56 protein-coding genes (1 of these 56 only partly in view) are annotated in these 57,671 nt (G+C 34.4%); 24 read left to right on the top strand and 32 right to left on the bottom strand.

Features of this window, described 5'->3' with window-relative positions; translation table 11 throughout:
* Positions 1 to 3,373: the 5' portion of a glutamate synthase large subunit gene (gene gltB / locus BUB89_RS14460; RefSeq protein WP_073246240.1), read on the bottom strand. Its footprint begins 1,142 nt before the window's first position; only the first 3,373 of its 4,515 coding nucleotides appear in the window; its start codon is at positions 3,371 to 3,373; its stop codon lies off the left edge, out of view.
* Positions 3,374 to 3,796: 423 nt separating this feature from the next.
* On the opposite strand from gltB, the gene sucC reads away from it, so the two are divergent.
* From sucC to BUB89_RS14475, 3 genes are all read left to right on the top strand, one after another.
* The gene (gene sucC / locus BUB89_RS14465; RefSeq protein WP_073246242.1) at positions 3,797 to 4,990 is read left to right on the top strand and encodes an ADP-forming succinate--CoA ligase subunit beta; all 1,194 of its coding nucleotides are present in this window, start codon (positions 3,797 to 3,799) and stop codon (positions 4,988 to 4,990) included.
* Positions 4,991 to 5,310: 320 nt separating this feature from the next.
* Positions 5,311 to 5,649 carry a hypothetical protein gene (locus tag BUB89_RS14470; protein WP_073246244.1) on the top strand — a complete coding sequence of 113 codons (339 nt, stop codon included), beginning with the start codon at positions 5,311 to 5,313 and terminating at the stop codon, positions 5,647 to 5,649.
* Positions 5,650 to 5,972: 323 nt separating this feature from the next.
* A complete protein-coding gene (locus BUB89_RS14475) occupies positions 5,973 to 6,314 on the top strand; it encodes a hypothetical protein (protein WP_073246246.1) in 342 nt (113 codons plus the stop codon).
* A gap of 63 nt (positions 6,315 to 6,377) precedes the next feature.
* Here the strand turns inward: BUB89_RS14475 and BUB89_RS14480 are convergent, their stop codons facing one another.
* From BUB89_RS14480 to BUB89_RS14500, 5 genes are all read right to left on the bottom strand, one after another.
* Positions 6,378 to 6,776 carry a GlcG/HbpS family heme-binding protein gene (locus BUB89_RS14480; protein WP_073246248.1) on the bottom strand — a complete coding sequence of 133 codons (399 nt, stop codon included), beginning with the start codon at positions 6,774 to 6,776 and terminating at the stop codon, positions 6,378 to 6,380.
* 89 nt (positions 6,777 to 6,865) lie between these two features.
* Positions 6,866 to 7,717, bottom strand: coding sequence for a helix-turn-helix domain-containing protein (locus BUB89_RS14485; protein WP_073246250.1), 852 nt, complete (start codon positions 7,715 to 7,717; stop codon positions 6,866 to 6,868).
* Between the two features lie 63 nt (positions 7,718 to 7,780).
* On the bottom strand, positions 7,781 to 8,248 hold the full coding sequence (locus BUB89_RS14490; protein WP_073246252.1) for a DUF1456 family protein: 468 nt from the start codon (positions 8,246 to 8,248) through the stop codon (positions 7,781 to 7,783).
* Between the two features lie 54 nt (positions 8,249 to 8,302).
* On the bottom strand, positions 8,303 to 9,328 hold the full coding sequence (locus BUB89_RS14495) for an aminotransferase class I/II-fold pyridoxal phosphate-dependent enzyme (RefSeq protein ID WP_073246254.1): 1,026 nt from the start codon (positions 9,326 to 9,328) through the stop codon (positions 8,303 to 8,305).
* Between the two features lie 6 nt (positions 9,329 to 9,334).
* On the bottom strand, positions 9,335 to 10,345 hold the full coding sequence (locus BUB89_RS14500) for a dipeptide epimerase (protein ID WP_073246256.1): 1,011 nt from the start codon (positions 10,343 to 10,345) through the stop codon (positions 9,335 to 9,337).
* 319 nt (positions 10,346 to 10,664) lie between these two features.
* Between BUB89_RS14500 and BUB89_RS14505 the strand changes: the two genes are divergently transcribed.
* A complete protein-coding gene (locus BUB89_RS14505) occupies positions 10,665 to 11,069 on the top strand; it encodes a hypothetical protein (RefSeq protein WP_073246258.1) in 405 nt (134 codons plus the stop codon).
* Here the strand turns inward: BUB89_RS14505 and uvrB are convergent.
* The 11 genes from uvrB to BUB89_RS14560 all read right to left on the bottom strand — a co-directional run bounded on the left by uvrB (position 11,066) and on the right by BUB89_RS14560 (position 24,941).
* Complete coding sequence (gene uvrB, locus BUB89_RS14510) at positions 11,066 to 13,057, bottom strand: excinuclease ABC subunit UvrB (protein ID WP_073246260.1); 1,992 nt, start codon at positions 13,055 to 13,057, stop codon at positions 11,066 to 11,068. The two genes, BUB89_RS14505 and uvrB, sit on opposite strands and share 4 nt — an antisense overlap.
* Positions 13,058 to 13,360: 303 nt before the next feature.
* Positions 13,361 to 13,939, bottom strand: a complete 579-nt coding sequence (locus BUB89_RS14515; protein WP_073246262.1) for a YdeI/OmpD-associated family protein — start codon at positions 13,937 to 13,939, stop codon at positions 13,361 to 13,363.
* Positions 13,940 to 13,998: 59 nt separating this feature from the next.
* Positions 13,999 to 15,288 carry a nucleoside hydrolase-like domain-containing protein gene (locus BUB89_RS14520; protein WP_073246264.1) on the bottom strand — a complete coding sequence of 430 codons (1,290 nt, stop codon included), beginning with the start codon at positions 15,286 to 15,288 and terminating at the stop codon, positions 13,999 to 14,001.
* Between the two features lie 241 nt (positions 15,289 to 15,529).
* On the bottom strand, positions 15,530 to 18,025 hold the full coding sequence (locus BUB89_RS14525) for a glycoside hydrolase family 95 protein (RefSeq protein WP_083552821.1): 2,496 nt from the start codon (positions 18,023 to 18,025) through the stop codon (positions 15,530 to 15,532).
* Positions 18,026 to 18,160: 135 nt separating this feature from the next.
* Complete coding sequence (locus tag BUB89_RS14530) at positions 18,161 to 18,457, bottom strand: type II toxin-antitoxin system RelE/ParE family toxin (RefSeq protein WP_073246266.1); 297 nt, start codon at positions 18,455 to 18,457, stop codon at positions 18,161 to 18,163.
* Positions 18,409 to 18,699, bottom strand: coding sequence for a hypothetical protein (locus BUB89_RS14535; protein WP_073246268.1), 291 nt, complete (start codon positions 18,697 to 18,699; stop codon positions 18,409 to 18,411). Before BUB89_RS14535 ends, BUB89_RS14530 begins: the two co-directional genes overlap by 49 nt.
* A 137-nt stretch (positions 18,700 to 18,836) precedes the next feature.
* A complete protein-coding gene (rlmF, locus tag BUB89_RS14540) occupies positions 18,837 to 19,811 on the bottom strand; it encodes a 23S rRNA (adenine(1618)-N(6))-methyltransferase RlmF (protein ID WP_073246270.1) in 975 nt (324 codons plus the stop codon).
* A gap of 168 nt (positions 19,812 to 19,979) precedes the next feature.
* Positions 19,980 to 20,642, bottom strand: a complete 663-nt coding sequence (locus tag BUB89_RS14545; protein ID WP_073246272.1) for a thiamine diphosphokinase — start codon at positions 20,640 to 20,642, stop codon at positions 19,980 to 19,982.
* 198 nt (positions 20,643 to 20,840) lie between these two features.
* Positions 20,841 to 21,659 (bottom strand): DUF4249 domain-containing protein, encoded by an 819-nt coding sequence (locus tag BUB89_RS14550; RefSeq protein WP_073246274.1) that lies wholly within the window; start codon positions 21,657 to 21,659, stop codon positions 20,841 to 20,843.
* An 18-nt stretch (positions 21,660 to 21,677) separates the two neighbouring features.
* Entirely contained in the window at positions 21,678 to 24,059 is a 2,382-nt protein-coding gene (locus BUB89_RS14555) for a TonB-dependent receptor (RefSeq protein ID WP_073246276.1), read from the bottom strand.
* Between the two features lie 231 nt (positions 24,060 to 24,290).
* Positions 24,291 to 24,941 (bottom strand): DUF1349 domain-containing protein, encoded by a 651-nt coding sequence (locus BUB89_RS14560; RefSeq protein WP_073246457.1) that lies wholly within the window; start codon positions 24,939 to 24,941, stop codon positions 24,291 to 24,293.
* Between the two features lie 103 nt (positions 24,942 to 25,044).
* Here BUB89_RS14560 and BUB89_RS14565 point away from each other — a divergent pair, with 103 nt between their 5' ends.
* The 8 genes from BUB89_RS14565 to BUB89_RS14600 all read left to right on the top strand — a co-directional run bounded on the left by BUB89_RS14565 (position 25,045) and on the right by BUB89_RS14600 (position 31,422).
* Positions 25,045 to 25,818 carry a helix-turn-helix transcriptional regulator gene (locus BUB89_RS14565; RefSeq protein ID WP_073246278.1) on the top strand — a complete coding sequence of 258 codons (774 nt, stop codon included), beginning with the start codon at positions 25,045 to 25,047 and terminating at the stop codon, positions 25,816 to 25,818.
* 450 nt (positions 25,819 to 26,268) lie between these two features.
* Positions 26,269 to 26,850 carry a Crp/Fnr family transcriptional regulator gene (locus BUB89_RS14570; RefSeq protein ID WP_073246285.1) on the top strand — a complete coding sequence of 194 codons (582 nt, stop codon included), beginning with the start codon at positions 26,269 to 26,271 and terminating at the stop codon, positions 26,848 to 26,850.
* An 82-nt stretch (positions 26,851 to 26,932) separates the two neighbouring features.
* The gene (locus tag BUB89_RS14575) at positions 26,933 to 27,823 is read left to right on the top strand and encodes an MBL fold metallo-hydrolase (protein WP_073246287.1); all 891 of its coding nucleotides are present in this window, start codon (positions 26,933 to 26,935) and stop codon (positions 27,821 to 27,823) included.
* A 67-nt stretch (positions 27,824 to 27,890) separates the two neighbouring features.
* On the top strand, positions 27,891 to 28,280 hold the full coding sequence (locus BUB89_RS14580; protein WP_073246289.1) for a nuclear transport factor 2 family protein: 390 nt from the start codon (positions 27,891 to 27,893) through the stop codon (positions 28,278 to 28,280).
* Between the two features lie 46 nt (positions 28,281 to 28,326).
* A complete protein-coding gene (locus BUB89_RS14585; protein WP_073246291.1) occupies positions 28,327 to 28,908 on the top strand; it encodes a Crp/Fnr family transcriptional regulator in 582 nt (193 codons plus the stop codon).
* 139 nt (positions 28,909 to 29,047) lie between these two features.
* Entirely contained in the window at positions 29,048 to 30,055 is a 1,008-nt protein-coding gene (locus tag BUB89_RS14590; protein WP_174799725.1) for a zinc-dependent alcohol dehydrogenase family protein, read from the top strand.
* A 141-nt stretch (positions 30,056 to 30,196) separates the two neighbouring features.
* Complete coding sequence (locus tag BUB89_RS14595) at positions 30,197 to 30,559, top strand: DoxX family protein (RefSeq protein ID WP_073246293.1); 363 nt, start codon at positions 30,197 to 30,199, stop codon at positions 30,557 to 30,559.
* A gap of 5 nt (positions 30,560 to 30,564) precedes the next feature.
* Positions 30,565 to 31,422, top strand: coding sequence for a pirin family protein (locus BUB89_RS14600; RefSeq protein WP_073246295.1), 858 nt, complete (start codon positions 30,565 to 30,567; stop codon positions 31,420 to 31,422).
* A gap of 129 nt (positions 31,423 to 31,551) precedes the next feature.
* Here BUB89_RS14600 and BUB89_RS14605 read toward each other — a convergent pair whose 3' ends face one another.
* The 3 genes from BUB89_RS14605 to trmD form a co-directional block, all read right to left on the bottom strand.
* On the bottom strand, positions 31,552 to 33,789 hold the full coding sequence (locus BUB89_RS14605; protein ID WP_073246297.1) for an NADP-dependent isocitrate dehydrogenase: 2,238 nt from the start codon (positions 33,787 to 33,789) through the stop codon (positions 31,552 to 31,554).
* 282 nt (positions 33,790 to 34,071) lie between these two features.
* A complete protein-coding gene (rplS, locus tag BUB89_RS14610; RefSeq protein ID WP_073246299.1) occupies positions 34,072 to 34,422 on the bottom strand; it encodes a 50S ribosomal protein L19 in 351 nt (116 codons plus the stop codon).
* Positions 34,423 to 34,614: 192 nt separating this feature from the next.
* The gene (gene trmD, locus BUB89_RS14615) at positions 34,615 to 35,292 is read right to left on the bottom strand and encodes a tRNA (guanosine(37)-N1)-methyltransferase TrmD (RefSeq protein ID WP_073246301.1); all 678 of its coding nucleotides are present in this window, start codon (positions 35,290 to 35,292) and stop codon (positions 34,615 to 34,617) included.
* Between the two features lie 211 nt (positions 35,293 to 35,503).
* Here trmD and BUB89_RS14620 point away from each other — a divergent pair, with 211 nt between their 5' ends.
* From BUB89_RS14620 to BUB89_RS14630, 3 genes are all read left to right on the top strand, one after another.
* Entirely contained in the window at positions 35,504 to 36,502 is a 999-nt protein-coding gene (locus tag BUB89_RS14620; protein WP_073246462.1) for an alpha/beta fold hydrolase, read from the top strand.
* A 75-nt stretch (positions 36,503 to 36,577) separates the two neighbouring features.
* Positions 36,578 to 37,732 (top strand): MFS transporter, encoded by a 1,155-nt coding sequence (locus BUB89_RS14625; protein ID WP_234982655.1) that lies wholly within the window; start codon positions 36,578 to 36,580, stop codon positions 37,730 to 37,732.
* 44 nt (positions 37,733 to 37,776) lie between these two features.
* Positions 37,777 to 38,709, top strand: a complete 933-nt coding sequence (locus BUB89_RS14630; protein ID WP_073246305.1) for a peptidylprolyl isomerase — start codon at positions 37,777 to 37,779, stop codon at positions 38,707 to 38,709.
* Between the two features lie 141 nt (positions 38,710 to 38,850).
* Here BUB89_RS14630 and BUB89_RS14635 read toward each other — a convergent pair whose 3' ends face one another.
* The 6 genes from BUB89_RS14635 to BUB89_RS14660 all read right to left on the bottom strand — a co-directional run bounded on the left by BUB89_RS14635 (position 38,851) and on the right by BUB89_RS14660 (position 44,420).
* The gene (locus BUB89_RS14635; protein WP_073246307.1) at positions 38,851 to 39,240 is read right to left on the bottom strand and encodes a GreA/GreB family elongation factor; all 390 of its coding nucleotides are present in this window, start codon (positions 39,238 to 39,240) and stop codon (positions 38,851 to 38,853) included.
* A 333-nt stretch (positions 39,241 to 39,573) separates the two neighbouring features.
* Entirely contained in the window at positions 39,574 to 40,131 is a 558-nt protein-coding gene (locus tag BUB89_RS14640; RefSeq protein ID WP_073246309.1) for a thioredoxin family protein, read from the bottom strand.
* A gap of 144 nt (positions 40,132 to 40,275) precedes the next feature.
* Positions 40,276 to 41,079, bottom strand: a complete 804-nt coding sequence (locus tag BUB89_RS14645) for a sulfurtransferase (RefSeq protein WP_073246311.1) — start codon at positions 41,077 to 41,079, stop codon at positions 40,276 to 40,278.
* A 122-nt stretch (positions 41,080 to 41,201) separates the two neighbouring features.
* Positions 41,202 to 42,107, bottom strand: coding sequence for a mechanosensitive ion channel family protein (locus BUB89_RS14650; RefSeq protein WP_073246312.1), 906 nt, complete (start codon positions 42,105 to 42,107; stop codon positions 41,202 to 41,204).
* Positions 42,108 to 42,203: 96 nt separating this feature from the next.
* Complete coding sequence (locus BUB89_RS14655) at positions 42,204 to 42,587, bottom strand: PUR family DNA/RNA-binding protein (protein WP_073246315.1); 384 nt, start codon at positions 42,585 to 42,587, stop codon at positions 42,204 to 42,206.
* A gap of 72 nt (positions 42,588 to 42,659) precedes the next feature.
* Positions 42,660 to 44,420 (bottom strand): ABC transporter ATP-binding protein, encoded by a 1,761-nt coding sequence (locus BUB89_RS14660; protein ID WP_073246317.1) that lies wholly within the window; start codon positions 44,418 to 44,420, stop codon positions 42,660 to 42,662.
* Between the two features lie 347 nt (positions 44,421 to 44,767).
* Between BUB89_RS14660 and nusB the strand changes: the two genes are divergently transcribed.
* Together nusB and yajC are read left to right on the top strand one after the other, a co-directional pair.
* The gene (gene nusB / locus BUB89_RS14665) at positions 44,768 to 45,679 is read left to right on the top strand and encodes a transcription antitermination factor NusB (protein WP_073246465.1); all 912 of its coding nucleotides are present in this window, start codon (positions 44,768 to 44,770) and stop codon (positions 45,677 to 45,679) included.
* 31 nt (positions 45,680 to 45,710) lie between these two features.
* Positions 45,711 to 45,983, top strand: a complete 273-nt coding sequence (gene yajC, locus BUB89_RS14670; protein WP_073246319.1) for a preprotein translocase subunit YajC — start codon at positions 45,711 to 45,713, stop codon at positions 45,981 to 45,983.
* A 72-nt stretch (positions 45,984 to 46,055) separates the two neighbouring features.
* On the opposite strand, the gene BUB89_RS18180 is transcribed toward yajC, so the two are convergent.
* The 4 genes from BUB89_RS18180 to BUB89_RS14690 all read right to left on the bottom strand — a co-directional run bounded on the left by BUB89_RS18180 (position 46,056) and on the right by BUB89_RS14690 (position 49,234).
* Positions 46,056 to 46,613, bottom strand: a complete 558-nt coding sequence (locus tag BUB89_RS18180) for a hypothetical protein (RefSeq protein ID WP_073246321.1) — start codon at positions 46,611 to 46,613, stop codon at positions 46,056 to 46,058.
* A gap of 204 nt (positions 46,614 to 46,817) precedes the next feature.
* Complete coding sequence (gene pepT / locus BUB89_RS14680) at positions 46,818 to 48,092, bottom strand: peptidase T (RefSeq protein WP_073246323.1); 1,275 nt, start codon at positions 48,090 to 48,092, stop codon at positions 46,818 to 46,820.
* A 68-nt stretch (positions 48,093 to 48,160) separates the two neighbouring features.
* On the bottom strand, positions 48,161 to 48,568 hold the full coding sequence (locus BUB89_RS14685; RefSeq protein ID WP_073246325.1) for a DUF1003 domain-containing protein: 408 nt from the start codon (positions 48,566 to 48,568) through the stop codon (positions 48,161 to 48,163).
* Positions 48,569 to 48,697: 129 nt separating this feature from the next.
* Complete coding sequence (locus tag BUB89_RS14690) at positions 48,698 to 49,234, bottom strand: hypothetical protein (protein ID WP_073246327.1); 537 nt, start codon at positions 49,232 to 49,234, stop codon at positions 48,698 to 48,700.
* A gap of 310 nt (positions 49,235 to 49,544) precedes the next feature.
* Here BUB89_RS14690 and BUB89_RS14695 point away from each other — a divergent pair, with 310 nt between their 5' ends.
* From BUB89_RS14695 to guaB, 5 genes are all read left to right on the top strand, one after another.
* On the top strand, positions 49,545 to 50,594 hold the full coding sequence (locus BUB89_RS14695) for a quinone-dependent dihydroorotate dehydrogenase (RefSeq protein ID WP_073246329.1): 1,050 nt from the start codon (positions 49,545 to 49,547) through the stop codon (positions 50,592 to 50,594).
* 249 nt (positions 50,595 to 50,843) lie between these two features.
* The gene (locus BUB89_RS14700) at positions 50,844 to 51,707 is read left to right on the top strand and encodes a hydroxymethylglutaryl-CoA lyase (RefSeq protein WP_073246331.1); all 864 of its coding nucleotides are present in this window, start codon (positions 50,844 to 50,846) and stop codon (positions 51,705 to 51,707) included.
* A 115-nt stretch (positions 51,708 to 51,822) separates the two neighbouring features.
* Entirely contained in the window at positions 51,823 to 52,329 is a 507-nt protein-coding gene (locus BUB89_RS14705) for a hypothetical protein (RefSeq protein WP_234982656.1), read from the top strand.
* Positions 52,326 to 53,732: a DUF5723 family protein gene (locus BUB89_RS14710; RefSeq protein WP_073246335.1), complete on the top strand. Its 1,407-nt coding sequence runs from the start codon at positions 52,326 to 52,328 to the stop codon at positions 53,730 to 53,732. Before BUB89_RS14705 ends, BUB89_RS14710 begins: the two co-directional genes overlap by 4 nt.
* Before the next feature lie 92 nt (positions 53,733 to 53,824).
* Entirely contained in the window at positions 53,825 to 55,297 is a 1,473-nt protein-coding gene (guaB, locus tag BUB89_RS14715) for an IMP dehydrogenase (RefSeq protein ID WP_073246337.1), read from the top strand.
* An 82-nt stretch (positions 55,298 to 55,379) separates the two neighbouring features.
* Here guaB and BUB89_RS14720 read toward each other — a convergent pair whose 3' ends face one another.
* A complete protein-coding gene (locus BUB89_RS14720) occupies positions 55,380 to 55,760 on the bottom strand; it encodes a PH domain-containing protein (RefSeq protein WP_073246339.1) in 381 nt (126 codons plus the stop codon).
* 75 nt (positions 55,761 to 55,835) lie between these two features.
* Positions 55,836 to 56,441 (bottom strand): NUDIX hydrolase, encoded by a 606-nt coding sequence (locus tag BUB89_RS14725; RefSeq protein ID WP_073246340.1) that lies wholly within the window; start codon positions 56,439 to 56,441, stop codon positions 55,836 to 55,838.
* 7 nt (positions 56,442 to 56,448) lie between these two features.
* Between BUB89_RS14725 and pyrE the strand changes: the two genes are divergently transcribed.
* Both pyrE and BUB89_RS14735 read left to right on the top strand, forming a co-directional pair.
* Entirely contained in the window at positions 56,449 to 57,102 is a 654-nt protein-coding gene (gene pyrE / locus BUB89_RS14730) for an orotate phosphoribosyltransferase (protein WP_073246342.1), read from the top strand.
* Between the two features lie 10 nt (positions 57,103 to 57,112).
* Positions 57,113 to 57,505 carry an SRPBCC family protein gene (locus BUB89_RS14735; protein ID WP_073246344.1) on the top strand — a complete coding sequence of 131 codons (393 nt, stop codon included), beginning with the start codon at positions 57,113 to 57,115 and terminating at the stop codon, positions 57,503 to 57,505.
* Positions 57,506 to 57,671 lie beyond the last annotated feature (166 nt).

Below are 57,671 nucleotides of genomic sequence, written 5' to 3' on the forward strand. Positions count from 1 at the left end.
TGATACATCCAGAAGCTACAAGTGGAGCAGTAGCAAAACCAAATTCTTCAGCACCTAATAAAGCAGCGATAGCTACGTCACGACCTGTTTTTAACTGTCCGTCACATTCTACAACAATACGGCTTCTTAAGTTGTTTAATACTAAAGTTTGTTGTGCTTCAGCTAATCCAAGTTCCCAAGGAAGACCTGCGTGTTTCAATGATGTTAATGGAGAAGCTCCTGTACCACCATCATAACCTGCAATTAATACTACGTCAGCTTTTGCTTTAGCAACACCGGCAGCAATTGTTCCAACACCAACTTCAGAAACTAATTTCACGTTGATACGTGCTTCTCTGTTAGCGTTTTTCAAATCGAAGATTAATTGTGCTAAATCCTCAATAGAGTAAATATCGTGGTGAGGCGGCGGCGAAATCAATCCTACGAAAGGAGTTGAGTTACGAGCCGATGCAATCCAAGGCAATACTTTCTCACCTGGTAATTGTCCACCTTCTCCAGGTTTTGCACCCTGAGCCATTTTAATCTGAATCTCTTTTGCACTGGATAAATAGTGAGAAGTTACTCCAAAACGTCCGGAAGCTACTTGCTTGATAGCCGAGTTACGACTGTCACCGTTTACATCCGGCTGGAAACGAGTTCTGTCTTCTCCACCTTCACCTGAATTAGATTTTCCTCCAATACGGTTCATAGCGATAGCTAAGTTTTCGTGTGCTTCTCTTGAAATAGATCCGTAAGACATCGCTCCTGTTTTGAAACGTTTTACGATATCCGTCCATGGTTCTACTTCGTCTAATGGAATTGGATCCAGATTATCAAATTCGAATAAACCACGAATAGTCATTAAATTTTTAGCCTGATCGTTTACCGTTTTTGCATAAACATCATAACTGTCCTGATCGCTTAAACGTACTGCCTGTTGCAATTTAGCAATAGTAGTAGGGTTAAACATGTGTCTTTCCCCGTTACGTCTCCATCTGTATTCTCCTCCAATGTTTAATCCTAAACGGTTAGGAACTAATACATCCGGGTAAGCATACTGATATCTTTCGTTTATTTCTTTTTCTATTTCATACAATCCGATACCTTCAATTCTTGATGCAGTGTAAGGGAAGTATTTTTCAACAAATTTAGAGTTGAAACCAACAATTTCGAAAATTTGAGAACCTCTGTACGAGTGTAATGTAGAGATCCCAATTTTGTTCATGATTTTTAGAATACCTGAACCAATTGCTTTATTGAAGTTGTCAACAGCTTTTTGCTCGCTAATGCCGGTGATGAATCCTTCCTGTACTTGTACGCGAATGATTTCATTAACCATATAAGGATTGATAGCACTTGCTCCGTAACCAAATAATGTTGCAAAATGGTGTGGTTCACGTGGTTCAGCTGATTCGATGATGATATCAAAATAAGAACGTTTGCGTAAACGGTTCATTTGGTGATTTACATACGAACAAGCTAATAATGCAGGAATTGGAGCAAATTCTTTGTTTACACCTCTATCAGATAAGATAATGATGTTAGTTCCTCTTTCAACTGCTTTTGTAATTTGGATAATAATATCTTCTAAAGCATTTTCTAAACCATTTAAACCTTTATCTTTTGGATATAAGATTTCAATAGTTTCTGCTTTGAAATGATCAATATCAATATTTCTGATTTTTTCTAAGTCATCGTTAGAAATAACCGGATTCTGAATTCTTAATTTTCGGCATTGTTTGCTTGAAATATCAAAAATATTTCTGTCCTGACCTAGAGCTAAACTAATGTCAGTTACAATTTCCTCACGAATACCATCCAAAGGCGGATTAGTTACCTGAGCAAATAATTGTTTGAAATAGTTAGGAATTAATTGAGGTCTGTCTGATAATACAGCAAGAGGTGTGTCAATACCCATAGAACCTAAAGCTTCTTTTCCAGCCTGAGCCATTGGAGTAATCATATCCTGAATATCCTCTAATGTATAATTGAATAAACGCTCTCTGGTTTTTAAATCGATAGTTTCTATCGGACAAGCTTTAGTTGTAGTAGGAACATCTTTCAGGTTCAAACGGTATTGGTTCAACCATTCCTGATAAGGTCTTTCAGAAACAATTTTGCTTTTGATTTCCTCATCATTAATAATACGCCCTTCGTTCATGTTTACCAGGAACATTTTCCCCGGCTCTAATCTACCATGACTTTCCACATCTTCCGGCTCAACATTTACAACACCAATTTCTGATGCCATAATCAATTTGCCACTTTTAGTAACAGTATAACGGGAAGGTCTTAAACCATTACGGTCTAATAAAGCTCCTACATAATCTCCGTCAGAGAATGGTACAGATGCTGGTCCGTCCCATGGCTCCATGATACAGGCATTGTATTCGTAGAAAGCTTTTCTTTCGTCAGACATGGTTTTATGTTTTTCCCATGCTTCCGGAATCATCATCATCATTACTTCAGGTAATGAACGTCCTGTATGTGTTAATAATTCAACAACCATATCCATAGAAGCGGAATCTGACTTACCTGGAAGAATGATTGGGAATAATTTTTCTATTTGTGGTCCAAAGACATCACTTTTCATGATTTCTTCACGCACACGCATTCTGCTTACGTTACCTCTTAAAGTATTGATCTCACCATTTTGACACATGTATCTGAATGGTTGGGATAATTCCCATGTAGGCATTGTATTGGTAGAGAAACGCTGATGAACTAACGCTAAACGGGTAACTAAATCCGTTTGTTGTAAGTCAGTATAATAAGGCCCAATATCCTCAGGCATAATGATACCTTTATATATTAAGGTAGTAGTTGATAAACTAGGAACGTAGAAATAAGAACTTTGCGATATTTTAGAATTAGCAATAGTGTGTTCTGTAATTTTACGGGCAGCATACAATTTAGCTTTAAAAGTAGCTTCATCAAGAGATTCACTCTGACCCACAAAGATTTGCTCAATAGTAGGTTCAGATGCCAAAGCAATTTCTCCTAACTGAGTAGAATCAACAGGAACTTCTCTCCATCCTAAGATAGTAAGACCTTGTGCTTTAATTTCTTTTTCAAATATGTCTTTACAAAAAACGTATTGATTTTGGATTTTAGGTAAAAACACCATTCCCACAGCATATTCACGAGGAGCTGGTAATTTGAAATCACAAACTCTATTGAAATATTCGTGAGGAATATCAATCAAAAGTCCCGCTCCATCTCCCGTTTTTCCGTCAGCACTCACACCACCACGGTGCTCTAGTTTTACTAGAATTTCTAATGCGTCGTGTATAATTTGATTCGTTTTCTCACCTTTAAGGTTGCAAATAAAACCAGCTCCACAGTTTTCATGCTCGAATTCTGGCAAATAAAGGCCTTGTTCTTTAAGTTTCATGCTTGATAATTTTTTCTACAAAAATAGATATTTCATTAAATATAATCCATTCATTGAGGCTATTATGAGCTACTTTTACAGGAATAATAGAAAAATGTATAATAAATAATAATAATTGCATTATTTACGTCATGTATTAACAAATCGTTAATATACTCTTGTTTTTTAGGGCATATTTTGACAATTATTTCTGATTTTTTTAAAACCAATATTGTAAAATTTAAGGTAAAAACGTCAGTTTGCTCTTTTTTTCGCTATAAAATCTTTTTTTTGCTGAAAAAATGAACGCAAAAGCATTTTTTTTTAACTTTATTTATAAGATATTTTAAATCACTAAAAAGATTTCAGAATTAAGTTCATTTTTGCTACTTTTGTCGCACTCATATTTTGAAATAAATTCAGAATCCAGACAAATTCTATATTATGAACATACACGAATATCAAGGAAAAGAGATTTTAGCAAGCTACGGAGTGCGCGTTCAACGCGGAATCGTTGCGAATAATGCGGTTGAAGCTGTTGCTGCTGCAAAACAATTAACTACCGAAACTGGAACAAGTTGGTACGTTGTAAAAGCCCAAATTCACGCCGGTGGACGTGGAAAAGGAGGTGGGGTGAAACTTGCTAAAGGAATCGATAAAGTAGAAGGAGTTGCAAGCGAAATCATCGGAATGCAATTAATCACTCCTCAAACTTCTGCAGAAGGTAAAAAAGTACACAAAGTTTTAATTGCTGAAGATGTTTACTATCCTGGAGAATCTGAAACTTCTGAATTTTATGTTTCTGTTTTATTGAACAGAGCTACTGGTCGCAACATGATTATGTATTCTACTGAAGGTGGAATGGATATTGAAGAAGTGGCTGAACATACTCCACATTTAATTTTTACTGAAGAAATTGATCCTACTGTTGGATTACAAGGTTTTCAGGCAAGAAGAATTGCTTTTAACTTAGGTCTATCAGGAAATGCTTTTAAAGAAATGGTGAAATTCATCGATGCTCTTTATAAAGCTTACATTGGTTCTGATGCTTCTATGTTTGAAATCAATCCGGTTTTAAAAACATCTGATAATAAAATTTTAGCTGTTGATGCTAAAGTAAATATCGACGATAACGCTTTGTACAGACAAAAAGCTTATTCTGAAATGCGTGATATTCTTGAAGAAAATCCAATTGAAGTAGAAGCTAAAGAAGTAGGATTGAACTATGTAGATCTTGACGGTACTGTAGGTTGTATGGTAAACGGTGCAGGTCTTGCAATGGCAACTATGGATTTAATTAAATATGCAGGTTTTGAGCCGGCTAACTTCCTTGACGTAGGTGGAACTGCTGATGCTAAACGTGTAGAAACAGCTTTCCGTATTATCCTTAAAGATCCAAACGTAAAAGCGATTTTAATTAACATCTTTGGAGGAATCGTTCGTTGTGATCGTGTTGCTCAGGGGGTTGTTGATGCTTACAAGAACATGGGAGACGCTATTAAAGTGCCAATCATTGTTCGTTTGCAAGGTACAAATGCTGAAATTGCAAAAGAATTAATTGATAATTCTGGTATGCCAATTTTATCTGCAGTGCAATTCCAGGAAGCTGCTGATCAGGTACAAGCTGCACTTTCTTAATAAGAAACTTAGTTATATATTGAAATCCTGTCTCGTTTTTTCGAGACAGGATTTTTTTTGTTTTTATAATTTACAAGTTGTGTTAATTTAATATTATCGGGCTGATTAGTGTTTTTTATTTACTGTTTTTCCTGTTTTTATACGATTAATTAAAAATTAGTTCTTCATTTTTACAGAGCTCCTATTTTTTGAGCGGATACTTTTCATACCTGATAAAAAATAAAAAAGAATCCCTTTTATGATTAGGTTAAGTAATTGTTTTTGTGGTTTTTATGTTGGAAAACAGTAGTAATTTTGAACTGTAATTAAAAACTAAAATCATGAAAAAATTATTTTTATCTGTTATTGTTACTTTGTTTATGAGTACAGCATTTGCTGCTAATAAGTCTCCTAATACAGCAAAAAATTTTGATGAGACTTACAGAGAATTGACTAAAATGTTGAATACGTATCCCAACTTTGGAGGATTAGATCAGGACGTTGTTGTAAAGGTGAAAATCGCAATTAATGAAAAACATGAAATTGTAGTATTGAATACTAATACAACAAATGAAGAATTGAACTACTACATCAAGAATACTTTAAATTATCAAAAGCTGTTAGCTGATGAATTAGAAGTAGGGAAAGGACTTGTTTTTCTGGTGAAGTTTACCAAGTAATTTTTTAAACTAAAAAAAGTAAAAAATCCCGGGTGTGAATCCGGGATTTTGTCGTTCTAGACGTTTTTTAGATAAATTATCCGCAAAGAATTAGTTAATTTCACTGTTTTGACTAATTTTTTTTCTACGAAAAAGCTATTTTAATGTGAATAGTGAAAATATTGTTGTTTTTTTTTATTGGGCTTCTATTTTTTGTGCTACAATATTTTGTGTCTCGTAAAACTTACTGTATCAGTGATTTAAGTGTTTTTTGGATAATGGTTTTTGCTACTTTTACAATGAAATCTTGAAACAATTTAATTCTAATTAAAAACTAAGAAATCATGAAAAAACTAATTCTATCAGCTGTCGTTACTTTATTTTTAACAGCAGCATTTGCAGCAGAGAAATCACCTAGTAATCCAACTGCTTCTTTAAATGAAACGTACAAGGAAATCACTAAAATGCTTAATAGCTATCCAACATTTACAGGATTAGATCAGGACGTTTTAGTAAAGGTGAGAATCGCAATTAATGAAAATCACGAAATTGTGGTGATGAGTACCAATACGACTAATGAAAGTCTAAACTATTTCATTAAAAACACGTTGAATTATCAAAAATTATCCACAGCAGAATTGGAAGCTGGTAAAGGACTTGTTTTTCTGGTAAAATTCACTAAATAAATGAAAGTAGTAAATTATAGAAAGTAAATCCCATTTGCAGAGGCAAATGGGATTTTTTTTTAATTAAAATGCATCTAAACCTGCTGCGGCAACGGTATGATCGTTTTCTACAGAACTTCCGCTTACACCAATTGCTCCAATAATTACCCCATTTTTATCATGAATTGGAATTCCTCCGGGAAAAGTAATCAATCCGCCATTGGAATGCTCAATGTTGTATAAAGATTCACCGGGTTGTGATAAACCTCCAATTACACCGGTGTTCATGTCAAAAAAACGTGCTGTTTTTGCTTTTTTTAATGATATGTCAATAGATCCCAGCCATGCACCATCCATTCGTGCAAATGCTACCAGATTAGCTCCTGAATCGACAACACAAATGTTCATTTTAGTATTTAATTCAATTGCTTTGCTTTTTGCGGAAGCTATTACAGCCTCGGCTTGTTTAAGTGTGATATTCATTTTTCTGTTTTTTTTGGTTATAACTATAAAATTAAACTAATTGATTTTGATATAGTTATTCTAAAGGGTCAAAAAAATATGAATAAAGGTCATTTTTGGATTTCTTTTGGATTAATACCAAATTCGTTTTTAAAAGCGATACTGAAATTAGAGTAACTGGTATAACCAATTTCGGCATAAATATCAGAGGGCTTACATTTTTTATCTTCTAATTGTTCTTTGGCGTAAAGCAATCTTTTCCTTTGAATCCATTTTCCCGGATTTTCCTGAAATTCAGTTATAAAATGACGCTTAAAAGTAGAAAGGCTTTTATTGCATAAAAAAGCAATTTCTTCCATTTTTAGATTCGAAATAGCATTGTTCTCAATTACATTTTTAAACGAAGTCTTGTTTTCACTGATGATTAGAGAATGCAGAAAAGAAATAAAAGAGTGTTTGTATTTTAAAATAAGGTACAGTAGAATTTCTTCAAATTTAATTCTGAATAATTCTTGTGATAACTCCGTTTCTATCGACATTAAAGTCGAAAGTGATTGTATGAACGATTTGATATAAGTGTCATTTTCGATTATAAAAAACGGGTTTTCAGTGTGACCTTTTTTCGAAAAATCAAAATTAGATTTATGCTTAAGTAAAAAAGATTCCAGGCTGTTTTGAGAAAAGAAGAAAAGTTTACAAAAATAAGTTTGCTCTTCTAAAAGTAATTCGGTGAACAAACAATTGCCTGGTTTTATTAATACAGATTGGTTTTCATTTATAGTAATGGAAGTGTCAGCAAAGTTAATTTTCTTTTGACCGGTTTGTAAAAAGCTGAATAAATTAAGGTTTACATTGGCTTTACGGTTAATAATATCGGTAGTCATGATATAGTCAAAAGCAAATAAATCAGGAATTGGTTTTTTACTGTTAATAAATTTTTCGGGTAGTTGAAGTATGTTCATTGGGTTGGTTTTGAGATAAATATAAAGAATTTATCTCCAAACAAAAAAATCTTAAGTTTCAACTTAAGATTTTTTGTTTTTACCGTTATTGAACTTTACTTTTTCTACGACCTGCACTTTTGGAGTTGCTTTTGAATTGGTTTTCTTAAAAGGTTTTTTAGCCCCGGAACCTGATTTGGAAGGTTTTTGATCTCCTCTGCTTTTTTCATCATCTTTAGCAGTCGCTTTAAATTCTGATCGTTCTTTTGTGCTGTCTTTTTTAGGAATCTCCGATTTGTGTTTTGCTAAAACATCTTTCGGATTTTTAGGATTTTCTTTAGTTCCTCGCAAATGAATTACTAATGCATTGAGGAAATTGCGCAATACCTGATCGCCACATTCCATATAATTAGGATGTTTTTCGTCACGAAAAAAAGCACCTAATTCTGATTTGGAAATTCTGAAATCAACTAATTCCAGTATTTCTACAATTTGGTCGTCACGTAACATTAAGGCTACGCGTAATTTTTTAAAAATATCGTTGTTTGTCATTTTTGTATTTTTTACAAAGGTACGTTTTTATGACATTAGCTTATCACTTTCATTTTAGTATTGATTGAGGATTTTTATTATTTTGTCTAAATCCTTCTTTTTATGATTTGCTGTAATTATAATCCGGTTGAGATAATCCGTTTCTGAGGTGTATTTGAAATGAGTGATAATAATTTTTTCAGAAGCTAAAATGCTGTTGATGTTTTCAATTCGGGGATAAATCACAGGATAATTTTTGTCAAAAAGAATATTGGGATTTGAAATCAATTTGGAATCCAGATAATTCAGGTTTTCTTTTAATTTTTTGTTTTGAGCAAAATACAGCTTTTTTGCATCAGCAATAGTTTTTACAAAAGCCGGATTCATTCCCGCACTGGATACAAATGTATCGTTTGTTTTTATTTTCGAAATAAAAGCTGCATCGGCTGCAATCACACCGCCTGACAATCCCATGGCTTTCCCTAAAGATGAAACCAGAATTTTTCGTTTGATATTGGGCTGTTGTATTGTCGAATAAATTCCGCCGCCATTTGAACCCAAAATTCCCAGTGAATGGGATTCATCAATGACTACGGTTATTTCTTTATGCTTCGAAATTGGTTCCAAAACAGAAAAATCGACTGCTGTAACAGCATTAGTACTAACAGCATCGGTAAGAATGGTAATCTTTTCAGAATTTGCGTCTAATAAACGGGGATTTAATTGGTTGTTTATAAAAAACGGAAGACTGTTTTTATGAGTTATAGCAACATGCGTATCCGGAAAATGATAGAATACATCTGTTTGAGATGCTAAAGTAGTAAGCACTAATTGACCCGCCAGCATTCCGGATGAAACCGTAAGAGCCGCTTCGGTCTGGATGAATTGTGCTAAAAAAGTTTCTCCTTTTTCATAAGCAGTCAATTTAATATTGGCATTTCTGGAACTTCCGTAAGCAGTTCCCCATCGGACAATATTTTTAAAAAGGATTTTTTGAAATTTTTTATTTGGCGGTAAGCCTAAATAAGCGGTACCGCCAAAATATAAATATTTTTCTCCGTCAGTTTTTAAAATCCGATCCGGAAATTGTGTTACTTTCATTAATTGTTATTTGAGAACAACTCCTGTTCCATTTAAATTAGAATATCCAATAATTCCATTTTCAATTTGTACTCCGTTAGCAATATCTTCCGATAAAAGCAGCGCTCCGTCCATATCTACATAATCCAGCTCAGGTAAAAGATGTGCAATTGCCGAAATACCCACAGAAGATTCCGTCATGCAGCCCACCATTGTTTTTAATCCTAATTTTTTGGCTTGTTGAATCATTCTTCGGGCAGGAGTTAAACCGCCACATTTTACTAATTTAATATTGACACCATGAAAATGATTGTAACATTTAGAAACATCTTGTTCTACAATACAACTTTCATCAGCGATAACCGGTAAAACTGAATGTTTGAAAATTATTTCGTGTCCTTTCCAGTCATCTGCTTTTAAGGGCTGTTCCAGAAATTCGACTCCCAGTTTTTTTAATTCTACAGCATTATTTAGTGTTTCTTCAATTCCCCATCCGCAATTAGCATCGATTCTAAAAACCGCATCAGTATGTTCTCTTAATGCTTTTACAATGGCAATATCCTCGCTGGTGCCCAATTTTATCTTATAAATGGGCCATGGCAATTCTTTCATTTTATCGACCATTTTATCAATAGAATCAATTCCGATGGTGTAGTTTGTCAAAGGATTTTTTTCGATATTATAATCCCAGAGTTCATGAAGTTTTTGTCCTTTCTTTCGGGCATATAAATCGGTGTAAGCCATATCTAATGCGCATAAAGCAAACATATCCTGTTTTAAATAAGGATATACTTTTGCCCAGAATTCCTCAGGAGTTTCATCTTCAGCAGACTCAATAAGAGTCCGGATCGCTTCTAAATCCTGTTTCATCATGGATACACTAATATTATAATAAGGATTAGAAGTTGCTTCACCATATCCTGAGCATCCACCGCTTTTTAATTGAACAATTAACGAGGGCTGAATATCAATCGATTCTCTGGAAATCGTAAAAGTATGCTTTAATTGTAGCTCGTATTCTTTGATGATCAATTCCATAATAGTGCGTTTGATGATAAAATTAAGCTATAAAAATGAATATTTTTTAACCAAATAACAGAATTTTGATTTTCGGATTTTTTTAATCTCATTTTGCTTATATCACAAAAAAGAATATTGATAAAAGTGTTTTCTGTAAAAGAAGGTTTTGGACATTGGTTTTTTTGAAACTAAAAGTTAAAATATTTTAATATCTGACTATTTTTTAACTTTTTTAGCGAGTAAAAAAATGTGATTTTTCAATTAAATTGTTTAATAATGGAACTTTCTTTGGGTTATTATCATAAAAAATGATATTTTAGCTAAAATTATTTATGATATGGATACGTGTGAAGAAAAGAAGAAATTACTTTTAGAGATGATTGCCTTTGCAATAGTTGATGGTGAATTGAGTAAAAAAGGCTATGATTTTTTATTTTTAATTGCCAATGAACTAAATTTTGAAAAAGGAGGATTCATCGATTTACTCGGTCAGGAATTGCCGCCATTACCAGATAATTTAAAACTGCACCGAATTAAACAATTTTATCAGTTAGTGGTGTTTTTTCAGAATGATGGAATTTTATACAAACAGGATCCGGATTTAATTATTCATATTGCCATTAGTATGGGATTAGACACAGATGCTGTACGGTTGTTATTGAAAAAAATGAAAAATGCACCTAATACTACTATTTCTGACGATACTTTGTGGAATATTTTTCACGATGAATCAGCGTATTAAGCTAGTTGATCCTGTAGTTTCTTAATTTCATCACGTAATTTAGCGGCTTGCATAAAGTCCAGTTCTTTTGCTGCTTTTTCCATAGCTTTACGCTTCTCGCGAATGCGTTTTTCTACTTCGTCTTTTGATAAATATTCATTTACGGGTTCGGCTGCTGAGTTTATCACGTGACCCAGTTCGTATTCTACTAAAGGATTTTTAGTAAAAGCACTATCAATTTTCTTATTCAATGCCTGCGGAATAATATTATTAGCAATATTGAAATTAATTTGTTTTGTTCTGCGGTATTCCGTTTCATCAATGGTTTTTTGCATACTTGCCGTAATTTTATCAGCATACATAATGGCTTTTCCATTTAAATTTCGGGCAGCACGACCGATAGTTTGTGTAAGAGATCGGTGTGAACGCAGAAATCCTTCTTTATCTGCATCTAAAATAGCAACAAGAGAAATTTCAGGTAAATCGAGTCCTTCCCGTAATAAATTGACACCAATTAATACATCAAACAGTCCTTTTCTTAAATCCTGCATGATTTCGATGCGTTCCAGTGTATCCACATCCGAATGAATGTAACGGCAACGAATACTTACTTTAGTTAAATATTTTGCTAGTTCTTCCGCCATTCTTTTGGTTAAAGTAGTGACTAAAACACGTTCGTCCAGTTCGCAACGCTGCTGGATTTCTTCAATCAAATCATCAATCTGATTCAGGCTGGGACGAATTTCGATAACGGGATCTAATAAACCGGTTGGGCGAATCACTTGTTCGACATAAACACCATCACTTTTTTGTAATTCATAATCAGCAGGTGTTGCTGATACATAAATTACCTGATTTTGCATGGCTTCAAATTCCTCAAATTTCAACGGACGGTTGTCCATCGCAGCCGGAAGTCGGAAACCATATTCTACTAAATTTTCTTTTCGGCTTCTGTCGCCGCCATACATAGCATGAACCTGAGATAAGGTAACGTGACTTTCGTCAACAACCATTAAATAATCCTTCGGAAAATAATCCAATAGACAGAATGGTCTTGTACCTGCTTGTCGCCCGTCGAGGTAACGGGAGTAATTTTCGATACCGGAACAATAACCCAGTTCCCGAATCATTTCCAGGTCAAAATTGGTTCTTTCTTCCAGTCTTTTGGCTTCCAGATGCTTGCCTATTTCTTTAAAATAATCCACTTGTTTGACTAAATCCTGCTGAATTTCCCAGATAGCACCTTGCAACACATCAGGCGAAGTCACAAACATATTAGCCGGATAAATAGTGAGCTTATCAAATCGTTCAATGACTTTGGAAGATTGTACATCAAATGATTCAATTTCCTCAATTTCATCGCCAAAGAAATGGATTCGATACGCATCATCAGCATAACTGGGGAAAACTTCGACAGTATCCCCTTTTATTCTGAAATTCCCGGGAGTAAAGTCGGCTTCTGTTCTGGAATATAAACTTTGTACTAAAGAATGCAATAATTTGGTGCGTGAAATTTCCTGATCTCTGCGAATTTCAATAACGTTCTTTTGAAATTCTACAGGATTTCCAATACCATACAAACAAGAAACGGAAGCGACTACCAGAATATCTCTTCGTCCTGAAAGCAGGGAAGAAGTGGTACTCAGACGCATCTTTTCCAGCTCTTCATTGATGGACAAATCTTTTTCTATAAAAACTCCTGTTACAGGCATAAAAGCTTCGGGCTGGTAATAATCGTAGTAAGAAACAAAATATTCCACCGCATTATTGGGGAAAAACTGTTTGAACTCGGAATACAATTGGGCAGCTAAAGTTTTATTATGTGCCAAAACCAAAGTGGGACGCTGTACTTCCTGAATTACATTGGCCACCGTAAAGGTTTTACCGGATCCCGTTACCCCAAGAAGGGTTTGGAATTTTTCACCAGCTTCAATACCCTGAGCTAATTTTTCAATTGCCTGGGGTTGGTCTCCTTTAGGTTGGTAATCCGATACGACTTGGAATTTCATTTATTTTTTATTGCAAAGTTTGAAGTTGCAAAGTTACAAAGTTTATTGGCAATAAAGTAGATTGATGGTAACGGCATAAAAAGCTGGCTTATTTTTTCTTTTTATAAAAAGAGACTAGCCAATAAATATTAATCGTAATCAAAATGTTAAGGATTAAGCCAAGATATATAAATTCCTTCGTAGAAAGGTTTTTAAATTCGGGTCTTTGTATTTTTTCATTTATTGCTATACAATAGGGAATCAATAAATATATTGTAAAAAATAAAAAGATAAATTTTCCAATTAATTTCATATAGCTACATGTTAATCATCCAGCCCTTTTCCGTCCAGAATTTTTGGAATGTATTTTTCAATTCGGGCTTCACGGGTTTTAGCTTGTTTGGCTGATGAAAAATACAATAAATAGGCTTTTTGACGTCCCGGAGTTAAGGAATAGAATGCTTCTTTAAGTTCGGACATATCTTCCAGAACGGTTTGGAATCCTTCCGGCATCTGGTATTGAGCCGTGGTTTTCATGACAACTTTAAGTCCTGCTTTTTCAATAGCAATGGCTTCCTGAATGTATTCCCTGATTACCGATTCTAATTTTTCAATTTCTGCTGTGTTTTTAAAACGGAGCTGTCTCCTGTCCTGAACATTTTCCGTTTGCTGAATCAGTATTCCCTTTTCATCTTTCATTAAAACACCTTTAAAAAAAAGTAGTGCGCAATAGTCTTTAAATCCGTGAATCAATACTATGTTGGCATTATTCAGCGTGTAGCAGGGATGCATCCATTTAAAATCTTCTTCTAAATCACATTCTGTAATTATTTCTCTTAAAAGTGTCATTTCGTCCTGCCACTTTTTTGCTTTGCTTAAAAATTGGATTACTTTAGGATTCATAATTTTTGTTTTGAAGCGAATAATTATTTTTTGATAAAATTAAAAAAAGTTTTTATACATTATTTTAGCCAGTTCCAGCGTTTTGCCCAGTCATCTAATAGGACTTCTCTCCATTTTAAAACTGTTTTAGCACCCTGAATTTTTCCGTCATATAAGTCAGGATCTGCCTTGTCGCTGTACCAGTTATTTCCTAATGGATAATCGGTAGGATGCGTTTTCCCCGGCCATAGATTACTAACTACAATAGCTCCTTCCAATCCATTGATTTCAGCAATTTCCGAAGTAATGCGATACTGCAAATTTTCTGCTTTTTTAGGGATGTATCTGATAGTATAATCTCCATTACCCAGATAATACCCAGGCCATTTTTGGACTGTTTCCCCGTACGGAATTTCCATCCAAAAACATACAGAATCTGATGGAATTGCTGTTTCAGGTCCTTTCAAATGCAATTCAATAATGGAACAAAAGGCTACCGTATCTTGTAAGGTAGTAGTTTGATTGTAAATGGTTCTGGGACTGTAGCTGATTTTTTCAAAACTGCCACCCCAACTTTCTCTTGAAGGGATTTCAGGGTTGCCATCCATCATATAAAAAAGGGATGGAGAATCACCCATTTTAATTTCTCCGTCGTAATATTTTTTAAAATCCATTCCTAAATGACCGGCTCCTTTAATCACACGGTCATAATAATTGGAACTATTGATGGTGTCGGGTTCTGTATTATTAGAAAAGAAACCATAATAACTGGAGTTTACTTCGATAAAGAATAAATTGGGAAAATTTTTAGCGATATAAGCATAACTGTTGGCACTCCATTTTTTATTAGGACCACCTATCCAGTAAATTCTGATTTTATGTTGAATTTCCGGTGCATCATGCAAGGCTTGAGCGATATCTTCCAATCCGCCCCAGCCTAAAATCCATAACGGTTGCTCACTTTGTTTTTTAGCACATTTAATAATCCATTCCGAACCTTCGGTTGCGGTGGTATAGCCGGAAAAAGGAGCATTTCCTTTACGTCCTTGTTTGGTAACAGAACGCAAATAGTCCGGAGACGCCATGTTTTTATTATGCTTACGGAGTTTGGGCAAATCTTTTTCATAGAGATCAATCATTCTGAAGATTTCTTCTTTAATGCCTTCCCCATAAGAAGGGGAGGAAACGAGTCCTTCAAACTGAAACAAATCACTGTACATGAGCAAGTGCGCCATGGACTGATTATCGTCAGGATCTGTTCCGCCAATATCCGTACTTATTAAGATTCGGGGTTTTGAAGGAACAGGATTTTGTGCTGAAATTAGAGTATGAATTAAACAAAATAAGGCTACTAAAACTGGATTTTTCATGATTTTCAAAAAATAATTATCTAATTAAGCTTCGCTAATATAGCTTATTTTTGAATAAATAGAAAATAAAAGAAATAAATCGAAAATATTCGAAAGTGATTTTTGTTAGAGTTTCCCGCCAATTCAATTTAAAATGAAAGCTAAAGAATTGCTGTATTCCATTTATAAATAAAAACACACAGTCGCTTTATTAAAAATAAAACGACTGTGTAAAGTTTAAAAACGGTGATAATTTCGATTATCACTTCACTATCTGATAGGTTTTGCCTTTGGATGTTTTAAATGAAATATGGTAACCGTTGTCTGTTTTTTTCGAAACAATATCAGTGTTTTTAAGTTTCACCGGAACATTTGTAATAATGATACATTCGACACCATTTAATGATTTTACAGATGCTGTATCCAGTTGTTGGTTATTCCAATTCATGTCTATTTCAAATCCTCCTCTGGCAATAAGTCCTTTTATATGCCCTTCGCTCCAGGCTTTTGGCAATGCAGGAAGTAAATGAATGTAAGCGGATTGACTTTGCAAAAGCATTTCGGCCATACCCGCAGTTCCTGCAAAATTTCCATCAATTTGAAACGGAGGATGTGCGTCAAAAAAGTTAGGATACGTACCTCCGGCACCTGTATTTTTCTTTAAAGGATCAACATAGTTTAATAATTGTCTGATCAAAGAGTAGGCGTGGTCGCCATCCTGTAATCTCGCCCACCAGTTAATTTTCCATCCTTTGCTCCATCCTGTTCCTTCGTCTCCACGAACTTCAAGCGATTTTTTGGCAGCGTTAAAAAAATCAGTTGTTAATGGAGTTATTTCTCTTCCGGGATGTAAACCAAAGAGGTGAGAGGCATGACGGTGGTGGATATCTGTTTCTTCAAAATCCTTATACCATTCCATTAAAGTACCGTTTTTACCAATTTGCAACGGATACAGTTTTGCTCGTTTTGCAATTAAAGTTTCTCTAAAAGCTTTATCGGTATCTAATATTTCGGATGCTTCAATTAAATTATCGAATAAATCTCTAATAATTGACATATCCATCGTAGTAGCAACAGATACAGATTGTTCTTGGCCTTTGATGTCTTTAAATTTATTTTCAGGAGAAGTAGAAGGAGCAGTAACCAGATAACCATTTTTGTCTTCGACTAACCAGTCCAAAGAAAATAAAGCAGCTTCTTTCATCACCGGATAGGCTTTTTCGGCCAGGAATTTTTTATCTCCGGTAAATCTATAATGCTCATAAAGATGTTGTGTAAGCCAGTTTCCGCCCATCCACCAGTTAGCCCAAACCGGGTCACCGTCACCTTTGTCACCCACAGGATTACTCAATGCCCAAAGATCAGAATTGTGATGAGCAACCCAGCCATTGGCACCATAAAATTCACGAGCTGTTACTTTTCCGGTTTTTGCCAGACTTTGAATCCAGTCTAAAAGCGGCTGATGCATTTCAGAAAGATTGGTTACTTCTGCCGGCCAGTAATTCATCTGGGTATTGATATTGATGGTATAATTAGAACTCCATGGCGCACGAAGTATTTGGTTCCAAATTCCCTGTAAATTAGCCGGAGGTCCGCCCGGACGGGAAGAGGAAATAAGCAGGTATCTTCCGTACTGAAAATATAAAGTTTCTAATTCAGGATCATAAGCGCCATTAGAATACGCTTTTAATCGTTCGTTTGAAGGCAATTTTGTTGTAGTTGGATTATTTTCGGTGTTCTTTACTGTAAAAGAAACGCGGTCAAAATACTGTTTAAAATCAGCAAGATGTCTTTTGTATAATTGGGCAAATGATTTTTTTGCAGCTTTATTAATCAGGTCTGATGCAATTTTGTTTTCATCTTTTCCGTCTTTATCCGGACATTTATCAAATCCGTTGTAACTGGTCGCTGCAGTAATATAGAGAACAACTTCGCTGGCATTTTTAATTTTAATTTCCGAATCAGTTGTCGTCACAGTCCCACCTGAGTTTACTGCTTTAACACGGTATTGGTAACGCATGCCATCGCATCCCGTAGGATCTTCGTATATTACAGGCTCTCTTCCGTTTACGTTGTAATAGGAAGGATCTACGTTAGCCGGTGCTTTTCCGCTAATAATAAGTTCGTTATTTTCTTTAGTCGAGGTATTGTACTTTAATTGACTTTTAGCCGAAATACTAAAAGTAAGTGCTGCTTTTTGGTTAGCCGAAATTCGAACCAACATTACATTGTCCGGTGCAGAAGTAAAAATTTCACGGGTATATTCAACACCATTAATCGTGAATTTTGTAGTTGCGATTGCATTTTGAATATCCAGATCCCGATAGTAAGCAGTAGGTTTTGCATTATTGAAATCCTGTTTGATAACAATATCGCCTAAAGGCAAATAGGACTGCGAATACAATCCCTGCATCTTTCTGGTCAATTGATTGGCTTTGCTGAAATCCTCCTCTTTTAGTAAAGCTTCTCTAATTTTTGGCAAATAGTCCTTAGATTCCGGATTAACATTGGTTTCTACCGGACCACCGCTCCATAGCGTACTTTCGTTAAGTTGTAAAAGTTCTTCTTCAACGCCACCAAATATCATGGCGCCAATTTTTCCGTTTCCTACGGGCAGTGCTTCCACCCATTTTTCGGAAGGTTTGTCATACCATAATTTTAAATCCTGGGCTTGGGAAAAATTAGTAAACAGGATTTGTACAGCTATAAAAGAAACAATTCTCAGCTGATTTGCATTTGTTTTGTAAAAAAGAGGCATAGATGGACAGGGTTTTAATAGTGTAAGTTGAATAGTTTTTAGAATTTTATTTTGAGTTTCTAAAAATAACTAAAACTTAGAACTTTACAGCAAGTTGGAGTGGAATTTTATAATATTTGAATTTTGATAATCCTATTACAAATCAAATCGTTTGGGATCTTGCCTTGTATCCCAAACAGAAAGAATTATAATGTGAGTTTCGTTTATTTCATAGAAGATATAATAATTCTCTATCAATAATCCCCGAATGTTTATTGAATTGGTTTTTTTACCAATATTAGGCTGTTGAAGTATTATTTTTAATTCGGTTTGAATGAGCCTGTTTAGTTTTAAAGAATAGGATTTACTTTTATTTCTAAAATTAAAATATTCGAAAATAGCTTTTAATTGAACTTTGGCAGAAGTTGTCCAGACGATTCTTCTCGCAGCCATTTTTCCATTTCTTCATTTACGGAATCATTGTCAATATAATGTCCTTCGGAATATTCTTTTTGAGAATTTTGAATTTCTTTTTTTTGTTGTTCTGTAAGCATTATGATGGTTTGCAAATCAGGATTGTTTTCCATACTTTTTACTTTACTATCTAAAATAGTGTTTATTGCAGATAAAAAAGCTTCATCATCAATTCCGGCAATTTTTGAAATCACTATATTTTTTAATTCAATGGTGCTCATAAGAAAAGAGTTTATGTAAATTTAAACAAAAGAGCAATGTAAATCATAAAAACAAGCTGTTTTCTACTTTATGTTTCATGGACACGGGAAGATTTTTTGTTGATTTTTTTCAATTTATTATAACTAAATGAAAAAAATTAAAAAAGAGGCTTTTCTATTTCAAATTTCCAATCTTGCTGTTGGTTTTCGGTAAGGAACGACCAAGCCAGAATGCGGCTGATTTTTTGCCCTTGTGCCATATCGATGGTTTTTATTTGGGCAGCGTTGACCTTATTTAAGGTTTTGTATAAACTTTTCAGGTGGGACTGTTTAGAAACAAGTGTTGTAAACCACAGGCATTGCATGGGGTAACGGGCGCTTTCAAAAATCATTTGAGTAATGAAACCCAGTTCGCCGCCTTCGCACCACAATTCAGTGTTTTGTCCGCCAAAATTCAAAACGGCTTTGGTACTTTTTTTATCTTCTAAATTATTTACTTTTCGCAAGCTTCCTTTGCCGGCTTCTTCGGCTGATCTGTGAAAAGGAGGATTACAAATTGTGAAAGCAAATTTATCTTCGGGTGTGATGATGTTCTTAAAAATAAAACGGGATTCTAATTGTTGTTGCAAGCTAATAACATCAATCAGTTTAGGATTGGCTTCAATTATGGTACTGCAATTGTTCAGCGCGTTTTCGTCAATGTCAGTTCCTACAAAGCTCCAGTCATAGACTGCATTCCCGATTATGGGATAAATACAATTGGCACCCACACCAATATCTAAGCCTTCGACTTCATTTCCTGTTGGTATGATTCCGTTATTGCTTTCAGCTAGTAAATCGGCTATGTAATGAATGTAATCGGCTCTTCCGGGAATAGGAGGGCAAAGGTAATCCTGAGGGATATCCCAGTTTTTAATCTTATAATAAGTATGTAATAAAGCTTTGTTTAATGCTCTTACCGCTTTTGGATTGCTAAAATCAATAGTTTCTCCCGGAGTATCGGGATGGTGTTCATTGTGGTGAACAAAAGATTTTAGTTCAGGACAATTTTCAATCAACAACCTAAAATCATAGCGTGATCGATGCTGGTTTCTGGAATGTAAATTGATTTTCTCCGTAATTGCTTTAGACATCTTATTTTTTAATTTCGCTGCAAAGGTACGAAATTTCAAGTTTGTTTTAGCTTTCCAAAGTGTTATTTTAGAATGAATTAGTGGTTAATTTTTTGTAATTTTTTTGGAACACCAATTTAGGAAATGGTACTGATTTTCTAAATTTATCTAATCCGTGTTTTCTTTTTATTAATCCATGCATTCCATTAACAGCAAATCGCCTTCCTGATGTTCTATAACTACCAGACCGTCTTGTGCTACATAATTGCTGCTTCCGGTGCGATAGCCTATAGTGAGGCTGTCATTTTGTAAGGGATAAAATAGATTTTCAGAACGGATTCCGCTTACATGACCTATCGGAATTAACGATATTGGGGTTTTTGCCGTATACCATTTTTCGAATTTTCTGGGTAATAAAAACACTTTAGAATGATCGTCTAAAATGACAATCTTTAATTTATCCCGATAACGAACAATATTAGTCAAATTAGTAATAGTATGATCGGTGCGTTTTCCAGTTGCCCAAACGACATTGACTGCGGGAATTTTTCTTTCGAATAAATAATCAAAAGCTTTCTCTAAATCGGTTTTATTCTGATCCGGTGTATGCACAATTTCCAGCGGATATTGTTTTTCTTTGTAATATTCAGGATCAAAACCACGATCAAAATCACCCAGTAATACATCGACTTTGATATCAAGCTCCATTACCCGCTCGATGGCCGAATCCAGTACAATAACCAGCGGTGACCATTCGAGTAACTGACCCAATAATTCAGGATTACAGGAAGCGCCATTGGCAATAATTAAAGCCGGTTCTTGATCGTCGCGAACAATATGATGTGATGACAAAGGAATGTAGATTTAGATTTCTGAGGTAGCAAATATAACTAATTTTTTTGCCACAGCTTATAAGCTTTACACCAATTAATTGGTGAAAATCTGTGTAATCAGCGGTAAAAAGGTATTTGGTGTTAGTATAACTTTATTGGCATGAATCAATTGCTTTTGGCTGTAGCCAATTGCATTTTGCTTTAGATTAAAACCTAATTACTGAATCACAAATCTGCGTAAATCAGCTTCGCCTAAGTAAAAATAACCCAAAGGATAATTTTCAGGATTCGTTATGTTTTTGATATTTCCTCTTACCGTTGCCGGAGGTGTCTGAAAAGGACCTCCCGAATTCCCTCCGATGATACCAATCAAAATATTCATATAGTTGTAATATTGTTTTGAAATACCCAAATGAGCCAATTCAATTTCATCACCTGCTTTTAAGTCGTCTTTTTGTGAACGGCTGAAAAATTCGTTCCCGTCAAAAAACTCATCTTTGTCAACGCTATAATCAACAGTAGCTTCATTAGAATAAACGTATTTATAGAGGTAATAATTTTCCTGATTGGCGGGATCAGTAAAAAAAGTTTTTATTTCAATATCTTTTCCGGTAAAACCACCTTCGTTATTTTGTTCAATCCGGGTGATAGGAGCTAAGGACTGAAATATTTCTGTTCCGCTATAGGTTTCCCCGTTATTGATAATAGTAAGTGTGTATGTTTCTCCTGTTTTAGGGATAAAATTGGTGCAGGCATATTCACCTGTATTGGGTATTTCGGTAAAGTTGAAAACGGTATTTTGACTGTTAGTTATCGAAACATTGGCACCGGTTACAATAGGAACTTCGGTATCATAATAGCCGGTGGTAGTAGTAAGTTTGATTTTTTGAGCATTACCGCTGCTGCCTTTTGCCCAAAGAACGGAAGCTTCAATAACTAATTTAGGTGCCGCGGTGTCTAATTTTAGATCCACTACTTCTTCGCAGCTGCTTAACAAACTGATTAAAACTAAAAATGGGAATATTATTTTTTTCATGATGTTTTTTAATTAGTCTTAGAATTTAAAATTATAAGTCACAGCAGGTACGATACCAAAAATCGAAGTTTTTACTGCCTCGTTTATGGCAGTATCCGTATTTTGTCTAAAAGCAATTGAAGCTGCGTTTTGACGATTGTATAAATTGTAAATACTAAAAACCCATTCGCCTTTCCAGTTTCTGTCTTTGTTTTTTGAAGGAGTTAAGGTTGCAGAAATATCGAGATGATGGTATACCGGCAAGCGGTTTCTGTTGCGCAAACCATAGCTTGGAACAAATACATCTCCATAACTGTACTTGCCATCAGGATAAGTGACAGGCTGCCCGGATTGCAGAATAAAATTAGCTCCAAAATCCCATTTTTTATTAAGCTGATAAGCAGCTGTTATGGCTACGTTATGCGTTTTATCATAAGCGGAGTTGTACCAATTGCCGTAATTAATTCCTATTTCTTCAGGAGTTCTTCCGGGAGTTTGTTGTTCTGATTTTGATAAAGTGTATGAAATCCAGCCATTCAGGCGTCCTTCATTTTTTTTCAGCATAAATTCTAAACCATAAGAACGCATTCGACCGTTAAGAATTACCTGTTCAATAGCATCATTAGCAATCAAATCGGCACCATCAATATAATCCATTCGATTTTGGATTTTTTTGTAAAAACTTTCTATTTCGACAGAATAATCGCCATTACGAATGTTTCTAAAATAACCCACTGCTACCTGATCAGCAATTTGAGGTTTGACATACGTATCACTTGGCATCCAGATGTCTAAAGGAGTAGGCGAGGAGGTATTAGAAACCAGTTGTAAATATTGTACCATCCTGTTATAGCTGGCTTTTATGGCCTGATCTTCATTCAACTGATACGAAACAGCAAATCGCGGTTCAAAGTTATCAAAGCTTTTTATGGTTTTGTTTTTACCGTAATATTTACTGCCTGTGGGTGTTGCTTTTTCATAAATCTGAAAATCAGTGTTAAAAACAACCGGATTATCATTTTCGTATAAATTGATTGTTGAATTCCCTAAACGGTAAAACATGCTGTAGCGCAATCCGTAATTGATCGAAATTTTATTAGTCAGTTTATTTTCGGCTTCTATATAAAGCGAAGGTTCAAAGGCATATTTTCGGTCTAATTGATCCGGATTTATTCCCGAATCAGCATCAGATGGTTTGATAGTTCCGGGATTGAAATTGTAATAAATAGCATTGGCACCATAACTTAGTTTAAAATTATCAGAAATATAATTTTTAAAATCATACTTAATATTGTAATTTTTAATGCCGGAATCCCAGGTGAAACCTACAAAATCCAAATCCAGTCCGTAATAATAATCACTGTAAATAAGGGAAAGATTTGAAAACAATTTATCTGAAAACAGGTGGTTCCAGCGTAAATTTAAAGTGGTATTGCCGTAAGTATTGCTGAAACTTTTATTGATGGCAAAAACATCGCGACCAAAATAACCTGATAAATAAATGTTGTTATTGTCGTTGATTTTATAACTCAGTTTGGTATTTAAATCATAAAAATAAGCGGAGTTGTCTTTTTGTTCTTCGGATAATTTTAAAAATAGATGGGCATAGGAAGCTCTTCCGCCAATTAAAAATGAGCCACGATCTTTAACAATAGGACCTTCGGCCAGAATACGGCTCGAAATCAGTCCGATTCCGCCATTCATATGAAATTCGTTGCTATTTCCTTCTTTTTGATAAATATCCAAAACCGAAGAAGCTCTACCTCCAAAACGTGCCGGAATTCCTCCTTTATACAATTTTAAATCCTTAATAGCATCAGGATTAAAGACAGAGAAAAATCCAAAAACATGTGAGGAATTATAAATTGTGGCTTCGTCGAGTAGAATCAAATTCTGATCAGCACCACCACCGCGAACATTAAACCCAGAGGCACCTTCGCCGGCATTCGTCACTCCGGGCAATAGTAAAATGGATTTGATAACATCTACTTCTCCCAGAACAACAGGCATTTTTTTAATGGCCGAAATAGAGAGTCGGTTCACGCTCATTTCCGGAGTTCGGGTATTGGCTTTACCCTGATTATCGGTAATGATAACTTCGTCCAGTAGTTCTCCGTTTTCAGTGAGTTCCCAATTCATTTTGGTACTTTGTGAGACCAAAATGTTTTTTTCGATATTTTGGTATCCAATATAACTGATGGTTATAGTATGATTTCCCTGCGGAACACTTATCGAATAAAATCCGTATTCATTAGTGGTTGTTCCTGTTTTTAAATCAGGAAAATAGATGTTGACACCAATTAAGGTTTCGTTATTTTTCAGATCAGTAATAATTCCGCTCAAGGTAAATTTTTCCTGCGAAAAAACGGCGAAACTAAGGAACAGAAAGACAAAAAGAAAACTGTTTTTTTTCGTAATCATTTTAGGATGTTTGAATTGCAAATGTCATTTATTTATAAAGAAATGTCAAACAATAACTGTTAATTTATGTTTGTTATTGTATTAAAGATTAGTGAAAATATATTTTAACATTATTAAATGAAAACACAAGTTCTTAAAACTAATGTTGCCGCAAATTTCAAGGATTTAAAAAACTTTTAAATCATGTGAAATTTACGGCAATATATTTAGTACTAGATTTTTAAATTCAGTTTATTGATTGTTTTTTAACCATTCCAAACGTCTTTTATCAGCGAGGTGAGTGATGGCGAAATTATTAAAGGAAGCTAAAAATCCGTTCCCGTCAGGGCTGGCAGCCATCATGCCAACTTGTATCGTTTTATATTCAGGAAAATAAACAATATTACTCATAGTATATTTTTTTCCATCTGTTGAATAAAAAATTTCGACAGAGTCACTTCGTCTTATTGCTTTTACCCACATTTCTTTTGGTTTTTCATTTAAAGTAACCACGCTCCATGAACTTTGATTTATTGTATGAACAGTACTAAAGTTATAAACACCATCCACATATTCAATACCCATTTTAATCCAATGATTTTCATCAATTTTAAGCATTAGTCCCATTTGATCAAAACGCGTTTTGTAATTGCCCTCTATTTGTACAATAACTTCAAATTCGCCTCCTCTTTCTGTGTATAAAAACGGTCCGTCATTAACAGTGAAGCCATAATAGGTTTTGTTCCAATAATCTGATTGAGGCGTGACCTGCATGCTTAATTTATTGTCTTTTACAGACCATTCTTTGGGTTCGTTAAACCATGTCATACTGCTTAATTGCTGCGCATTTGTTTTTGTGACCAGTATGCAGATGATACTTATAGGTAAAAAAAAGTTTTTCATATATTTTGTTTTAAGTATTTTAATGAAATTAATTACTGCAAAATTGCATTTTTTAATACCTTTCAGCAATACTGAATTATAACCATAATTTGCAAAATAAGAAATGGAGCTAAACCCTTTAAAAGATTTACATGAACGGTTTTCATTAGAAATGATGGATTCTGAAAAATACCGTGCTATAGTATTGAAGGAATGTATAGCAAAAATGGCAAATTATGTTGCTATAGATCGTTCAGTTGCTGTATTGTCTGACTTAGCTGAAAATAAAAGCCATGTTTTTGCTGGAGATTTCGGAGCATTTTTCGGTATGACTCCTAATCATTACAGTACAATTGATTCTATTTGGGAGGAAGATATATACCGTCGGATTCATCCTGAGGATCTTTTTCAAAGACATCTTTTAGAACTGGAGTTTTTTAATTTTTTAAAATCCATTGAATCCAAAGAGCAATTAAATTATGCCACTTCCTGTACTATCAGGGTATTAAACAGCAATCAGGAGTACGAATATATTTCTCACCGTAGTTTTTATTTGCAGCATAGTCTAAAAGGAGGATTATGGCTAGATGTGTGTTTGTATAATTATTCCTTTGACACGCCTCCACTGGATAATAAAATTGATGGTAAAATTAAAAATATTAAAACAGGTACACAACGATTAGTAGACACATATAACAACTGCAGCGATTTGTTGACATCACGAGAAAAAGAAATACTCATTAAAGTAGGTCAGGGATTAATTAGTAAGGAAATTGCATCCGAATTAAAAATTAGTATCAACACTGTCAATAGACACAGGCAAAATATTCTGGAAAAATTGAAAGTAGGTAACTCTATGGAAGCTGTTTGTACTGCAAAAGCGCTAAATATATTGTAATTAAATTTCGATAACCGCTACAATAGATTCTGTTTCCTGTTCCGGATTTCAAATGTGGGCCAGAACAATTGGCAGTAACGATTATCTAAAGTGTTGTAATGTTCTAAAGTTTTGAAAATCAATCATTAAAAACGTAGGAGGGAACTGCTAATCTAAATCCGATGATGTGGTATTCTTCATTTTGTTATTTGCTTAATTCTAAAACTTTCTATGTCTTTTTAAACAAAAAGTGCAATGGCTTTTTGTTTAACGATTTCTTTTTTATTAGTGTCTCTGGTTCTCATTTTCTGTAATTATCAGCAACAAAAATAGGGGTTATAAATGAATGTTCGTTTACTTATGAATTAAATTATAAAAAAATATAAATTTTATTTAATTAGAAAATGAACAGGATAGGTGGCTATTTTAAGTAATGGAAAAACTTATCTTTGATATAAAATCATATATTTTATGACTGAACTTCTCCAAAAAAATATTGCCGATCACGTTGTGCTTTCAACTACTGAAACAGAGGAATTTTGTAATTTATTTGAACAAAGATTTATTAAGAAAAAAAGTTTCTTATTACGAGAAGGAGAAGTATGCAAGTTTGAAGGTTTTGTAGTTAAAGGTCTTTTTAGGGTTTATCATATTGACAAAAATGGTTTTGAACAAATACTTTACTTTGCCATTGAAAATTGGTGGATTACTGATATAGATAGTTTTACTACAGAAACGCCATCCCAACTTTATATAGAAGCTCTTGAAGACAGCGAAGTCCTTCTAATTTCTAAAAAGGATAAAGAATTTGCTTATTCGAATTTACCAAGAATAGAAAAATTATTTCGGGTGATGACTCAAAAAACGCATGTAGCTTTACAGCGTAGAATGATCGATAATTTAAGCAAAACAGCGGAATTGCGTTATATCGAATTTTCAGAAAAATACCCACAGCTTTTTCAGCGCCTTTCCAATATTCAAATAGCGGCTTATTTAGGTATAACCAATGTTTTTTTGAGTAATATTCGAAAAAAAATTGCCTCCAAAAAATAAGATTGAATTTTATTAAACTAGTTTAATGTATTGAGACTGGCTGCTGTCGCATCTTTGCAGTGTTAATTTAAACATCGCAAAAATGAAATCAATTATTTCAACAGTATTTTTAATAACCTTAATTTTATTTAATATGGAAACCCAAGCACAAAGTTTCAAGACTATTGAAACTGAAAATTTGAAACTTCAGGTGTACAACGCATCAGAAAATAGTTTTGGCGTAGCATCAGTGATTATATCAGGAAAAACAGATGCCGTTTTGATTGATGCTCAATTTACTTTGGCGGATGCCGAAAAAGTGGCACAGGAAATTAAATCCAGTGGTAAAAAACTAACCACTATTTATGTTTCTCACGCTGATCCTGATTACTATTTTGGATTAGAAATATTCAAAAAATATTTTCCGGATGTAGTGGCGTATGCATCACCAGCTTCAGTAGAAGCAATTAAGGCTTCGGCACAAAAAAAATTAGATGTTTGGGGAGAACGATTAGGTAAAGCCATTACGTCAAATGTTGTTTTGCCTCAGGTTTTAAAAGGAAATAGCATTGAATTGGAAGGACAAAAATTAGAAATTATTGGTTTGGAAGAATTCCCAAATAAGACTTTTGTCTGGATTCCTTCCATTAAAGCAGTGGTGGGCGGCATCAATATTTTTGGAACGACTTTTAATCTATGGATGGCTGATGCTCAAACTCCGGAAGCCCGTAAAAGCTGGATTGGAGTTTTAGATAAAATCTCGGCTTTGAAGCCAGAAATTGTAATTCCGGCTCATGCCAATTCCAATTCTCCATTTGATATTACTGCCATAAATCATACTAAAAGTTATATTCAATTTTACGAAGAAGCTTTGAAAACCAATACAACATCAGAAGCTTTAATTACAGCTTTGAAAGCAAAATATCCGGCACTTACTTTTGAAACAGCTCTACAAATTGGAGCCAAAGTAAATACCGGAGAAATGAAATGGTAAAAAATCAATTTTTTACAGCCTGACAGCCCTTTTTGTATTGTCAGGCTGTTCTTTAAATAAAAAGACAATGACAAATCTTGAAATCATAAAAAGCACCTACGAGGGAAAAACTTCGGAAGAAAACGGTAAAAATCTGGCTCAATATGCTGCCGATGATATTTCCTGGACCGAAGCCAAAGGTTTTCCATACGCAGGAACTTATATAGGCTTAGAAAGTATAACCCAAAATGTTTTTAGCCGATTGGGAAGCGAATGGATTGATTATAAATTTACTCCTGAAGATTATGTTGCCAGCGATGATAAAGTAGTTGCTTACGGAACTTACTCCGGAACATACAAACTTACAGGCAAATCATTTACAACCAGAGTGGCTCACATCTGGAAATTAAAAGACAGCAAAATTATTAGTTTCGAACAATTTGTAGATAGCCAGCCTGTAATTGATGCTGTGAAATAATGTCAATTTTTTATACCTTGCATTGTTTAAATGAATCATCAGATCAATGCACGAAAAACTAATAGCTTATATCAGCCAATATTCCAATTTACCGCTTACAACAGAAGAGCAAGCTTTAATTACAGCTACTTTTCAGCCTAAAAAAATTAGAAAAAAACAATACTTTTTGCAGGAAGGTGATGTGTGTAAATATGCTGGTTTTATTGTAAAAGGAGCAATGCGTCAATACAGTGTTGATGATAAGGGTACGGAACATATTGTGCATTTGTTTATCGAAAACTATTGGGCGAATGATCGTGAAAGTTCAACGATGCTTACACCTTCTGTTTATAATATTGATGCGTGGGAAGACACCGAACTTCTTATTATTACAAGAGCTGAAATGCTGTATTTGATGGACAAAATACCTGCTATTGCACAAATGATACGATTGATGGATGAAAGAAATGCGATTGTCAATCAGCGTAGACTGAGTTCTACAATCAGCAATACCGCAGAAAAACGCTATGAAGAATTTGCTGCTCATCATCAACAGTTTATTCAAAGGTTTCCGCAACATCTTATCGCTTCTTATTTAGGGATTACCAAAGAAACACTGAGCCGAATTAGAAAACAAGGCACCAAATAAAACCCATTTTTAAGTTTTAATTTATAGAAACCGTTGATATATGTCAACGGTTTTTTTTATCATATCTCATTGTTGAAAGGCCTGCCTTTGATGCAACTTTGCCTTATCAAAATCAATAAAAATTTATAAAAATAAAACAATGAGCGATTTATCAAAAATGTCTAAAACAGTAGTTTTTCACGAAGCCGGAACTCCGGAAGTATTAAAAGTTGAACAAGTAGAAGTGGCTTATCCCGGATCACAGGAAGTAAGAATTCAGGTTAAATCTATTGGGATTAACAGAGCCGATGCTATGTACCGTCAGGGAATGTATATAGAGAATCCTGTTTTTCCTGCCCAGTTAGGTTATGAAGCAGCCGGAATTGTGGAAGCTGTAGGTTCGGAGGTTTCTAATGTAGCAGTGGGTGATGTTGTCAATGTTATACCAGGATTTTCATTGCATAATTATGCTTCTTATGGTCAATACATCAATATGCCAGCATATGCAATACACAAATATCCATCTAATTTATCTTTTGATGAAGCGGCATCTGTTTGGACAAGTTATTTAACAATGTATGGGATGGTTGTGCATTCCGGACAATTAAAAGCGGGACAATTTGTGGTTGTTAATGCTGCTTCAAGCAGTGCTGGTCTTGCTGCTATTCAAATGACTAATTATGTTGGAGGAATTGCAATTGCTTTAACTACTTCGTCAAAGAAAAAAGAGGCATTATTGAATGCAGGAGCGGCTCATGTAATTGTAACATCAGAACAAGATATTGCAACTGAAGTTTTAAAAATCACCAATAATGCAGGTGCGCATTTAATTTTAGATCCTGTAGTTGGTGCTAAATTCAGTAACCTTTTAAGCTCAGTTGCCGAAAACGGAAAAGTATTTGTCTACGGTGCATTGAGCCACGAACCAGCCAGTTTTCCAGCATTTGATGTTTTGATGAAAACGCCCACTATCAGAGGTTATTCAGCAATTGAAGTAATGGGTAATATGGAAGTTTTAATACAAGCCATAACTTTTATTGACAAAGGATTAGCTGAAGAAAAATTGAAGCCAGTTATCGATAAAGTTTTTAATATTAATGACATCGTTGCTGCTCATAACTATCTGGAATCCAATCAACAATTTGGTAAAATAGTAGTGAATGTATAATTCATGTTAGTTTTGAAATTTAAAACCTTTGATATATATCAACGGTTTTTTTTATCAAATAGCATCGTTTTAAGGCTTGTTTTCGATGCAATTTTACATCATCAAACAAATAATAAATTAATTATCTAAAAATTAGAAAAAATGAACAAAGACAAAATTATTTACTGGACCACAACCGGAATTATTACTGCTATGATGCTTTTTAGTGCATTTGGCTATTTTACAAATCCTGACATGAAAGCGGCATTCGTGCATTTAGGTTTTCCTGATTATTTCAGAATTGAACTGGGAGTTCTAAAAGTTTTAGGTGCTTTAGCCTTGATTCTTCCTATGGTTTCAGGTAAAATAAAATCATTCGCTTATTTTGGATTTGCACTGACATTTGTATCCGCTTTTATTGCTCATATTTCCAGTGCTGATCCACTGTCAGTTGCTGTTGCTCCAATTGTTTTTTTAATCCTGTTAGGAGTTTCTTATATTTTTTATAATAAAACAAATTCGTAAAAAACATGAAAAAACAAATAAGCAGTTATTCAAAAGGCCACCGGGCAGATGTTGGACCTTTATCTATTATGAGAATACTACCCAATCGATACTCAGGTAAAGTAGGCGCATTTGTATTTTTGGATTACTTGCCTCCAGTTGTAAAAGAGAAAGTACATGTGGGTGGAATGGGAGCTCATCCGCATAGAGGAATTGCTACATTAAGCTATATTTTTCAAGGACAGAATGAACATTTTGATAGTTCAGGAAACTATGCGAAGGTGCATTCTGGTGGGATGCAATGGATGAAAGCAGGTAACGGAATTATTCATGATGAGAATTTGAATTACGATACTCAAGCGGATAATAAAATTGTGCACAGCTTTCAGTTCTGGATTAATCTTCCTGCTGCAAACAAAGCAGAAATGCCGGCATATTTAGCTGTACAAGCTAATCAGGTTCCCAAAAAAACATTAGCTGATGAAAGTGGCTTTATCAAGGTATTGGTTGGGAATTATGATAATTTAAGCGCAATAATTCCAAATTATACGGAGCAGTTTCTGTACCATATTCATCTGGAACCAGGAAAACAATTCTCAATATACCTGGCAGACAAAATAGAAGTGGCCTCGTTTATATTTACCGGTAAAGTTAATTTAAATGATACTGAGTTTTCAGCTGGTGAATTTGTAGAATTTGACAGGAAAGGAGATGAGATTGAAATAAAAAACAATTCGGATACTATTGTTGATGTGCTACTTTTTGGGGGTGAAGAATATATAGAACCTATTGTGGCAGAAGGACCATTTGTAATGAATACAGCTGAAGAAATAACAATGGCTTATCAGGATTTTTATGCTGGAAAATATGGTGAGATTAAATAATTTCTTTTCTGCTAAATAAATAAAAAATAAATTAATTAATGGTATGACATCTTTGATGTTATAGATTGGTATAAAAAAAAAGACAACCCTTTCGAGTTGTCTTTTTAAGTATATAATATTCGAAAAAAATTAAGCGGTTTTTAAAGCAGCAATTTTATCTAAAATAGTATTTAAAGTTGCGCTTGGACGCATCGCTTTGCTTACTAAAGCCGGATTTGGCTGGTAGTAACCACCAATTTCTTGTGCTTTACCTTGAGCACCAATTAATTCAGCATCAATTTTAGCTTCATTTTCAGTCAATTCTTTAGTGATTGGGGTAAAGATAGCTTTTAAATCAGCATCTTTATCCTGAGCAGCAAGAGCCTGAGCCCAGTATAAAGCTAAGTAGAAGTGAGATCCACGGTTGTCAATCTGACCTACTTTACGGGCTGGAGATTTGTCATTTTGAAGGAAAGCATCATTTGCCTGATCTAAAGTTTCAGAAAGAACGATTGCTTTTTCATTATTTAAACTTTGTCCTAAATGCTCTAATGAAGCACCTAAAGCTAAAAATTCTCCTAATGAATCCCAACGTAAATAACCTTCTTGTGTAAATTGTTCTACGTGTTTAGGAGCTGATCCACCTGCACCTGTTTCGAATAATCCACCACCGTTCATTAATGGAACTATAGATAACATTTTAGCAGAAGTACCTACTTCTAAAATTGGGAATAAGTCAGTAAGGTAGTCACGTAATACGTTTCCGGTTACTGAGATAGTATCTAAACCTTTGATGATTCTTTCTAATGTGAATTGAGTTGCAGCAATTGGGTTTAAGATACGGATATCTAATCCTGTTGTGTCAAAATCTTTCAGGTAAGTATTTACTTTTTCGATTAATTGTCTGTCATGAGCTCTGTTTTCGTCTAACCAGAAAACAGCAGGAGTATCAGATAAACGCGCTCTGTTTACAGCTAGTTTTACCCAGTCCTGAATAGGAGCGTCTTTTGCCTGACACATTCTGAAAATATCATTAGCTTCAACAGCTTGTTCCATTAAAACGTTTCCGTTTACATCAACTACACGAACAACTCCGTTAGCTGACATTTGGAATGTTTTATCATGAGAACCATATTCTTCCGCTTTTTGAGCCATCAAACCTACGTTTGGAACTGATCCCATAGTTGTTGGGTCAAAAGCACCGTGTTTTTTACAGAAATCAATTGTAGCAGTATAAACTCCTGCGTAAGAACGGTCTGGAATAATTGCAATTGTATCTTGTTGTTTTCCGTCTTTGTTCCACATTTGGCCTGAAGTACGAATCATAGCTGGCATAGAAGCATCAACAATTACATCTGATGGTACATGAAGGTTAGTAATTCCTTTTTCAGAATTTACCATTGCTAAAGCCGGGCCATTTGCAATTGCTTGATCAATAGCGGCTTTTACTTCAGCTTCTTGTGCGTTTCCAGCAATTTTTGCATACACATCACCTAAACCGTTTTTAGTATTTACTCCTAATTCAGCAAATAAAGCAGCATATTTTTCGAATACATCTTTGAAATATACTTCAACGATAGCTCCAAAGATAATTGGGTCAGAAACCTTCATCATGGTAGCTTTCAGGTGAACAGAAAGTAATACTCCTTGTGCTTTTGCTTCAGCAATTGTTTTAGCAACAAAAGATTTTAAAGCATTCAGGTGCATTACAGAGCTGTCAATAATTTCACCAGCTTTCAATGGAGTGCTTGCTTTAAGAACAGTAGTTGTTCCGTCTTGTCCAACAAATTCAATTTTTACATCAGTAGCTTCAGCAACAGTTAGTGATTGCTCACTTCCGTAAAAATCACCGCTTTCCATAGAGGCAACTGCAGTTTTTGAGTCAGCAGACCAGGCTCCCATTGAATGTGGGTTTACTTTAGCGTAATTTTTTACTGCTTTAGGAGCTCTACGGTCAGAGTTTCCTTCACGCAATACAGGGTTTACAGCCGAACCTAATATTTTAGCATATTTTGCTTTTATTGCTGCATCAGCATCATTTTGCGGATCCTCAGGATAGTTAGGGACCTTGTATCCATGTGCCTGTAATTCAGCAATAGCTCCTTTTAATTGAGGAACAGATGCAGAAACGTTTGGTAATTTAATAATGTTTGCTTCTGGAGCAGTAGCTAGTTTTCCTAATTCAGCCAATGAATCTTTTACTCTTTGCTCCTCAGTTAAAAACTCAGGGAAATTAGCAAGGATACGGGCAGCAACAGAAATATCTTCTGTTTCAATTTCGATTCCTGCAGTAGCAGTAAAAGCTTCAACAATAGGTAAAAACGAATAAGTAGCTAACAAAGGTGCTTCGTCAGTTAATGTGTAAACAATCTTTGATTTTTGTGTCATTTTTTTTATTTTATAATCGTAATTCTTTAAAAAAGAATGTGAAATGTATTGTTTGCTTTGAATAAAGCGGTGCAAAGATATGTAAATCAGACTAAAATACAGTCCCGTTTGTTATAGAAATAGCGGAATTATGGGATAACTAACGACAAGGCTTTAAAATGTTATTTTTTTAAAAGAAAGTCTGTTTCTTTGATGATGATGATTGCATGCGGCTAACAGTCAAAAAAAAGTCCCGCCTCATTGTTTAACGAGGCGGGACTTTTATGGTAAAGAGATAAAAAATTATCTTCTTTTGTCTTTGATTTTTGCTTTTTTACCAGTAAGTTCTCTGAAGTAGAAAATTCTAGCTCTACGTACAGCACCTTTCTTATTGATTTCAATTTTTTGTAAAGCAGGTAAGTTGATAGGGAAGATACGCTCAACACCTACTGAACCTGACATTTTACGAATTGTAAAAGTTTCAGTACTTCCAGTACCTCTTCTTTGAATTACAACTCCTTTAAAGAACTGAGTTCTTGTTTTTTCACCCTCTTTAATTTCGTAGTAAACTGTGATTGTATCTCCAGCTCCGAATTCAGGGAAATCTTTTTTTGCAACAAATTCGCTATTAACGAAATCTACTAAATTTGCCATTTTAATTGCTAATTATGGTTTAAAATCTAACCAACATTCACGGGTATCGCCAGAGGTTAATTAAATGTGGGTGCAAAAGTAGTTATAAATTATGTAATTATAAATTATAAATTGCTTTTTTTTTCGAAGAAAAAGAAAAAAAACTATGCTGATTATGTCACTATCTTTTCTCTTGTTTTTTTATTCTATTTTCTATTCTTCCAATAAATCCGGACGACGATTTTTAGTATGCTCGTAGGCCATGTCTTCATTCCATTTGTCTATTTTGGCAAAGTTTCCGCTGGTTAAAACTTCGGGAACTTTCCATCCTTTATAGTCGGCTGGTCTGGTGTAAATAGGGCCTGATAATAAACCGTCCTGAAAACTATCCGTCAGTGCTGAGGTTTCATCACTTAAAACTCCCGGAATTAAACGGATTAAGGCATCGGATAAAACAAGAGCACCTAATTCACCTCCGCTTAATACATAATCCCCAATCGAGATTTCTTTGGTAATAAAATGATCGCGAACACGTTGATCTACTCCTTTATAATGTCCGCATAAGATGATGATATTCTCATACATGGACATGGTATTGGCCATTTTTTGGTTTAAAGTTGCTCCATCAGGGGACATATAAATAATTTCATCATATTCCCTTTGACTTTTTAAATGCGTAATGCAATCGTCAATAGGTTGTATTGTCATTACCATTCCGGCGCCACCGCCATAAGGATAATCATCCACGCTTTTTTGTCTGTTAGTGGTGTAATCTCTCAAATTATGAATATGAACTTCTACCAGACCTTTGTCTATGGCGCGTTTCATAATAGAGCCCTCAAAAGGACTGCGTAATAATTCAGGTAAAACGGTAATAATATCAATGCGCATGGTAATCTTCCAAATAGTTAGGCCGCAAAGATACAATTTGCAACTGTTTTTAGAAGTACATTCTGGAATAATGAATTAAAAAGGGTTGTCAGTGCTTTTTTAGCATAACAAATAAAAGAAATTGTAAAGTTTTAGAAATCATTTCCGGATACAATTCTTTATAACTAAATTTACTTTCCCCAAATAAAAAAATAATTAAGATATGAAAAATATGAAATATAAATTTAGTATTCTCTTGTTTTTAGTCACTTTACTTTCGTTTGCACAACAAGACAAATTAAAAGAATTAGATATTAATTTAAAGAACTACAAATATCCTTATCCGGTGCGTTTTATTCATTTATCGGTACAACAACAGGAATTGAAAATGGGATATATGGATGTAAAACCCGATAATTATAATGGCGAAAATATCATGTTGCTGCACGGTAAAAATTTTAACGGAGCCTATTGGAAAACTACAATTGCAGCTTTAACAAAGCAGGGTTTCAGGGTAATTGTTCCGGATCAGATAGGTTTTGGAAAATCAGATAAACCACTGCGTTTTCAGTATACTTTTCAGCAATTAGCAGAAAATACCAAACGTATTTTAGATACTTTAGGAATTCAAAAAACAGCAGTTTTAGGCCATTCTATGGGAGGAATGCTGGCGACCCGTTTTACCTTAATGTATCCGGAAACGGTAGAAAAACTGATTCTCGAAAATCCTATTGGTTTAGAAGACTGGAAATTAAAAGTGCCTTATAAAAGTATCGATTGGTGGTATAAAAATGAACTGAATCAGAATTATGAAAAAATAAAAAAATACCAGATGGATAGTTATTATGACGGCAAATGGAAACCTGAATATGATGAATGGGTAAATTTAGTAGCAGGCTGGACATTGAATCCTGATTTTAAAAGATATGCCTGGAATGCTGCATTGACCTATGATATGGTTTTTACTCAGCCTGTAGTTTATGAGTTTCCAAATATAAAATGTCCCACTTTATTAATTATCGGAACAAGAGACAGAACAGCTTTAGGGAAACCATTAGTAAGTGAAGAGGTTAGAAAAACAATGGGATTGTACGAGCATCTAGGTAAAGCTACCCAGCAAAAAATTGCAGGTTCTAAATTAGTCGAAATCCCAAATATTGGTCACATGCCTCACATAGAGAGTTTTGATTTGTTTATAAAACCGCTAATTGACTTTTTAGGAAATAAATAACTTTCTAAGATTGTTTCTGATTTTTTGGACTAGTATTTTTGCAAAATGAATTTATCTCAAAAAAATGTCCTTTTTATGGCAGTAGCCACAGGACTAATCGTAGCTAATATCTATTATTGCCAACCCTTAATTGTTCTTATTGCTAATGAATTTAATATTCCTGATGCCGATGCAGGAACAATTACTTACTTAACTCAGGCGGGTTATGCCATTGGGTTGTTTTTTATGGTGCCTTTAGGCGATAAAATAGAACGAAAAACCCAAATATTAGCCACTACTTTTGCTACAGTAATTGCTTTGATCATTGCCGCTACAGCACAGAGTTTTTTAATTTTAGAAATAGCTTCTCTTTTAATAGGAATCACTTCTATTGTGCCACAGCTTATTTTGCCTCTTGCAGCTTCCTTGAGCGAACCGCAACAAAGGGGCAAAGTTGTAGGAACGATTATGAGTGGTTTACTGGTAGGAATTTTGCTTTCGCGAACATTGAGCGGATTTATCGGAGAAATTTGGGGATGGCGTGCCATGTTCTGGATTGCTTCCGGCTTGTGTTTGCTGTTGTTTTTGATTATCCAAAAACAGTTTCCTTATAATAAACCAGATTTTAAAGGGACTTACGGACAATTAATTTCATCTCTGTTTAGTTTGATAAAAGAACAGCCATTGTTAAGGGAAGCTACTTTGATCAATGTATTTTCTTTTGCTCAGTTTGGTGCTTTCTGGACTACAATGGTTTTATTGCTTTCGACCGAACCTTTTTCGTTTAATAGTGCAACTATTGGTCTTTTTGGAATTGTTGGTGCTTCGGGAGCTTTGGCGGCACCTTTAATTGGAAAACTAGGTGATAAAGGGAATTCCAGAATTGCGGTGGGTTATGGTTGTTTACTGATTGCTTTGAGTTTTATGGTTTTTTATTTTTCTTCGACGAATATTATTGGGATAGTTATCGGAATTGTATTTATTGATATTGGATTGCAGGGAGTTCATATTTCCAATCAAACCAGAGTTTATTCCATCGTACCCGAAGCCAGAAACAGGATGAATACCGTTTTTATGTCCTTTAGCTTTTTAGGAACAGCAGCAGGATCAGCCTATGGTTTATTTTTATGGGAAATGGGCGGATGGTTTGCCGTTACTTTAGGTTGTTTGTTGTTATCAGTTTTTGCTTTTACGGTTTATGGACTGACTTATAAATCCGGACGGAAAGCTTTAGAAAGCATCAATGGATAAAAAATTAATTTGTAAATTTGCGCTTCAATAAAAAATTTAAAAGGATGGAAAACGGAATATACGCTAAATTCAATACTCCAAAAGGGAGTGTTTTAGTAAAATTAACACATGACTTAACTCCAGGAACTGTTGGTAACTTTGTAGCATTAGCTGAAGGAAATTTAGAAAATAAAGTAAAACCACAAGGAACAAAATATTATGACGGATTAACTTTTCACAGAGTAATTCCTGATTTTATGATTCAGGGAGGTTGTCCTCTAGGTTCAGGAACAGGAGATCCGGGATATAAATTTGATGATGAGTTTCATCCAAGTTTGAAACATGACAAACCAGGAGTTTTGGCTATGGCCAATGCAGGTCCGGGGACTAATGGTTCTCAATTTTACATCACTCACGTACCAACTTCATGGTTAGACGGAAAACATACTGTTTTTGGTCATGTAATCGAAGGACAAGATGTAGTTGATGCAGTTGCTCAGGGAGATGCTTTAGAAACTTTAGAAATTATCAGAGTAGGAGAAGAAGCTCAAAAATGGAATGCTGTTGAAGCTTTTCGTTCATTTGAAGGAAACCGTAAGAAACGTTTAGAAGCAGAAAAAAATGCTGCTGAAGAAGCAATGGAAAAGTTAGCTGCCGGATTTGAAAAAACAGATAGCGGTCTACGTTACCAGTTTATTCAAAGAGGTGAAGGTAAAAAAGCAGAAAACGGAAAAACAGTTTCTGTACATTATACAGGACAACTTCCTGACGGAAAAGTTTTTGATAGTTCTTACCCACGTAAAAAACCAATCGAATTTCCATTAGGACAAGGAAATGTAATTGAAGGATGGGATGAAGGTATTGCTTTATTGCAAGTAGGGGATAAAGCCCGTTTTGTGATTCCATCTCATTTAGGATACGGTTCCCGCGGAGCTGGAGGAGTAATTCCACCAAATGCTACTTTGATTTTTGACGTAGAATTAATGGACGTAAAATAGTTCTTTAATATTCAGAATAATCAATTGATTTTAAAATTAAAATCTCAGTTCATTGTAAAAAATGAATTGGGATTTTTTTTATAGTTTCACTTTTGATATAAAAAAACACCTTCATGATATGAGGTGTTTGAAAATAAAAAACTACGAGTTTTTAGAATTTTTTACAGCAATTACTTTTAGTGTTTTAATTCCGGATGGTAGCTGCCATTCGACTTCGTCATTTTCTTTAAAACCAATTATTGCCACGCATAATGGTGCTAAAACAGAGACTCTTCCTTCTTTAATATTAGATTGCGAAGGCATCACAATTTGAATGCTCATTTGTTTTTGGATTTTTACATCTTCAACAACCACATGAGAATTAATTCGGATAATAGTTTCATCCAGCACGTCTTCTTTTTTAATAATAGCGCGATCTAATTCTTGTGTAAGCAATGCAATTTCCCTAATGTTACTAGTGTCTTTTGCCTTTTTAGTCAATTCACGCAGCATGTTGTAATCTGTAAGTGTTAAAATAGGAGTAGGTTTCATACTATTTAAATTTAAAAGTTATTTATAAAATCAGAATCTTTTATCTCAGTTACTAAAATGGTTGTAATGCCTGAGATAATAAAATAGAAAAATGATAGGGAAATCCCAATCAGATAAAAATGTAATTTAAGAAATGAATCCTCCGTCTCGAAGAAAAATAGTAGGGAGCGGAGGTCTAATTGATAAAGGCTTTGCTATGTGGAAAAAAGGCAACAACATTTTGTTTTCCTGAAGAAGAAAACAAAAAAGAAGGTGTTGAAGCAAGTTGAATAATAGTCATAAACAATGATTTTCCTAAAAGCAAAGTTAGTAAAGATTTATCGCTTTATGCTGTTATTTCCACTTAATATTGCAGCCAATACTTGGTTTTTGATCCGGATTGATGCTTCGGTTGTATAAAATTCCATCGATTGCACCACGTAAATCGCTTCCGCTTAAAGGAATTCCGTTTCCGGGACGGCTATCGTCGAGTTGCCCGCGATACACTAATTTGTCCTGATTGTCAAATAAATAAAAATCAGGAGTACAGGCTGCGTCATAAGCTTTAGCCACTTCCTGTGTTATATCAAATAAATAAGGAAATTCAAAGTTATTTTCGAATGCAAATTCGGTCATTAATTCAGGGCCATCCTGCGGATAATTCACTACGTCATTACTCGAAATAGCAATTATTCCGATTCCCTGAACTCTGTAATCATTGGCAATCCGGATGATTTCGTCTATTACATGATGCACAAAAGGGCAGTGATTGCAAATAAAAAACACCAGTGTGCCTTTTTCTCCTTTTAAATCAGCAAAAGTGAACCATTTTGTGTTAGTGGTGGTATCTTTTAAATAAAAATCAGGAGCTTTTGTTCCTAATTCAAGCATGTTAGATGGAGTGCGTGCCATTGTTTTTGTTTTAGAGTTTAAAGTTACTGAAAATGGCTTACGAATAGCGTAGTTTTTTGTTTATAGAAAAAAATAGCCACAGATTAAGGATTTACAAGAATAAAACTGTACTAATCTTTTAATCTGTGGCTAATAAAAAGGAGTTTATTTCTCAATTGGTAAATCATGATCTTGTCCCCATTCTGTCCAGGAGCCGTCATAAACTGCTTTTGGAATGTTGGGAGCGACTAACTCGTATGCAATTAAATCTATACAGGCTGTGATTCCGGAGCCACAGGAAAAATATAAGGGTTGATTCTGGACTGGTAAAATTTGTTCCAGTTCTTCTTTTGGTAGAAATTGCCCGTCTTTTAATACTTTCGAAAAAGGAAGATTTACCGCTCCGGGAATATGTCCGCTTCTTAAGCCTTCACGAGGTTCTTCGGTTTCGGCATGGAAACGATCAGCAGAACGAGCGTCAACAACTACCGCTTTTTTAGAACTGATATTTTCTAAAATTTGCTCTTTATTTTTGAACATTTCAGAATTGAAATTGGCTTCAAAATTTCCTTCCGGATAGTTTTTTACAGTCACTTTTTCTGTTGGTAATTTTTCTTTTTCCCAAGCCGGAAATCCGCCGTCAAGAACCCAAACGTTTTCATGTCCCATGCTTTTAAACAAATACCATGCTCTGGGACTGGAATAAATCCCTTTAGTATCATAAACTACAATTTTGCTGTTTTTGTTGATTCCTAATTTTCGGGCTTCGGCAGCAAATGCTTCTGGTTTGGGTAAGGTGTTGGGCAAAGGATTTGAAGTATCGCTGAATTTAGTTTTAATATCAAAAGTGCGTGCGCCAATGATTTGTAAATCATGAGGCGGTGTGTCTAAAACGGCATCAAGAATAATTAATTCAGGATCCTGAAGGTTTTCTTTAAGCCATTTTACAGATACAATTGGAGTTGTCATGTTGCTGTGTTTTAATAAAATTAAGTAGGTACAAGATACGAATTCTGTGAATGAAATTTTTGAGACCTAAAAAAAATCCTGAAACGATTTTCAGGATTTTAAATACATTTAATTTTGAACTATTATTTTGTCTCAACTGCCTCAATGGCATTATGAACGACTAATTGAGGGAAAGGAATTTCGATACCTTCTTTATCAAAAGTGATTTTAATTCTCTTTCTAAGTTCGCCTGTAATCTCCCATTGTTTGCTGGGTTGCGTTTCTCCTAAAATTTTTATGATTATGGAGGAATCTGCAAATTCATCAACTCTTAAAAACTGAGGTACTTTTATAATGTATTTCCCGAATTCCTGATCCGCAGCCAGTTCATTACCAATTTTATTAACAACCGCAATAACATGTTCAATATCACAATTATAAGAAACTCCGATATTCAAATTGATACGGGAATATTCAGTAGACAAGTTAGATACTTTTTTAATTTCCCCATGAGGAATATGATGTACCGTTCCGTCCATGTCTCTTAAAGTCGTTTTTCTTAAACTGATTTGTTCTACAGCTCCGCTGGCAATGTCAAAATTAACCACGTCACCCACACGGTATTGGTTTTCGAGAATGATGAATAATCCTGAAATAATATCCCTGATGAGGTATTGTCCACCAAAACCAAAAGCCAGACCTACAATTCCCGCTGCAGCTAAAATAGGCCCGATTTCGATACCAAATTCTCCCAATATCATTAAAAGAATGATACATAAAATAGCAATTTTTGATGTAGTTGTAAAAATCTGGATTAAGGTATTCTCTCTTTTTGTTTCTGCTTCTTTAGATGAATATCTGTCTGTTCTAATGGCTATGCGAACTGCTTTTTCAATAAAACGATTCAGGATTTTATTAAGTATAAAGGCGGCAATAAGAATAAAAATAATTTTCACCCCACTTGTTAAAAGCCATGGAACTATTAACTCACTATATTCATTTAAATATTTATTGGTCGTTTCCTGCCAGTCGATTGTTATTAAATTCATAGTTTACTTGTTTAAAAATTAATAAAAAAAAAGTCCAAAAACCGAACCGATTTTTGGACTAAATGTATTGTTTTAACCTGGTTGTGTTTGAAACAATTAAATGTCATCAAAATCAATATCGGTAAAATTTGATATTCCTGTAACTGAACTTTCTGAGCTAACTCTTTCAGTTGCGTATTCTTTCTTGAAATCTTTCTGATGTCTTTCAGAAATTACTTCTTCACCTTTGTGATTTAACACATACGAAGTCATTTCTTCCAGTATTTCGGAAAAAGCAGCAAAATCTTCTTTATACAAATATATTTTGTGTTTTTTAAAATGAAAAGAACCGTCTTCTTCGGTGAATTTTTTACTTTCGGTAATGGTAATGTAATAATCATCCGCTTTTGTAGCTCTCACATCAAAGAAATATGTTCTTCTTCCTGCACGTAAAACTTTAGAAAAGATTTCTTCTTTTTCTAACATGTCATTTTCTCTCATAATCCGTTCTATACAATAATATGGTTGTTAATTGAAACCAAAAATGATAAAAATATATGTATTAAGCAAGATTTAAAGTAATTCTTTTTCAGAAAGTTGTTTTAAATATAATGATGCATAATAGCCTTCCTGATTTATCAACTGGTTATGAGAACCTTGTTGAATAATTTTTCCATCTTCCAGAATAATTATCTTATCTGCATTTTTTGCCGACGAAACTCTATGGCTAACAATGATCGTTGTTTTGTCTTTGCAAATGGAATATAAATTGTTTAAAATCGCTTCTTCGGTCTCTGTATCAACAGCAGATAAGCAGTCGTCAAACAATAAAATAGGAGGGTTTTTAATAATGGCTCTGGCTATAGAAACCCTTTGTTTTTGCCCACCAGAAAGTGTAATTCCTCTTTCTCCCAATATGGTATCGTATTGTTTGTTGAAACCCATGATGTTGTCATGAACCACAGCGTTTTTGGCGGCAGCCATAACTTCTTCAATTTCGGCATCTTCCTTACCAAAACGGATGTTGTTTTTGATACTGTCCGAAAATAGAAAAGCATCCTGTGGCACAATCCCGATACTGTTACGCAAATCAAATAAGTTAAGTTTACTGATTTCCTGTTTGTCTATTTTTATAGCTCCCTGACTCACGTCATACATTCGGGAAATCAACGATAAAATGGTCGATTTTCCGGAACCTGTTTTACCAAGAATAGCCAGTGTTTCTCCTTTATTTACCGTAAACGAAATGTTGTGAAGTGCTGTAATATGGGTGTCTTCGTATGTAAAACTTACATTTTCGAAAGCTATAGCTCCTTCAATAGTTGATTTTTGAGGATTGTTATTTTTGATTTCCGGTTTTATTTTTAAAAACTCGTTGAGTCTTTTTTGAGAAGCTTCGGCTTCCTGAACCATAGAGGAAACCCAACCTAATGAGGCAACAGGCCAGGTGAGCATGTTTACATAAAGAATAAATTCGGCAATGGTTCCAATGCTTTGGATGCTTCCGTTAATGTACATTAATCCGCCAAAATAAATCACAACCAAGTTGCTAATTCCAATCAAAGCCAACATCAAGGGACCAAATAACGACTGTACTTTAGCCAAATCTAAACTTTTGCTTTTACTTTCTAAGGCTAAATCTACCATGTTATTCTGGTGTTGGTTTTCCAGCGAATAGGCTTTTATGACACGAACACCTGAAAAAATTTCCTGTGTAAAACTGGAAACTTTAGATAAATATTGCTGAAAAGTAGTGCTTCGGATATTGATCTCAGTGCTTAATTTAAAAATTGCATAAGATAATATGGGTAAGGGTAAAATGGTGTATAAAGTCAGTAACGGTGATACTCTGTACATGAAAATAATTACGATTGCAAACCTAATCACGGTATTGATGGTATACATTACCGCCGGACCCACATACATTCTTACTTTTGAAACATCTTCACTAATACGGTTCATTAAATCGCCGGTGCGGTTCTTTTTATAGAAATTCTGAGACAGGTTTTCATACTGTCTGAACACTTCATTTTTCAAATCAAACTCGATATGACGGGACATTACAATCAAAGTTTGACGCATCAGAAAAGTCAGGAAGCCGGCAATGATAGTTGTGGCTATAATAAGCAGAATATTATTTACTAACTGATCCTGAATAACCGAATTAGGAACTGATTTGTCTTTTGCAAAATTTTCAATGGCAGCAAAAGATTTACTAATTAATTTAGGTGTAAAAAGAGAAAATATTTGTGCGACAATAGTAAATACAATTCCTAAGATAAAACGGTATTTGTATTTGATGAAATATTTATTGAGATAGAGTAATTCTTTCATTTCTGGGCTAGGCTGTATTTAAAAAACAAAGATAAACTTTAAAAGTAATAATTGTTAGCGATCTGTTTGCTGTTAAGTTGGATTTAACGTTTCGTTAATTCATCAGTTTAAAATAAAGCCACGAATTCACAAATTTTAATTTATGGAATGAAGGAATTTATAAGATACGTTACTGATTTTAAATTTGAAAAAATAAAATTAGTGAATTCGTGACAACAACTCAGCTACTTTGTTCTGCTTTTTATAGCTTTAAATTTTATTTTAAAAAAGGAAATCCTTATTTTTGCAGACTAATTTTATAAAGTTCTTACAAGGTGGTAAATAGAAGACACATTCGCGTTAAAGTTATGCAAACCATTTATGCGATGCATCAAAACGGCTCTGATAACTTGGAAAAGGAAGAAAAATTCCTTTTTTACAGTATCGATAATATTCAGGATTTATACCTTACCATGATTTCTTCCTTATTGGAAATATGTAAAAAAGAAACTCAGTTTTTGCATCTATCCAGTCAAAAACATTTAGCTACCGCAGCGGAACGTAATCCCAACGAAAAATTTATTAAAAACAGTATTTTCGAAATTCTTGCCGAAAATAATTCTTTAAGCATTGCTTTAGAAACCAGAAAAATTGATGCCTGGCATTTGCATGAAGATTATATAGCGCTTTTGTTAACAGCTATTAAAGAAAGTTCATATTATCAAAAATACATGAGTAATCCGGCTCGTTCATTCGAAGAAGACCGACAGTTGATTATTGATTTGTTTACAGAAGTAATTGTTCCAAATGAGAAATTATACGAGTTTTTAGAAGACGATAAGCTAACCTGGATTGATGATATTCCGATGGTGAACACTCAGATTATCAAGCAACTGAAAGCCATGAAACCTATCGAAAACGATAATTTCAAAGTGCCAAAATTGTATAAAGACAATGAAGACAGGGATTTTGTTAAAGATTTATTTCGCAAAACGGTTTTGAACGAAGCAGCATTAGCTAAAGAATTTGTTGATAAAACACCTAATTGGGACAGTGAAAGGATAGCTGAGGTAGATACAATTATTTTAAAAATGGCTATTTGCGAATTTTTAAAATTCCCTTCTATTCCTGTAAAAGTAACGCTGAATGAATATTTAGAATTGGCCAAAGAATATTCTACTCCTAAAAGCAGTATTTTTATCAACGGAATTTTAGACAATCTGGTTAAAGAATTAGAAGCAAGTAAAAAAATGATTAAAGCCGGTCGCGGTTTAATGTAATAGTAATAAATAAAAAAAAAGAATTCAAATTATGGAACAATTAACTCAGTTTGCACCGTTTATTTTAATGTTTGTGGTTATCTATTTCTTCATGATCAGACCACAACAAAAAAGAGCTAAAAGCGAAAAAGAATTTGAAAACAGCTTAAAAGTTGGTGACAAAGTTATTACTAAAAGCGGTCTTCACGGAAAAGTTGCAGAATTAGCCGAAACTACTGTAGTTGTTGAAACAATGGCAGGAAAGTTAAAAATGGAGCGTTCGGCAATTTCTATGGAAATGAGTGCTTCCTTAGCTAAAAAATAAGATTATTGGTAAAAAATAAAATTGTATAAAAAAGTCCCTCATTGCAGGGACTTTTTTATGACTACAACAGAATTATTTCTTTTTACTCTTTTTTTTGTTCTTCTCTTTTTTAGCCTTCGCCTTTGCTTTCTTCTCTTTAAGTTTAGCTTTCTCTTTTGCTTTTTTAGCTTTTTCTTTTTTAGCCTTCTTAGCTTTGGCTAACTTTTTTTTCTTTTTGAGTTTGGCTTTTTCTTTAGCAGCAGCTTTTTTCTCTTTTTCTTTCTTTTTATCCTTAGCCTTTTTTTTCTTCTTTTTTTGTTTGGCTATTTCGTCTGGATTTGCTGTAGTTGATTCCGTTTCCGGAGTAGCTGCAATTTCCTCTTTTTCTGTTTGTTGCTGATTTACTTTTGCTTCAGCTGGCTTTTCTGCAGTTTCAGTTTTAACCGTTGCTTTTGTCGTTCTTTGTCTCACTGGCTTTGGTTTCTCAGGAGTTTCGCTTTTAGCAGCCGGTTTCGTAGCTCTTTGTCTGACCGTTTTTGGTTTTTCCGGAGTTTCCTTTTTAACCACTGGTTTTGTAGCTCGTTGTCTTACAGGTTTTGGACTTTCGCCATTATCCGGAATTTTATCAGCTTCCTCTTGTTTTTCACTCATAATACTAAATATTTGGTTGTTATAAAATAAAGAATACTTTTAATACCCATTGTATTGTTAAATACTCATGGTATTGTATCTAAATTTACACAAAATTTACATACGGGAATGTTAAGTTTTTCTATAAAAGCAATTATAAATAGCAATAAAAACAACAAAAGTCCCGGATTGCGTGACTTTGTTGAATAGAATAGTTTAGGAATATTACCTTTTTGCAGTTTTTGTTTTTTCCAGTCCGTAATCAGGAAGAGCAGTAAGCTCGGCAATTTTTACAATTACAGCTACTGCTTTTTGCATGCTTTCAACAGGAACATATTCATATTTTCCATGAAAATTATGTCCGCCTGCAAAGATGTTGGGGCAAGGCAATCCCATGTAGGACAATTGAGAACCATCCGTTCCGCCACGGATGGGTTTTATAATTGGTTTGATATTTAATTCTTTCATTGCTTTTTCGGCAATGTTTACAATATGTTTCACAGGAATTACTTTTTCCTTCATGTTGTAATATTGATCTTTGATTTCAGCAATAACAATATCTTCTCCAAATTGCTTCGCAAATTGTTTATTGATTTTGCGAACAATTTTTTGGATTTTTTCTTTTCTTTTTTCGAATTTTACCTTGTTATGATCTCTGATAATTAATTCGACAACAGTTTCTTCAATGCTTCCGTTAAAATGGTGAACGTGATAAAATCCTTCGTAACCTTTGGTTTTTTCGGGTACTTCGTCAGAAGGTACTTCGTTAAGAAAAGCATTGGCGACTAACATGGAGTTAATCATTTTTCCTTTAGCGTAGCCGGGATGAACACTTTTTCCTTTGAAAGTAATTTTGGCTCCAGCCGCATTAAAATTTTCATATTCTAATTCGCCTATCTGACTTCCGTCCATGGTGTATGCCCACTGAGCGCCAAATTTTTCCACGTCAAAATGATGTGCTCCGCGACCAATTTCTTCATCTGGAGTGAATCCAATTCTGATTTTTCCGTGTTTGATATCCGGATTTTTAATCAGGTATTCCATTGCGGTCACAATTTCGGTAATTCCGGCTTTATCGTCAGCACCCAAAAGTGTTGTGCCATCAGTAGTAATTAAGGTTTGTCCTTTATATTGTACTAAATCTTTGAAATATCCTGGTGATAAAATGATATTTTGTTCCTGGTTTAAAACAATATCTTTTCCATCATAATTGCTGATAATTTGCGGTTTTACGTTGGCTCCGGAAAAATCAGGTGAAGTATCAAAATGAGAAACGAATCCTATTACGGGAACTTCGTGATCTACATTAGCGGGCAGGGTTGCCATGATGTACGCTTTATCATCAATGGTTACCTCCTGCATTCCTATAGATTTTAATTCTTCGACTAATTTATTAGCTAAAACCCATTGTTTCTCTGTACTTGGTGTTGTTTCTGAATTCGGATTCGATTCAGTATCAATAGTGACATAACTAATAAAACGATCAATGATATCTTGCATAAAAAGGTGTTTTTTTATTGGATTGCAAAGATAAGATTAATTTAAAGTATAGCGTGAGAATGCGACTCTTATTGTTTGTTTTCCAATATTCGGATTATTTTGTCTAATTTCTCCACATCAATAGAGTTGAGTTTTTTTGCCAATGCTTCAATTTCGAGTTTAGCTTCTTTATTAGTAGTGTAATCTTCCTGTGCCTGAATGCGGTCTCTTTCGTTTTGACGATTTTGCGCCATCATGATTATGGGTGCCGCATAAGCAGCCTGAGTTGAAAACAACAGATTCAGCAAAATAAAAGGATAGGGATCCCAGTGTTTGCTATAAGCAACCAGGTTGAGTCCCATCCATATAAATACAAATACTGTCTGGATAATTATAAAACTCCAGGAACCCATTCCTTTTGCTACGGCATCTGCAATCCGGCTACCCCAGCTCAGATTGTCACTATGTTTTTGATGCCAGTTTTTATTGATATTCATTGATTTTAATTTTTGTTTAAATGTACTTAAAGTTCAGGTACAAAAAAACTACAAACTCATCAATTAATTTTTTCCGTTTTGTACAGATTTAATTGTCGAAATTTGCAGTTAGTTTTGAGTTTGAACTATTTAATTTCTCAATTTTATCAGTTTTTCTTCCGCTTTGATGAGATCATCATTTAGATCGTTTATTTTAATTTGTTGTTTACTGATTTTGATGTTCTCTTCTTCAATATCAGTAGAAGTTAGCTTTCCTCGTGATTTTTGACTTTCAAAGCGTTGTTTACTTTTGTTTAAACTTTTTTCTTCTTGCGATATTTTGGTTTTTATTTTATGAACTGATTTTTCTCCCGAAAGAATTTGGTCTTGTTGTTTTGTAAATGCTTTTTGTTCTTTTTCGAAATCCTTTTTTTCCTGCTCGGCTTTTTTAGCTTCTTTTAGTGCTTCTTTCTCTTTTCGCATTTTTGCTTTAAGCTCATTGGCTTCTTTTCTTAGCGCTTCTTTTTCTGCTGCAGCAGTCATAGCAACTGCTTTGGTTGCAGCGTTAATTGAATCTTTAGCGGTATTGACTTTTACAGAATTTTGAGTATTACCGCTTGTAGTTTGAGCAAAGAAAAACTGAAAACTGGAAAGTAATACTGTGCTTAAAATTAATTTTAGTTTCATGATATAGCGTTTTTAGATTAATAAAAATGATTGTTATCATTCCTAATATTATATACAAGGTAGGAAATATCTTTTAAAAAACCTCTGTTTTTTTAATCTCAAAGCAGGAAATAGAAATGATTTTGCTTAACTACCTGTTATTTAGTGTTTTGTATTTTTTGTTATAAGAATGTTTTGTGTTTTATTTAACTTGAATTCAGGGAGCTTTTATAGTAAACAATGCCTAAAATAAAAAGCATTGCATAATTTTTTTAGAAATATTTAATTATCCATTAGATAATTCTATTTTTGCACCACAAATTAACATCCTATGTATAAACAGCTTATCCGACCGCTCTTTTTTTGTTTTGATCCGGAAAAAATACATTATTTCACGTTCTCATTTGTTCGTGTTACTTCTAAAATTCCCGGTTTTTCGACTCTTTATAAATCACTTTATTTAGTAAATGATAAAAGATTAGAAACGGAAGTGTTTGGGTTAAAATTTAAAAATCCTGTAGGTTTAGCTGCCGGTTTTGATAAGGATGCCAAATTATATAAGGAATTATCCAATTTTGGTTTTGGATTTATCGAAATAGGAACTTTAACACCGAAAGGGCAGGAAGGAAATCCTAAAAAACGATTGTTTCGTTTAAGAGAAGATTCGGCAATTATTAACCGAATGGGATTTAATAACGGTGGCGTAATGGAAGCGGTTGAAAGACTGAAATCTAATCCCGGAGTTTTAATTGGTGGAAACATTGGAAAAAATAAATTAACTCCTAATGAAGAAGCAACTTCGGATTACGAAATCTGTTTTGATGCTTTATACGATTATGTGGATTATTTTGTAGTGAATGTGAGTTCGCCTAATACGCCAAATTTACGTGCTTTACAGGACAAAGAACCGTTGACACAGCTGTTGCAAACCTTGCAGAATAAAAATTTGGCTAAGCCAAAACAAACCCGAGACGGAGTCGAACTGAGCGGAGCTAAACCAATTTTGCTTAAAATCGCTCCTGATTTGACTGATGAGCAATTATTAGATATTATTGATATTGTAAAAGAAACTCAAATTGCGGGTGTAATTGCCACCAATACTACTATTTCCCGTGACGGTTTACAATCAGAAAATAAAACTGAAATGGGTGGATTGTCAGGGAAGCCATTAACCAAACGTTCTACTGAAGTAATTCGTTTTCTTTCGCAAAAAAGCAATAAAGCTTTCCCAATTATTGGAGTAGGAGGAATCCATTCTGCCGATGATGCTATCGAAAAACTAGAAGCAGGAGCCAGTTTAGTACAGCTCTATACTGGTTTTATTTATGAAGGCCCGGCCTTAGTAAAAGCGATTAACAAAAAGATTCTAAGTCGTAAGTAGGTTTTTTACGCAAAGATACATGAAGAGAAAATGTAAAAATTCGCTAAGTTTTTAGTTTTAAACTCTGCTGTTATTACGCAAAGATTCTCAAAGAGAAAAGTAATTTCAATTTCAATGGCAATTTCAAATAATATTGATATTGCCATTGAAATTGTTTTTTTGATATTTCCATTGATTTTTGATATTTCCATTTTACTTTGCTAAATAATACTTTTTGTCAGTTAGCAAGTTTTAGTATCTTTGAAATCTATGGAGCCAATAAAAATTATAGAATGTCCACGTGATGCCATGCAAGGCATTAAAACTTTTATCCCTACCGAGAAGAAAGTTGCTTACATTCAGTCTTTATTGAGGGTAGGATTTGACACTATCGATTTTGGAAGTTTTGTGTCACCAAAAGCTATTCCGCAAATGCAGGATACTGCGGCGGTTTTAGACCAATTGGATTTATCCGGAACAAGCAGTAAATTATTAGCCATTATTGCAAATACCAAAGGCGCTGAAATGGCAGCACAATTTGGAGCCATACACTATTTAGGCTTTCCTTTTTCGATTTCTGAGAATTTCCAAATGCGAAATACCCACAAAACCATAGCAGAATCAATTATAAGTTTACAGGAAATTCTGGAAATAGCCTATAAAAATGATAAAGAAGTGGTGGCTTATTTGTCTATGGGTTTTGGAAATCCCTACGGAGATCCCTGGAATGTAGCTATTGTAGGAGAATGGACAGAAAAGTTGGCTGCAATGGGAGTAAAAATACTTTCATTATCGGATACAATTGGCAGTTCTACACCAGAGGTGATTCGGTATTTGTTTTCGAGTTTAATACCCCAATATCCTCAAATGGAATTTGGCGCTCATTTGCATACTACTTATGATAAATGGTTTGAAAAAATAGAAGCAGCTCATCAGTCGGGCTGTCGTCGATTTGATGGTGCAATTCAGGGTTTTGGAGGTTGTCCAATGGCAAAAGATGAATTGACCGGAAATATGCCAACAGAAAAATTACTATCTTATTTTACCGCTAATAAGGAGAATCTAAAATTGAATCCATTGAGTTTTGAAAGTGCTTATAATGAGGCTTCAAAGTTATTTGGTGCGTTTTATTAATCCTGAATATTTATAATAAAAGTTTCCGGTTTTCGTTTTCTTAATCTAAAAGTATTTAAGTCCTGCGATGAAAAAATATTATTTACTTAAAATAACGTGTTGGGCATTTTTGATAATGTCGACTTTTTCCTGTTCCAGTGATTTAAATTTTGATCAGGTAAACGATTTAAAACTTCAGCCTGTAGTGGAAGGGAATCTGAGTTATTTTAATGTTGCAGCCACTGATTTTCTGGCTGATAACGGCTCAGAATATAATTTGGTTTTGGATTCTCAGGATTTTGATATTTTCAGAGACAGATACCTTAATGATTATTTGCAAAAAGCAGACTTACATTTTGAAATAACCAATACCATAAACAGAGCTTTCAAAGCTGATATTCTTTTGTTAAACGATAATGATCAGGTTTTGTATACCATCAGTTTTGATATTCCTGCTTCTGCTGGAACTCCAACGGTAATCAGCAAAATGGAAATTTTTGAAAATGCTAAATTACAGTTGCTTAAAAATACCCGAAAACTGCAATTTGCATTAACGGTAAAATCCGGCCCGGCTTTTAACTCCAACAGTACAGGTAATTTAATATTGCGTTCAAGTGCAACCGTATATTTAGAAATAGAATGAGAAAAATAATTGCATTTTTTTTCGTTTTGATTTCGCTAAATTGTTTTTCACAAAACAAGCAATTGCTTTATAATTTTACTTCAGTTCCACAATCGTTAATGACAAATCCCGGAGCCGATTTTAAATACAAATATTATTTTGGTGTTCCGTTGCTTTCCGGTTTTTCTTTTAAAACTGCTTCATCCGGGTTTTCAGCTTATGATTTGTTTGCCAATGACGGAGTCGATTTCAATCAGAAATTAAGAAATGTGGTGTACTCAACCAGCCGCCGGGATCATGCAGCGGTAAACGAACAAATCGAAATTTTGAATGGTGGTATTAAACTGGGTGACTGGCTGGATAATAAAGGCTATCTTTCCTTTGGCTTGTATCAGGAGTTTGATTTTTTTAGCTATATGCCTAAAGATTTGGCTATTTTAGCTTTAGACGGAAATCAAAATTATATTGGAAAATCCTTTAATCTGGCTGATTTAAGTGTAAAAGCTGAGGCAGTTACCGTTTTGCATTTGGGATATCATAAAAATCTTTCCGAAAAACTAATAGTTGGAGCAAGGGGGAAAGTCTATTTTAGTGGTTTCAATGCAACTTCTACACAAAATTCAGGTTCTATAATTACGACCAATTCTAATACTACCGTTTACAACCAGATAATTAATTCGAATCTGGAATTAAAAACCTCAGGTGTTTCAAAGTATACTACAGATGAATATGATGGAGATGTGGCCGGCGATATTCAGAAACAAATGCTGTTTGGCGGCGATTTAGGTTTAGGATTTGACTTAGGATTTACTTATTATCCTAAAAAAAATACCCAGATAACAGCCAGTATTCTTGACGTAGGATTTGTAAACCACAGCAAAGATGTTGAAAACTATACCTTGAAAGGATACTATAACTATCAGGGAATTAATCCTGACTTTTCAAATACTGATGACCCTGAAAGTATTTATGATGATTTTAGAGAAGCAATTCCTTTAGATACTTTGTATACTAAATATACCACTTGGCGTCCTGTAAAACTAAATGCTTCCTATCAATACTCTTTTGGAACAGCCACTGATGAAGATTGTGTGTGCATAGCCGGCGAAAAAAGTTATAAAAATGCCGTAGGAGCACAGCTGTTTGTCATGAGCACGCCCAGAACACCAATAACTGCATTAACGGGTTTTTATCGGCGAAATGTTTCTGATAAACTACATCTTAAAGCAACTTATACGCTGGATTCCTATTCTTATACCAATATAGGATTGGGATTGTCAGCTGATATAGGTAAGTTCAATATGTATTTTATGGCTGATAATTTATTGGAATACCGCGATGTTTCTAAAGCAAATAGTCTTTCGTTTCAATTTGGATTTAATTTCATTTTCAAAGACAGTAATGAACCGCCTTATTCGCAATAGTTGAAGACTATTGTTAAATTAATTGAATTTTGAATTATAAAAAGTCAAAATAATTTGCTATATTTGCACGCAATTCAACTAGAAATTGCAACATGATAGCACACAACTCCAAGATTATCGGTGAAGGTTTAACTTACGATGATGTATTATTAGTTCCTAATTACTCGCATGTGCTTCCTCGCGAAGTGAGTATCAAAACAAAATTTTCAAGAAATATAACGCTTAACGTTCCTATTGTATCTGCCGCTATGGATACCGTAACCGAAAGTTCTATGGCAATTGCTATGGCACAAGAAGGAGGAATTGGTGTTTTACATAAAAATATGACTATTGAGCAGCAAGCTGCTAAAGTAAGAAAAGTAAAACGTGCCGAATCAGGTATGATCATCGATCCGGTTACTTTGCCATTAAATGCTACTGTAGCTGACGCTAAATCGGCAATGAAAGAATATGGTATCGGCGGAATTCCGGTTGTTGATGAAAATCAAAAACTGAAAGGGATTGTTACTAATCGTGATTTGCGTTTTGAAAAAAACAGCACCCGACCAATTATCGAGGTCATGACGAGTGAAAATCTGGTAACTGTTGCCGAAGGAACATCACTAGAACAGGCAGAAGTTGTTTTGCAGGGGCATAAAATTGAAAAACTTCCTGTAATTGACAAAGACAATACATTAGTGGGTTTGATTACATTTAGAGATATTACTAAATTGAATCAAAAACCAAATGCTAATAAAGATAAATACGGACGTTTGCGGGTAGCTGCTGCTTTAGGAGTTACTGCCGATGCCGTTGAAAGAGCTACAGCTTTAGTAAATGCAGGTGTTGATGCGGTAATTATTGATACCGCTCACGGACATACTAAAGGAGTGGTGGATGTTTTAAAATTAGTTAAAGCACAATTTCCTGATTTAGATGTTATTGTAGGTAACATCGCTACACCGGAAGCTGCTAAATATTTGGTTGAAAACGGAGCAGATGGCGTAAAAGTAGGAATCGGTCCAGGTTCTATTTGTACTACCCGTATTGTAGCCGGTGTTGGTTTTCCTCAGTTTTCAGCTGTTTTAGAAGTAGCTGCAGCTATCAAAGGTTCAGGCGTTCCTGTAATTGCTGATGGTGGAATTCGTTACACAGGAGATATTCCTAAAGCAATTGCCGCAGGAGCTGATTGTGTAATGTTAGGTTCGCTTTTAGCCGGTACTAAGGAATCTCCGGGAGAAACTATTATTTTTGAAGGAAGAAAATTCAAATCATACCGCGGAATGGGTTCTGTTGAAGCCATGCAAACCGGTTCTAAAGACCGTTATTTCCAGGATGTAGAAGACGATGTAAAAAAACTGGTTCCGGAAGGAATTGTAGGTCGTGTGCCTTACAAAGGAGAATTAAACGAAAGTATGTTGCAATTTGTAGGAGGTCTTCGCGCAGGTATGGGATATTGTGGTGCTAAAGATATTGCTACGTTGCAGGAAACAGGACGTTTTGTTCGTTTAACTTCAAGCGGAATTTCTGAAAGTCATCCTCATAATGTTACGATTACTAAAGAAGCGCCAAATTATTCCAGATAATTTAAAGCTTAATTTATAGAGAAAGGCTGTCTTTGAAGTGTGAACTTTAAGACAGCCTTTTAATTTTTATAAATAAATTGTTTTATTTCAATACATGAGTCGCTAATACATTGTGAACATCATACACATTTACTGATTTGTTGAATTGTTTTCTGATGCTTGGTACTTGCTCACTGGAAACCCAGATTTTTAATTCAGCTTCCAGATCAAAAGTCCCCGCGGTTTCAATACTAAATCGTGAAATACTTTTATAGCTAATGGATTTGTATTCTACTTTACTGGCTGTTAAGCCCTGTTTATCTACTAAAATAAGTCTTTTATTGGTGAAAATAAATACATCTCTGATAAGTTTAAAACCTAATTCGATTTCTTCACCGCTTATTAATAATTTTCCGTAATCTTTTTGTAAATCTTCCTGGCTAACCGTTCCTGCGTTTCCAAGTAATGCTGAAAATAATCCCATAGTTGAATATTTTTTTAATCGTTTCTGTTTTTATTATACAATCATTTTTAGGTGACTTTTTGGTATTTATAAAAATTACAATTTTAGTTCTTCTTCTTTTTCAAATAATAATTTGATGTTTTCATAAGAGTTTTTCAGGATTTCAGGAATAGCATCCGGATGAATCCAGGCTACTTTTTCAATCCCTTCATCAAGTTGTCCTTGTGGTGTTCCTTCAAAGTCAGAATACATTTCGAACCAATGGGTAACTTTTAATTTATAAACACCATTGCGCTTGAACACATGATAGGTTTTTTGTAATTTATTGGTAATTCGTAACTGGTTGACTCCGGTTTCTTCTTCGACTTCGCGCATTGCGGTTTGCTCGATTTCTTCCTTTTTTTCGACACCACCTTTAGGTAAATCCCATTTTCCATTTCGAAAAATAAATAAAACCTCTCCCTTTTTATTGTAAACTAATCCTCCACCGGCTTTATTGACAGGGATTTTAGCTTTTAAAGTTTTCATAATCTCTTTTTCATCAGGATGATAGAGGTAGGCTTTTTGAATTTTATTTTGGAAAATTTTGATTATAATTTGTTTAATATCAATACTTTCTAATAAAAACAACTGAAAGTCTGTCTCTCTGGAGATTTTATTTGTCAAAAAAAGTGGTTTGTCGTTAACAAAAACTTTATACATTTGTACTATGATTTTTAATAAAGATACAGCCGAAAAAACAGCCGAATTGCTTTTACAAATAAATGCAATTAAATTGAATCCTGAAAATTCTTTTACATGGGCTTCCGGATGGAAATCACCAATTTATTGTGATAACCGTCTAATTCTTTCATTTCCAAGCATACGAAATTATGTGAGAGATGAATTTGCAAAAAATATTGAGAAACAATTTGGGAAACCAGATGTAATCGCCGGAGTAGCTACAGGGGCTATCGGGATTGGTATGCTCGTTGCCGAAAGCATGGGATTACCCTTTGTTTATGTTCGTCCGGAACCTAAAAAGCACGGTCGCCAGAATCAGGTGGAAGGCTTTTTGCAAAAAGGACAAAATGTTGTGGTTGTAGAAGACTTAATTAGTACCGGTAACAGTAGTTTGCAGGCTGTTGATGCTTTGCGTGCTGCGGGAGCTAATGTTAAAGGTATGGCTGCTATATTTACGTATGGATTTGATGTTGCTGAAGAAAACTTTAAAAAAGCAAAATTAGATTTATATACCCTTAGTAATTATCAAAACTTACTGAATTTAGCTGTAGCTAAAAGTTACATTACTGAAAAGGAAGAGAAAACTTTAAGAGAATGGAGTATTACTCCTTCGACTTGGGGGCAAGTAGAGACTAAATAATAAGACGATTATGAACTTAGAAAGTCCAAAGGTTAACGTTGAAAAATCGGCAGAGGAATTATTTGAATTGTTGACTGACATGCAAAATTTTGAGAAATTGATGCCGGAAAACATTGCTAAGTTTGAAGTTATTGGAGAAGATTCTTTTTTGTTTGGATTAAAAGGAATGCCTGAAATTCAATTGAAGGTTAAAGAAAAATCAGCTCCCCATAAAATAGTATTCGGATCTGCATCTGATAAAGTACCTTTTACTCTTATCACTACTATTGATAGTGTTTCGGCTGCTACAAGCGCTGTGAAATTAGATTTTGAGGGTGATTTTAACCCAATGATGGCCATGATGATAAAAGGGCCAATTAGTAAGTTTATAGAAACGCTGGTTACCAATGTGCCTAAATTATAAATTCGCATTTTTAAAATAAATTATACAACCCTTTTAGTCCTCAGGCTAAGAGGGTTTCTTTTTTGTATAAATTGAACTTGCTGTTAAATCTCTTTCTGTCCATGTAAATATGCAAGTTGTGCAAGAGGAATTTATTTTCTTGTTTTTTCTTTCTTTATCTAATTTT

The organism is Flavobacterium flevense, from assembly GCF_900142775.1.
Lineage (GTDB): Bacteria > Bacteroidota > Bacteroidia > Flavobacteriales > Flavobacteriaceae > Flavobacterium > Flavobacterium flevense.

What these genes read in the sequence shown, in the direction of transcription:
- sucC (WP_073246242.1), top strand. Translation starts at nt 3,797, where the DNA reads ATGAACATACACGAATATCAAGGAAAAGAGATTTTAGCAAGCTACGGA.
- BUB89_RS14470 (WP_073246244.1), top strand. Translation starts at nt 5,311, where the DNA reads ATGAAAAAATTATTTTTATCTGTTATTGTTACTTTGTTTATGAGTACA.
- BUB89_RS14475 (WP_073246246.1), top strand. Translation starts at nt 5,973, where the DNA reads ATGAAAAAACTAATTCTATCAGCTGTCGTTACTTTATTTTTAACAGCA.
- BUB89_RS14480 (WP_073246248.1), bottom strand. Translation starts at nt 6,776, where the DNA reads ATGAATATCACACTTAAACAAGCCGAGGCTGTAATAGCTTCCGCAAAA.
- BUB89_RS14485 (WP_073246250.1), bottom strand. Translation starts at nt 7,717, where the DNA reads ATGAACATACTTCAACTACCCGAAAAATTTATTAACAGTAAAAAACCA.
- BUB89_RS14490 (WP_073246252.1), bottom strand. Translation starts at nt 8,248, where the DNA reads ATGACAAACAACGATATTTTTAAAAAATTACGCGTAGCCTTAATGTTA.
- BUB89_RS14495 (WP_073246254.1), bottom strand. Translation starts at nt 9,328, where the DNA reads ATGAAAGTAACACAATTTCCGGATCGGATTTTAAAAACTGACGGAGAA.
- BUB89_RS14500 (WP_073246256.1), bottom strand. Translation starts at nt 10,345, where the DNA reads ATGGAATTGATCATCAAAGAATACGAGCTACAATTAAAGCATACTTTT.
- BUB89_RS14505 (WP_073246258.1), top strand. Translation starts at nt 10,665, where the DNA reads ATGGATACGTGTGAAGAAAAGAAGAAATTACTTTTAGAGATGATTGCC.
- uvrB (WP_073246260.1), bottom strand. Translation starts at nt 13,057, where the DNA reads ATGAAATTCCAAGTCGTATCGGATTACCAACCTAAAGGAGACCAACCC.
- BUB89_RS14515 (WP_073246262.1), bottom strand. Translation starts at nt 13,939, where the DNA reads ATGAATCCTAAAGTAATCCAATTTTTAAGCAAAGCAAAAAAGTGGCAG.
- BUB89_RS14520 (WP_073246264.1), bottom strand. Translation starts at nt 15,288, where the DNA reads ATGAAAAATCCAGTTTTAGTAGCCTTATTTTGTTTAATTCATACTCTA.
- BUB89_RS14525 (WP_083552821.1), bottom strand. Translation starts at nt 18,025, where the DNA reads ATGCCTCTTTTTTACAAAACAAATGCAAATCAGCTGAGAATTGTTTCT.
- BUB89_RS14530 (WP_073246266.1), bottom strand. Translation starts at nt 18,457, where the DNA reads ATGGCTGCGAGAAGAATCGTCTGGACAACTTCTGCCAAAGTTCAATTA.
- BUB89_RS14535 (WP_073246268.1), bottom strand. Translation starts at nt 18,699, where the DNA reads ATGAGCACCATTGAATTAAAAAATATAGTGATTTCAAAAATTGCCGGA.
- rlmF (WP_073246270.1), bottom strand. Translation starts at nt 19,811, where the DNA reads ATGTCTAAAGCAATTACGGAGAAAATCAATTTACATTCCAGAAACCAG.
- BUB89_RS14550 (WP_073246274.1), bottom strand. Translation starts at nt 21,659, where the DNA reads ATGAAAAAAATAATATTCCCATTTTTAGTTTTAATCAGTTTGTTAAGC.
- BUB89_RS14555 (WP_073246276.1), bottom strand. Translation starts at nt 24,059, where the DNA reads ATGATTACGAAAAAAAACAGTTTTCTTTTTGTCTTTCTGTTCCTTAGT.
- BUB89_RS14560 (WP_073246457.1), bottom strand. Translation starts at nt 24,941, where the DNA reads ATGAAAAACTTTTTTTTACCTATAAGTATCATCTGCATACTGGTCACA.
- BUB89_RS14565 (WP_073246278.1), top strand. Translation starts at nt 25,045, where the DNA reads ATGGAGCTAAACCCTTTAAAAGATTTACATGAACGGTTTTCATTAGAA.
- BUB89_RS14570 (WP_073246285.1), top strand. Translation starts at nt 26,269, where the DNA reads ATGACTGAACTTCTCCAAAAAAATATTGCCGATCACGTTGTGCTTTCA.
- BUB89_RS14575 (WP_073246287.1), top strand. Translation starts at nt 26,933, where the DNA reads ATGAAATCAATTATTTCAACAGTATTTTTAATAACCTTAATTTTATTT.
- BUB89_RS14580 (WP_073246289.1), top strand. Translation starts at nt 27,891, where the DNA reads ATGACAAATCTTGAAATCATAAAAAGCACCTACGAGGGAAAAACTTCG.
- BUB89_RS14585 (WP_073246291.1), top strand. Translation starts at nt 28,327, where the DNA reads ATGCACGAAAAACTAATAGCTTATATCAGCCAATATTCCAATTTACCG.
- BUB89_RS14590 (WP_174799725.1), top strand. Translation starts at nt 29,048, where the DNA reads ATGAGCGATTTATCAAAAATGTCTAAAACAGTAGTTTTTCACGAAGCC.
- BUB89_RS14595 (WP_073246293.1), top strand. Translation starts at nt 30,197, where the DNA reads ATGAACAAAGACAAAATTATTTACTGGACCACAACCGGAATTATTACT.
- BUB89_RS14600 (WP_073246295.1), top strand. Translation starts at nt 30,565, where the DNA reads ATGAAAAAACAAATAAGCAGTTATTCAAAAGGCCACCGGGCAGATGTT.
- BUB89_RS14605 (WP_073246297.1), bottom strand. Translation starts at nt 33,789, where the DNA reads ATGACACAAAAATCAAAGATTGTTTACACATTAACTGACGAAGCACCT.
- rplS (WP_073246299.1), bottom strand. Translation starts at nt 34,422, where the DNA reads ATGGCAAATTTAGTAGATTTCGTTAATAGCGAATTTGTTGCAAAAAAA.
- trmD (WP_073246301.1), bottom strand. Translation starts at nt 35,292, where the DNA reads ATGCGCATTGATATTATTACCGTTTTACCTGAATTATTACGCAGTCCT.
- BUB89_RS14620 (WP_073246462.1), top strand. Translation starts at nt 35,504, where the DNA reads ATGAAATATAAATTTAGTATTCTCTTGTTTTTAGTCACTTTACTTTCG.
- BUB89_RS14625 (WP_234982655.1), top strand. Translation starts at nt 36,578, where the DNA reads ATGGCAGTAGCCACAGGACTAATCGTAGCTAATATCTATTATTGCCAA.
- BUB89_RS14630 (WP_073246305.1), top strand. Translation starts at nt 37,777, where the DNA reads ATGGAAAACGGAATATACGCTAAATTCAATACTCCAAAAGGGAGTGTT.
- BUB89_RS14635 (WP_073246307.1), bottom strand. Translation starts at nt 39,240, where the DNA reads ATGAAACCTACTCCTATTTTAACACTTACAGATTACAACATGCTGCGT.
- BUB89_RS14640 (WP_073246309.1), bottom strand. Translation starts at nt 40,131, where the DNA reads ATGGCACGCACTCCATCTAACATGCTTGAATTAGGAACAAAAGCTCCT.
- BUB89_RS14645 (WP_073246311.1), bottom strand. Translation starts at nt 41,079, where the DNA reads ATGACAACTCCAATTGTATCTGTAAAATGGCTTAAAGAAAACCTTCAG.
- BUB89_RS14650 (WP_073246312.1), bottom strand. Translation starts at nt 42,107, where the DNA reads ATGAATTTAATAACAATCGACTGGCAGGAAACGACCAATAAATATTTA.
- BUB89_RS14655 (WP_073246315.1), bottom strand. Translation starts at nt 42,587, where the DNA reads ATGAGAGAAAATGACATGTTAGAAAAAGAAGAAATCTTTTCTAAAGTT.
- BUB89_RS14660 (WP_073246317.1), bottom strand. Translation starts at nt 44,420, where the DNA reads ATGAAAGAATTACTCTATCTCAATAAATATTTCATCAAATACAAATAC.
- nusB (WP_073246465.1), top strand. Translation starts at nt 44,768, where the DNA reads ATGCAAACCATTTATGCGATGCATCAAAACGGCTCTGATAACTTGGAA.
- yajC (WP_073246319.1), top strand. Translation starts at nt 45,711, where the DNA reads ATGGAACAATTAACTCAGTTTGCACCGTTTATTTTAATGTTTGTGGTT.
- BUB89_RS18180 (WP_073246321.1), bottom strand. Translation starts at nt 46,613, where the DNA reads ATGAGTGAAAAACAAGAGGAAGCTGATAAAATTCCGGATAATGGCGAA.
- pepT (WP_073246323.1), bottom strand. Translation starts at nt 48,092, where the DNA reads ATGCAAGATATCATTGATCGTTTTATTAGTTATGTCACTATTGATACT.
- BUB89_RS14685 (WP_073246325.1), bottom strand. Translation starts at nt 48,568, where the DNA reads ATGAATATCAATAAAAACTGGCATCAAAAACATAGTGACAATCTGAGC.
- BUB89_RS14690 (WP_073246327.1), bottom strand. Translation starts at nt 49,234, where the DNA reads ATGAAACTAAAATTAATTTTAAGCACAGTATTACTTTCCAGTTTTCAG.
- BUB89_RS14695 (WP_073246329.1), top strand. Translation starts at nt 49,545, where the DNA reads ATGTATAAACAGCTTATCCGACCGCTCTTTTTTTGTTTTGATCCGGAA.
- BUB89_RS14700 (WP_073246331.1), top strand. Translation starts at nt 50,844, where the DNA reads ATGGAGCCAATAAAAATTATAGAATGTCCACGTGATGCCATGCAAGGC.
- BUB89_RS14705 (WP_234982656.1), top strand. Translation starts at nt 51,823, where the DNA reads ATGTCGACTTTTTCCTGTTCCAGTGATTTAAATTTTGATCAGGTAAAC.
- BUB89_RS14710 (WP_073246335.1), top strand. Translation starts at nt 52,326, where the DNA reads ATGAGAAAAATAATTGCATTTTTTTTCGTTTTGATTTCGCTAAATTGT.
- guaB (WP_073246337.1), top strand. Translation starts at nt 53,825, where the DNA reads ATGATAGCACACAACTCCAAGATTATCGGTGAAGGTTTAACTTACGAT.
- BUB89_RS14720 (WP_073246339.1), bottom strand. Translation starts at nt 55,760, where the DNA reads ATGGGATTATTTTCAGCATTACTTGGAAACGCAGGAACGGTTAGCCAG.
- BUB89_RS14725 (WP_073246340.1), bottom strand. Translation starts at nt 56,441, where the DNA reads ATGTATAAAGTTTTTGTTAACGACAAACCACTTTTTTTGACAAATAAA.
- pyrE (WP_073246342.1), top strand. Translation starts at nt 56,449, where the DNA reads ATGATTTTTAATAAAGATACAGCCGAAAAAACAGCCGAATTGCTTTTA.
- BUB89_RS14735 (WP_073246344.1), top strand. Translation starts at nt 57,113, where the DNA reads ATGAACTTAGAAAGTCCAAAGGTTAACGTTGAAAAATCGGCAGAGGAA.